A 57,185-nucleotide genomic window follows, 5' to 3' on the forward strand; every position below is an offset into this window, starting at 1 on the left:
CGGATGATCGAGATCCGCAAGCAGAACCCGGCCTTCGGCCTGGGCACCTACACCGAACTGCCCTCCTCCAACCCCGCGGTGCTGGCGTTCCTGCGCGAGTACGAGGACGACCTGGTGCTCTGCGTGAACAACTTCTCACGCTTCGCACAGCCCACCGAGCTGGACCTCAGCTCCTTCGGGGGGCGCCATCCGGTCGAGCTGTTCGGCGGGGTGCGGTTCCCGGCCATCGGCGAACTGCCGTACCTGCTGACCCTGGGCGGTCACGGCTTCTACTGGTTCCGGCTGCGCCGGGACGCCGTCTAGGCCGGCTCGCGGTCCACACCCGGGCGGGGCCGGTTTCCCCCGCCCCGCCCGGGGCACGCATCAGTAACACCCCGACGACTCAGGGGAAGGGCGCGACGCCATGTCGGAAGCCGTCACACGTACCGTCACGACACCGCCCGGACTCCTCGCCTCCCTGGAGCCCCTGCTGCGCGAGTGGCTGCCGCGGCAGCGCTGGTTCGCGGGCAAGGGACGCCCGGTCACCGGGTTCTCGCAGGTCGCCGCCACCGAGCTGCTGCCGCACGACGCGCGGCTGGGCCTCTACCACGTCCTGGTCCGCGCCCATCAGCCGCTGGTCCCGGCCGCGGGCTCCGCCGAGCAGCCCGGCGACTGCTACCAGCTCCTGATAGGCGTGCGCGAGGCGCTGCCGCCCCGGCTGGCGCCCGCGCTCATCGGACACGTGGCACAGGGCCCGCTGGCCGGGCGCACGGTCTACGACGCCCTGTACGACACCCGGCCCGCCGAGCTGCTCCTGGAGGCCCTGCGCACCCAGGCGCGGATCGGCGGGCTGCGTTTCGAACGGGACCAGGACCAGGAGATCCGCACCGGGCTGGTGCCGCGCCTGGTGACCGCCGAGCAGTCGAACTCGTCGGTCGTCTACGGCGATACGTTCATTCTCAAGCTCCTGCGCCGCATCGTGCCCGGCGTCAACCCCGACCTGGAGCTGCCGCTGGCGCTGGCCCGCGCCGGCTGCCCGCGGGTACCGGCCCCGGCGGCGTGGATGACGGCCGACCTGGGCGGCGAGCCCTGGGTGCTGGGCGTGCTCCAGCCGTACGTCCAGGGCGCGGCCGACGGCTGGGAGCTGGCCCTGCGGGAGCTGGCCAAGGGCGAGGACTTCACCGCCGAGGCGCGGGCGCTGGGGCGGGCCACCGCCGAGGTGCACACCGCGCTGGCCCGCGTCCTGCCGACCGTCACCCTGGGCCACAGCCGGCTGGAGCACATGGTCGCCGGCATGTCCGCGCGCCTGGAGGAGGCCGTGCACGACGTGCCCGCGCTGCGGCCGTACGCGCCGGGGCTGCGGTCGGCGTTCACGGCGCTGCGCGACCTGGCCGCCGAGGGCCGTACCTGGACCGCCCAGCGGGTCCACGGGGACCTCCACCTCGGGCAGTGCCTGCGCTCCCCGTCGGGCGAGTGGTCGCTGATCGACTTCGAGGGCGAGCCGGCCAGACCGCTGGCCGAACGGCGGCTGCCGCAGCCGCCGGTCCGCGACATCGCGGGCATGCTCCGCTCCTTCGACTACGCGGCGCACTCGGCCGACTCCCCGGTGCCCGGCTGGGCCGAGCACTGCCGGGCCGCGTACTGCTCCGGCTACGCGCAGGTGGCCGGCGCCGACCCGCGCACCGACCCCGTGCTGCTGCGCGCCTACGAGACCGACAAGGCGGTGTACGAGGTCGTGTACGAGGCCCGGCACCGCCCCGACTGGCTGCCGGTGCCGCTGGCGGCGGTGCGCCGCCTGGCCGAATCCGGCGCCGCCTGACGCACCCGACCTCCCACCACCTCACCCTCGCCGAGGAGGCGCCCCTCGTGACCCCCCGCCCCCCGTCCAGCGGCCCGGACCCGGAGAACCCGGCCGGGGAACAGAGCGCCGCGAAGAAGACGACCAGGAAGGCGGCTGCCGAGAAGACGGCCGCGAAGAAGACGGCCGAGAAGAAGACCGCCGCGAAGAAGACGGCCGCCCGGAAGGCGACGGCCTCGAAGACGACGGCCTCCAAGAAGACGGCCTCGAAGGCGACGGCCTCGAAGACGGCGGCGGTCAGGAAGACCGCGGCGAAGAGCGCCGCCGCCGAGAAGACCACGGTGAGGAAGAGCCGTGCGACGCCGCCCGCGCCGGTGGAGGTGGCCGTCTCGCCCGCCCTCGACGCCGGCGACCGCGAGCGGCTGCTCGCCGGCACCCATCACGACCCGCACTCCGTGCTCGGCGCCCACCCGGCGCCCGGCGGCGTCGCCTTCCGGGCGTTCCGGCCGTACGCCCTCGGGGCGACCGTGGTCTCCGGGGACCTGCGGGCCGAGCTGCACGACGACGGGGACGGCTTCTTCTCGGGGCTGCTGCCGCTGGACCGGGTCCCGGCCTACCGGCTCCTCGTGGCGTACGAGGGGAGCGTGCTGGAGACGGAGGACGCCTACCGCTTCCTGCCCACGCTGGGCGATCTCGACCTGCACCTGATCGGCGAGGGCCGGCACGAGGAGCTGTGGCGGGCGCTGGGCGCCGAGCCGATGACCCATCAGGGCGTGAGCGGCACCCGCTTCACGGTGTGGGCGCCCGACGCGCGCGGCGTGCGGGTGGCCGGCGGCTTCAACTTCTGGGACGGCACGGGCCACCCGATGCGCTCCCTCGGCGCCACGGGCGTCTGGGAGCTGTTCGTGCCCGGCGTCGGCGAGGGCGAGCTGTACAAGTTCGAGATCACCCGGCCCGACGGCTCGCGCACGCTGCGCGCCGACCCGCTGGCCCGCCGTACCGAGGAGCCGCCGGCCACCTCGTCCATCGTGTACGCCTCGCGCTACGAGTGGGGCGACGCGGACTGGCTCGCCCGCCGGGCCGGCGCCCCCGCGCACGAGGCGCCGATGTCCGTCTACGAGGTGCACCTGCCGTCCTGGCGCCCCGGCCTCACGTACCGGCAACTGGCCGAGCAGCTGCCCGCGTACGTCAAGGACCTGGGCTTCACGCACGTCGAGCTGATGCCGGTCGCCGAGCACCCCTTCGGCGGCTCCTGGGGCTACCAGGTCACCGGTTTCTACGCGCCCACGGCCCGCCTGGGCACCCCCGACGACTTCAGGTTCCTGGTGGACCGGCTGCACCAGGCCGGGATCGGCGTGCTGATGGACTGGGTGCCGGCCCACTTCCCGCGCGACGACTGGGCGCTGGCCGAGTTCGACGGGCGGCCCCTGTACGAGCACGAGGACCCGCTGCGCTCCGCCCACCCCGACTGGGGGACGCTGGAGTTCGACTTCGGCCGCCGGGAGGTGCGCAACTTCCTGGTCGCCAACGCCGTGTACTGGTGCGAGGAGTTCCACATCGACGGCCTGCGGGTCGACGCGGTCGCCTCGATGCTGTACCTGGACTACTCCCGCGAGCCGGGGCAGTGGACGCCGAACGAGCACGGCGGGCGCGAGAACCTGGACGCGGTCGCCTTCCTCCAGGAGATGAACGCCACCGTCTACCGCAGGGTGCCGGGCGTCGTCACGATCGCGGAGGAGTCGACGGCCTGGGACGGTGTCACCCGGGCCACGCACCACAAGGGCCCGAGCGGCTTCGGCGGGCTCGGGTTCGGGCTGAAGTGGAACATGGGCTGGATGCACGACTCGCTCCAGTACATGAGCCACGACCCGGTGCACCGCAAGTACCACCACGGCGAGATGACGTTCTCGATGGTGTACGCCTACAGCGAGAACTACGTGCTGCCGATATCCCACGACGAGGTGGTGCACGGCAAGCGGTCGCTGGTGTCGAAGATGCCCGGCGACTGGTGGCAGCAGCGCGCCGACCACCGCGCCTACCTGGGCTTCATGTGGGCCCACCCCGGCAAGCAGCTCCTCTTCATGGGGCAGGAGTTCGCCCAGGGCGCCGAGTGGTCCGAGGCCCGCGGTCCCGACTGGTGGCTGCTGGACCCGGAGTACGGGGCGGCGGCGGACCACCGGGGCGTGCGGGATCTGGTGCGCGACCTGAACCGGGTCTACCGGGAGACGCCCGCCCTGTGGCAGCTCGACACCCGTCCCGACGGCTTCGAGTGGGTGGTCGGGGACGCCGCCGAGGACAACGTCTTCGCGTTCCTGCGCCGGGACGCCGACGGCGCCCCGCTGCTGGCGGTGTCGAACTTCGCCCCGGTCGTCCGCCCCGACTACCGGCTCGGCGTCCCCGACGACGTGCCCGCCTGGCACGAGGTGCTGAACACGGACGCCGCGCGCTACGGCGGCAGCGGCGTCGGCGGCCCGGGCCCGGTCAAGCCCGAGCCCCGGGGATGGCACGGCCGTCCGGCGAGCATCCGGCTGACCCTGCCGCCCCTGGCGACGGTGTGGCTGCGCCCGGCCTAGGCACCGGCCCGCGGGGCGGGGCCCTGGTCAGGCCAGGTCCACCAGGCCCTTCGGCAGCGGCTCGGTGTGCAGGACGCCGAGCCGCTGGGTCGCCCGGGTCAGGGCGACGTACAGGTCGCTGGTGCCGTAGCGGCCGGGCTCGACGACCAGGACGGAGTCGAACTCCAGGCCCTTGGACTGGCGCGGGTCGAGCAGGACGACCCGCTGCGTCAGGTCGGGCTCGGCGCCCGCGGTGACGCCGTCCAGCCGGGCGGCCAGCGCGCGGTGCAGCTCGCGCGGGGCGATGACGGCGAGGCGGCCCTCGTCGGGGACGAGTTCGCCGGCCGCCCCGGCCACCGCGGCCGGGAGGTCGTCGACGGCGCGGACCCACGGCCGTACGCCCGTGGACCGCACGGAGCTGGGCGGGTCGAAGTCCGGGTGCTCGGCGCGGACCACCGCTGCGGCGACGTCCATGATCTCGGCGGGGGTGCGGTAGTTGACGCCGAGCCGGGTGTGCTCCCAGCGGTCCTCGACGTACGGCGCGAGGATCTTCGACCAGGAGCCGACGCCGGCCGCCTCCGCGGTCTGCGCCGGGTCGCCGACCAGGGTCATCGAGCGGGTCGGGCAGCGGCGCATCAGCAGCCGCCAGGCCATCGGGGACAGCTCCTGCGCCTCGTCCACGATGATGTGCCCGAACGCCCAGGTGCGGTCGGCCGCGGCGCGTTCGGCCGCGCTGCGGTGGTCCTGCTCCTCCTGCCGTTCGGCGAACCGCTCGGCGTCGATGATGTCGTGGGCCAGCAGGACCTCGGCGTCCTCCTCGTCCTTGTCCTCGAACTCGTAGGTCCGCGAGGCGTACGACACGTCCAGCACGCCCTGCGCGTAGGCGACCTGCTCCCGCCGTTCGCGTTCGGCGCGGGAGCGGGCGATCCGGTCGTCCGTGCCGAGCAGTTCGGCGGCCTCGTCCAGCAGGGGCACGTCGGCGACGGTCCAGTGCCGGGTCACCGGGCGGCGTACGGCGTCGGCGTCCGGACCGGGGAGGAACTCCTCCGGTGCGGCCAGGAAGTCGGCGACCAGGCGCTGCGGGGTCAGGCGCGGCCACAGCCGGTCGACGGCGGACCAGACCTCGGGGTTCTCGGCGAGTTCGTCGCGGATCTGGGTGATGTCGGCGGCGTCCAGCAGGCTGGAGCCGTCGAAGGGGTCGGTGCCGATGCGCTCGGCGTACAGCTCGGTGAGCGTGTTGAGGATGTGGCCCTCGAAGTGCTCGCGGGCGGCGTTGTGCGGCAGCCTGGCGGCGCGGGTGCGCTCGCGGGCGACCCTGACCAGGCCGTCGTCGAGCATCAGCACCTCGCGGTCGTGCTCGATGGTGATGACCGGGTCGGGCAGCGCCTGCCGGCTGCGGACGACGTCGGCGAGCACGTCGGCCATCCCGGCGCGGCCCTTGACCGCCGCCGCCTCGGGCGTGTCCGCGGCGGTCGCCTTCACCCCGGGGAACAGCTCGCCCACGGTGGCCAGCAGCACGCCGGTCTCGCCGAGGGAGGGCAGCACCTCGCCGATGTAGCCGAGGAAGGCCGGGTTGGGGCCGACGATGAGGACGGCGCGCTTGGCGAGCAGTTCGCGGTGCTCGTAGAGGAGGTAGGCGGCGCGGTGCAGGGCGACGGCGGTCTTGCCGGTGCCGGGGCCGCCCTCGACGACCAGGACGCCGCGGTGCGGGGCGCGGATGATGCGGTCCTGGTCGGCCTGGATGGTCCGCACGATGTCGCCCATGCGGCCGGTGCGCGCGGAGTTCAGCGCGGCGAGCAGCACGGCGTCGCCGGACGGGTCCTCGTGTCCGGTGCGGGTCTCGTCGCCGAGGTCGAGGATCTCGTCGTGCAGGGCGGTCACGGTGCGGCCCTCGGTGCCGATGTGCCGGCGGCGGCGCAGGCCCATCGGGGTGTGGCCGGTGGCCAGGTAGAAGGGGCGGGCGACGTCGGCGCGCCAGTCGATGAGGACCGGGGTGCGTTCGGCGTCGTCGGCGCGCAGGCCGATGCGGCCGATGTGGTGGGCGTCGCCCGAGGTGAGGTCGATGCGGCCGAAGCAGAGGGAGCCGTCCACCGCGTTCAGCGCGGCGAGCAGCCCGGAGCGCTCGGCGACGAGGATGTCCCGCTCCAGACGGGCCTGCATGGGGGTGTCGCCCTGCGCGAGCGCGTCGGTGACGCCGCCCTCGGTGTCCCCGCGCAGCGCGTCCACCCGCGCGTACAGCCCGTCGATGAATTCCTGCTCGTGCCGCAATTCATCGTCCGGATATCCGGTGTTTGACAATTCCGCTCCAGCCCCGATATACTGTGCTCACTGAACTTCTTTTGCGCTCCGCTTTTCGGAAGTCGCGAATCACCGAATATACGCAAGGAAATCCCCCGAGCGCAATTGCGCGGGGGATTTTTCGTGTGTGCGGACGAGCCGGCGGCGGGGCCCCGCGGCCGGCGCGGGACCCGCCGCCGGGGAGCTATGACAGGCGGCCGGCGAGCCGGGGCGACGCCGCCTCCGTGCGGCCGGTCAGCAACAGCAGCAGGGCCGCGACCGGCCCGCGGATCTCCTCGCCCGCCCCGCGCGTCCAGTCGATGTCGGTGGCGACGAGCCGGGCGCGCGGCAGCGGCCAGGGCCGCGGCGGGAAGCGCATGGTCCACACCCGCTCGGCGGCGTCACGGGCGGCCTCCGCGGGCATCTCCCGCTCCCGGCCGACGGCCAGGGCGATGTCCTGGCCGTGCACCAGGGTGTCCATGAGCGATTCCCGGTGGGTGGTGAACGGCGCGACCCGGCGGGAGCCGACGGCCGAGCGGAGGTTGGCGACGATCTCCGCGACCGGCAGCCGGGCCTCGCGGACGGCCGTGTCGTGGATCATCCGGTCCAGACTGCCGCGGGCGCGGACCAGCTCGCGCACCGCGAGGCCGTACGTGGCGCGCGGCCCGAGGGTCAGATGGGCGGCCACGTCCCGCACCCGCCAGTCCCCGCACTGCGTGGGCGCCTCCCACTCCTGGGGGGTCAGCCCTTCCAGCAGGTCCGCGAGGCTCGCCCGCTCCCGGTCGACGACCTGCCAGGAGTCGTCCACGTCGAGTACCACGCCCATGGGATCACCCACCTTCAGTGGTAAGCTTCACTGACCAAATTAGTCAGAGAGGCTGACCAGTGTCAAGCGAACTCACCACGGGCGTGCTGCTGTTCATCCCGTACCGGGCGCTGGAGAACCGGGTCTTCACGGCGCTCGCGGACGCCGGCTTCGACGACTTCACGCCGGCCCAGGCCCGGGTCCTCCAGCGGATCGGGCCCTACGGCACCCGGCTGACCGAGCTGGCCGAGCAGGCGCAGATCACCAAGCAGACCGCGGGCTTCCTGGTCGACCAGCTCCAGAAGGCCGGGTACGTCACGCGGGCGCCGGACCCCGCGGACCGGCGGGCCCGGCTGGTGTGCCTGTCGGCTCGGGCGCTGGCCGCCAAGGAGGTCGCCGACGCGGTGGTCGCCGAGGTCGAGCGGGAGTGGACGGCCCACCTCGGGCAGCGCCGGATGGCACAGCTGCGCGAGGCCCTGACCCGGCTGCGCGAGATCACCGACCCGTGGGCCGAGACGTCCTGACGCCGGCGCCGGCGGGCGGGCAGGCCTGATGCCCGGGTCCCCGGTGGGGTGGGACCCGGGCATCAGGGGGTGGGGCCGCCGGGCGGCTGGGCGACGGGGGAGCATCCCGGCCGCCCGGCGTCCTGGCCGGCCCGGTGTTCAGGCCCGGGCCAGCTCCTTCTCGCCGCCCTGCTCCGGCGCGTCGGCGTCCGCACTCGCGTCCGCACCGGCGTCCGCACCGGCGGACGATGCGCCGCCGTGGCCGTCGTCCAGCAGCGTCTTCTCGTCGAACGGTGCCCGGCCGGCGAGCACCTCGTTCACCCGGGCCTTGTCGATCTCCTTGGTCCAGGTGCCGATCAGCACGGTGGCCACGGCGTTGCCGGCGAAGTTCGTCAGCGCGCGGGCCTCGCTCATGAAGCGGTCGATGCCGACGATGAGGCCGATGCCGTCCACCAGGGCGGGCTTGTGGGACTGAAGACCGCCCGCGAGCGTGGCCAGGCCCGCGCCGGTGACACCGGCGGCGCCCTTGGAGGCGATCAGCAGGAACAGCAGCAGCGGGATCTGCTCGCCGATCGACATCGGCGTGCCCATGGCGTCGGCGATGAACAGCGAGGCCATGGTCATGTAGATCATGGTGCCGTCGAGGTTGAAGGAGTAGCCGGTCGGGACGGTGATGCCGACCACCGGCTTGCTGACGCCCAGGTGCTCCATCTTGGCGATGAGCCGCGGCAGCGCCGACTCCGAGGAGGAGGTCGACAGGATCAGCAGGAACTCGCGCCCCAGGTACTTGAAGAGCGAGAAGGCGTTGACGCCGGAGACGACCCGCAGCAGCGCGCCGAGCACCACGAAGACGAACAGGACGCAGGTGACGTAGAAGCCGAGCATCAGCACGGCCAGGCTCTTGAGGGCGTCGAGGCCGGCCGAGCCGGTGACGGCGGCGATGGCTCCGAAGGCGCCGACCGGGGCGGCCCACATGATCATGGCGAGGACGCGGAAGACCAGCCGCTGGATGTGCTCGATGCCGCGCAGGATCGGCTGCCCGGCCGGGCCCATGGCCTGGAGCGCGAAACCGCACAGCAGGGCGATGAGCAGGGCCTGGAGCACCTCGCCCTCGGTGAAGGCGGACACGATGGTCGTGGGGATGATGCCGAGCAGGAACTCGGTGGTGCCCTGGGCCTCCGCGTCGACCTGCGCGTGGCCGGTCTCCCGTACCGCGTCGGTGACCGCGAGGCTGGTGCCCGGGTCGAGGATGTTGCCGACGACCAGGCCGATACCGAGCGCCACCAGCGACATGATCAGGAAGTAGACCAGGGCGATGCCGCCGACGGCACCGACCTTGGCGGCCTTGCGCACCGAACCGATGCCCAGCACGATCGTGCAGAAGATGATCGGCGAGATCATCATCTTGATCAGGTTCACGAAGCCGGTGCCGATCGGCTTCAGCTCCTGGGCGAAGCCGGGCGCGGCGAGACCCACGACGATACCGAGGGCGACCGCGATGATCACCGCTATGTAGAGGTAGTGCGTGCGGTCCCGCTTGGCTTTCGGTGCGGCGGGTGACGTAGCTGCGCTGCTGGTCACGGCGGCCTCCTTGACGACGTCGTCGGTTGTCACCGGCGTGCGGCTCACGTCCGGGAGTGGGGGATGCCGTGACTATCTCCTGCGCTGTGAGTGCGGTCACCCTTCCGTTCATTTAGTTCGCGATCGGCCGCGAGGGAGACTGTCGGCATGCACCTTCCGGTACCGCGCCCCCGCAGTCTGGCCGGTCAGCTCTTCGCGATGCAGGCCGTGCTGATCGCCGTGGTCGTGGCCGGATACGCACTGTTCACCTACGTCAGCGACCAGCAGCAGGCGGAGCAGGCGGCCGGCCGGCAGGCCAGGGCGGTGGCCCTGTCGATAGCCGACTCGCCGTCCGTGCGGGAGGCGATCCGCACCCCCGACCCCTCGGCACTGCTCCAGCCGTACGCCCTGACGATCACCCGGGACACCGGGGTCGACTTCGTGACGATCATGGATCCGCAGGGCATCCGCTGGACCCACCCCAACCCCGAGCAGATCGGCCGGCCCTTCCGCGGCCACATCGAGCAGGCCCAGCGGGGCCATACCTTCACCGAGACCTACACCGGCACCCTCGGCCCGTCGGTCCGGGCGGTGGCCCCCGTCGAGGACGGCAGCCGCATCGTCGGCCTGGTCAGCGCCGGCATCAAGGTGGAGGAGATCAGCAAGCGGGCGCAGGACCAGCTGACCGCCCTGCTCGGCGTCGCGGCCGGGGCCCTGGCGATCGGCGCGGTCGGCACCTACGTCGTCAACGCCCGGCTGCGCCGGCACACGCACGGCATGAACGCGACCGAGCTGAGCCGGATGCACGACTACCATCAGGCGGCGCTCCACGCGGTGCGCGAGGGCCTGCTGATGCTCGACGGGCAGTACCGCATCGCGCTGATCAACGACGGAGGACGGGAGCTGCTGGGCGTGTCCGCCGACGACGACGTGATCGGCCGGTCGGTCGCCGGCCTGGGACTGCCGGGCCCGCTCACGGGTGCGCTGCTGGCCTCCGAGCCACGCGTGGACGAGGTGCACGTCACCCAGGAGCGGGTGCTGGTGGTGAACACCTCGCCGGTGTCCGGCGGCGAGCGCCGCGGCACCGTCGTCACCCTGCGCGACGTGACCGAGCTCCAGTCGCTGACGGGCGAGCTTAACTCCGAGCGCGGCTTCAGCCAGGCGCTGCGCTCGCAGGCCCACGAGGCCGCCAACCGGCTGCACACGGTCGTCTCGCTGATCGAGCTGGGCCGCGCGGAGGAGGCCGTGGAGTTCGCGACGGCCGAACTCGAACTGGCGCAGGCGCTGACCGACCAGGTGGTGGCGGCGGTGACCGAGCCGGTGCTGGCCGCGCTGCTGCTGGGCAAGACGGCGCAGGCCAACGAACGCGGCGTGGAGCTGGTGGTGTCCCCCGACAGCCGCCTGGACGACGGGCTGCTGCCGCCGTCGCTGCCCGCCCGGGACCTGGTGACCATCCTGGGCAACCTGATCGACAACGCGGTCGACGCGGCGCAGGGCAGCACCCGGGCGCGGGCGACCGTCACGGCGTACACGGCGGGTACGGAGCTGGTGCTGCGGGTGACCGACACGGGCGCGGGCGTCGATCCCGCCCACGCCGACCTGGTCTTCCAGCGGGGGTTCACGACCAAGCCGGCCGGCCCCGACGGGCGGGGCCTGGGCCTGGCGCTGGTGCGGCAGGCGGTGCACCGGCACGCGGGGTCCCTGACGGTGAGCGAGGCCGAGGAGGGCGGGGCGCGGTTCGAGGTGCGGCTGCCGCTGACCGGGGGCCGGGAGCCGTCGGTGGCCCGGGGCGGCGCAGCCGGATCGGTGTCCGGAGGCGACGCGTGACCGCCGGGCAGCCCATTCGCGTCCTGGTCGTCGAGGACGACCCGGTCGCCGCCGACGCGCACGTGCTGTACGTCGGCCGGGTGCCGGGCTTCACCGCCGTCGGCACGGCCCACTCCGGCGCGGAGGCGCGGCGCGTGCTCGACCGTACGCCGGTGGACCTGCTCCTGCTCGACCTGCACCTGCCGGACGTGCACGGACTGCAACTGGCCCGCACCCTGCGGGCGGCCGGGCACCACGCCGACGTGATAGCGGTGACGTCGGCGCGCGATCTGGCGGTCGTGCGCGAGGGCGTGTCGCTGGGCGTCGTGCAGTACGTGCTGAAGCCGTTCACGTTCGCCACCCTGCGGGACCGCCTGGTGCGCTACGCCGAGTTCCGCGGCGCGGCCGGCGAGGCCAGCGGTCAGGACGAGGTCGACCGCGCGCTGGCCGCGCTGCGCGCCCCCGGCCCGGCGGCGCTGCCGAAGGGGCTGAGCGCGCCCACGCTGGAGCGGGTGACCGTCGCGCTGCGGGACGCGGAGGAGGGCCTCACGGCGGCGGGCGTGGCCGAGACCGTGGGCATCTCCCGCATCACGGCCCGCCGTTACCTGGAACACCTGGTCGACGCGGGCCGCGCCCGGCGCACCCCGCAGTACGGCCAGGTGGGCCGGCCCGAGCTGGTCTACCGCTGGGTCCGGCAGCGCCCCTAGGGGCGCGGGGCTGCATTCACTGTGCGGCTCCGCCGCGTGAGCGCGACCAGCCACGACGAACCCGCCAAGAGCGCACGGACCCCGACTCGGCGGGTCCCGCCGAAGCGCCCCGCACGGGCATTGACCTGACTAGACCACTGCTCTTACGTTCACCTGCAACCGACGGCCACAACGACGTGCGCCCGCAGGAGGTCGTGCCCGTGCGCCCCACCGTCCGGATCACCGTCCTGGTCACTCTCACCGCCCTCGCCTCCACCGCGCTCGCCGCCTGCTCGGGCGGCTCCGGCAGCGATCCGGACACGGTGAAGGTCTCCTTCAAGCAGTCCACGGACAACTCCGTCAAGGTGATGGACACCTATCTCGCGGACATGAAGAAGCAGTTCGAGAAGGCCCATCCCGGCAAGAAGGTCGAGCTGCTGCCCATCAAGGCCCCGGACTCGGAGTACTACACCAAGCTCCAGCAGATGCTGCGCTCCCCCAAGACCGCGCCGGACCTGGTCTACGAGGACACCTTCCTCATCAACTCGGACATCACCAGCGGCTATCTGAAGCCCCTCGACCCCTACCTCGACGCCTGGCCGGAGTGGGACCGGTTCGTCGACACGGCGAAGGCGGCGGCCCGCGGCGAGGACGGCAGGACGTACGGCGTCCCGGACGGCACCGACACCCGCGGCCTGTGGTTCAGCAAGGACGTCTTCGCCAGGGCCGGGCTCCCGGCCGACTGGCAGCCCGAGAACTGGGAGGACGTCCTCGACGCCGCGCGCACCATCAAGCGGAAGGTCCCCGGCGTCGTCCCCCTCAACGTCTACACCGGCAAGCCCGCGGGCGAGGCCGCGACCATGCAGGGCTTCCAGATGCTGCTGTACGGCACGGGCGACGGCACCTCGGACCCGCTGTACGACAAGGACGCCAAGAAGTGGATCGCCGGCAGCAAGGCGTTCCGGGACTCCCTCGCCTTCGTGGAGACGGTCTACGAGGAGAAGCTCGGCCCGGAGGTCTCCGACGCGCTCGACCCGAACTTCAGCACGCGCGTGCGCGGCGAACTGCTGCCGCAGGGCAAGCTCGGCATCGCGCTGGACGGTTCCTGGCTGCCGCAGGACTGGCTGGAGGGCAGCGGACACGAGTGGCCCGAGTGGCCCGAGGAACTGGGCCTGGCCCACATGCCCACCCAGCACGGCCAGGCACCGGGCAGGGTGAGCATGTCGGGCGGCTGGACGTGGGCGATCCCGGCCGAGGCGGACAACCCCGACCTGGCCTTCGAGTTCATCAAGACGATGCAGACCAAGGCGAACGCCCGGAAGTGGTACGTCGCCAACTCGGGCATCGCGGTCCGCGAGGACGTCGCCGACGACCCCGCCTACGTGGAGGCGCAGCCGAGCATCCGGTTCTTCACCGGCCTGGTCGAGTACACCCACTACCGGCCGGCCTACCCCGCGTACCCGAAGGTGTCCGTGGCCATCCAGGAGGCGATGGAGGGCGTGACGACGGGCGAGATGTCGGTCGAGGAGGCGGCGCGCGGCTACGACGAGGCGCTGCGGGAGGCCACCGACGACCAGGTGGTCGAGAAGTGACGGACACGGAGGCGGGCGGGGGACGCCGATGACGGCGGCCGCCCCGTCCCACGCCGGCGGCCCGGGGACCCGCAAGGTTCCCCCGGGCCCGCGCGCCGGCTCCCCCGCCCGGGCGCGGCGGGATGCCCGGCGCCGCGGCCTGGCCCGGGCGCTGCCGCTCTCCCCGGCCGTGGTCCTGCTCCTGCTGTTCCTGGCCGGCCCGATCGGCTACTGCGTCGTCATCGCCTTCACCGACCTCCAGCTCACCGGGCAGGCCGAGGAGTCCTTCGTCGGGCTGGAGAACTTCCGGCGGGCCTTCCAGGACGAGGCGTTCCTCAACGCCGTATGGCTGACCCTGGTGTTCACGGTGCTGTCGTCGCTGATCGGGCAGAACACTCTCGGTCTGGCGCTGGCGGCGCTGATGCAGCGCGCCTCCAAGCCGGTGCGCACGCTGACCGGCGGGATCGTGGTCACGGCGTGGGTGCTGCCGGAGGTCGTCGCCGGGTTCCTGCTGTACGCGTTCTTCCGCCGCGAGGGCACCCTCAACGCCATCCTGGACTGGCTGCATCTGCCGTCCCAGAACTGGCTGTTCACGCTGCCGATCCTGGCGGTGTCGTTCGCCAACGTCTGGCGGGGCACGGCCTTCTCGATGCTGGTGTACTCCGCGGCGCTGAACGAGATCCCCAAGGAGATCACCGAGGCCGCGCAGGTCGACGGCGCCGGGGGCTGGCGCCGCATGTGGCACGTGACGCTGCCGATGATCCGCCGCTCCATCGGCACCACCCTCATGCTCAACACCCTCCAGACGCTGTCGGTGTTCGGTCTGATCTGGGTGATGACGCGCGGCGGCCCCAGCGGAAAGAGCCAGACCCTGCCGCTGTTCATGTACGAACAGGCCTTCCAGAACAGCCTGATCGGCTACGGCACCGCGGTGGCCCTGCTGCTGTTGCTGATCGGCTCGCTGTTCTCGATCGTGTATCTGCGCCTGCTGCGGACGGAGGTCTGAACCCGCATGCCCCGCACCCTCGCCTCCCGCCGCACCCGGCACCGCCTGGCCGCCGACGCGGGGCTGTCCCTGGCGGCCTTGGCCTTCGTCCTGCCACTGGCCTGGGTGGTGCTCTCCGCCCTGGACCCGCGCGCTGACCTCAGGGTCAAGGCGCCCGACGGCCTGACGCTGGAGCACTTCGACGCGATCCTCACCCCGGAGATCACCTTCACCCCGCTGCTGAACAGCCTCGTGCTGTGCGGCGGCGCGACGGCGCTGACCGTGGTGTGCGCGGCGCTCGCGGCCTATCCGCTGTCCCGGTTCCGGTCCCGGCTGAACCGGCCGTTCCTGCTGACGGTCCTCTTCGCGACCAGCCTGCCGATCACGGCGATCATGGTGCCGGTCTACGCCCTGTTCGTCCGGGTCGATCTGATCGACACCATGCAGGGGACGGTCTTCTTCTTCGCCGCCTCCCAGCTGCCGTTCGCGATCTGGCTGATGAAGAACTTCATGGACGGCGTGCCCAAGGAGCTGGAGGAGGCCGCGTGGACGGACGGGGCGTCCTCGCTTCAGTCCCTGGTGCGCGTCGTGCTGCCGCTGATGGGGCCCGGGGTCGCGGTGGTGACGGTGTTCTCGTTCGTGATGATGTGGGGCAACTTCTTCGTCCCGTTCATGCTGCTGCTCACCCCGGACCAGATGCCGGCGTCGGTGAGCATCAACGAGTTCTTCGGCAACCGGGGCATGGTGGCGTACGGTCAGCTGGCGGCGTTCTCGATCGTCTACTCCACGCCGGTGATCCTGCTGTACGTGCTGATCGCCCGGCGGCTGGGCGGCGGGTTCGCGCTGGGCGGCGCGGTCAAGGGATGAGCCGGTGACCGTCCGTTTCGGTCACGCGTGACCGAAACCGTAGGTTCCTACAATCCGTGATCCTGTCCGAACCGACCGTAGTCACCGGCCGCGCCGGCCCCTACGTTGTCGCCCGTGCGCCGACCCTCAGCTCCACCGAACCGACCCGGTCCCCCGTTCAACGCCCTCGCGGCCCGCCGGCTGCGGGCCGCCCTCGGCATGGGACCCGAACACGTCGCCCACGGCATGCGTGTCTCGTACGGACTGCCCTACGTCACCCCGGACCTCGTCATCGCCTGGGAACGGGGCATCGCCTCCCCCGGCAGCCAGGAACTGACCGCCCTCGCGGGTGTGCTGTGGTGCTCGCCCGGGGAACTCCTCGGCCGCCCGCGCACCCTGCGCGAGCACCGCATCGCCCGCGGCCTCGCCCCGGAGGACCTCGCCCGCGCGGTCGGGCTGGAACTCCAGGCGTATCTGCGGATGGAGGAGACGGGGGACTGGCGCGGCACCGAACGCCAGTCGGTCGCGCTCGCCGACGCGCTCGGTCTCGGCCTGCCCGACTTCGTGACCGTCACCGGCCGCGACGAGAAACTCGCCGAGCTGCTGCGGAGCGCGGTGAGCACCCGCTGGCAGGGCTACGTCCGCCCGGTCGGCAAGGTGGTGCCCCTGGAGCGGGCGGTCCTGGAGGGCGTCCTCCAGGAACTGCACACCGACTACCAGGGCCACATGGCCGCCACGCTCAGCTGGGGCGGCGGCAGCCGGGACTCCGCCGACTCGGGCGACGCGTTCCTGGAACGGATCGTGGAGCACTTCTGGGCGGCGGTCGAGCAGCACCCGTAGCCGGGTTGGCCACGCGGTCGAGCAGCACCCCTGGCCGGGCTCCGCAGGCCGTCGATCAGCACCCGTGGCCCGGGCTCCTAGAAGACCGACTCGGCCTCGTCCATGCGGTCCTTGGGCACCGTCTTCAGCTCGGTGACCGCCTCCGCCAGCGGCACCATCACGATGTCCGTGCCGCGCAGCGCGGTCATCCGGCCGAACTCGCCCCGGTGCGCGGCCTCCACCGCGTGCCAGCCGAAGCGGGTGGCGAGCACCCGGTCGTACGCGGTCGGGGTGCCGCCGCGCTGGACGTGGCCGAGGATGACCGGCTTGGCCTCCTTGCCCAGGCGCCGCTCCAGCTCGTAGGCGAGCGCCGTGCCGATGCCCTGGAAGCGCTCGTGGCCGTACTTGTCGATCGCGCCCTTGCCGTAGTCCATGGTGCCGTCGGCGGGGTGCGCGCCTTCGGCGACGCAGACCACGGCGAACTTCTTGCCGCGGGCGAAGCGGGCCTCGACCATCTTGACCAGGTCGGCGGGGTCGAAGGGGCGCTCGGGCAGGCAGATGCCGTGTGCACCGGCGGCCATGCCGGACTCCAGGGCGATCCAGCCCGCGTGCCGGCCCATGACCTCGACGACCATCACGCGCTGGTGGGACTCGGCGGTGGTCTTCAGGCGGTCCATCGCCTCCGTGGCGACGCCGACGGCGGTGTCGAAGCCGAAGGTGCGGTCGGTGGAGGAGATGTCGTTGTCGATGGTCTTCGGCACGCCGACCACCGGCAGACCGGCGTCGCTGAGCATCCGGGCCGCCGTCAGCGTGCCCTCGCCGCCGATCGGGATGAGCGCGTCGATGCCGAAGCTCTGGATCATGTCACCGGCGTTCTCGCAGGCCTCGCGGAGCCGGTCGCGCTCCAGCCGGGAGGAGCCGAGGATGGTGCCGCCGCGGGCGAGGATGCCGCTGACCGCGTTCAGGTCGAGGGTGCGGTAGCGGCCGTCGAGCAGTCCCGCGTAGCCGTCCTCGAAGCCGATGACCTCGTCTCCGTAGTTGTCGACCGCGCGGTGCACGACCGACCGGATCACGGCGTTCAGGCCGGGGCAGTCGCCGCCTGCGGTGAGAACTCCGATGCGCATCGTGCTGTGTCTCCTGCTCGATGTTGATGCCGGTGGGCCACTGCCGATTCTTCCATGCCCCACCGGGCGGTGCCGACAGGGCACTGACGGGCGCCTTATCCATCGCCGGAGGTATTGTCAAGAGGGTTCTGCTCACCTCGGTGGGCGATTTTTGTGACAGCGCCCCGATGGAAACGGAGACCACGCGTGACGCGCAGCGTGTACGTGACCGGTATCGACCGCGGCGACGGCCGCCAGGTCGTCGAGCTGGGGGTCATGGAACTCCTGACCCGGCAGGTCGACCGGGTCGGCGTCTTCCGTCCCCTCGTCCACGACGGCCCCGACCGCCTGTTCGAGCTGCTGCGGGCCCGCTACCGGCTCGCCCAGGACCCGGCCACGGTGTACGGCATGGACTACCAGGAGGCGTCCGCGCTCCAGGCCGAGCAGGGCACGGACGAGCTGGTGTCCGCGCTGGTCGACCGCTTCCACCTGGTCGCCCGCGACTACGACGTGGTCCTGGTGCTCGGCACCGACTACGCCGCCACCCAGCTGCCGGACGAGCTGTCGCTCAACGCCCGGCTCGCCAACGAGTTCGGGGCGTCCGTGCTCCCGGTCGTCGGCGGCCGCAAGCAGCCCGCCGAGGCGGTCCTCGCCGAGACCGTCAACGCCTTCCGCGCCTACGACGGGCTGGGCTGCGACGTGCTCGCCATGGTCGCCAACCGGGTGGCCCGCCAGGACCGCGACGAGATCGCCGAGCGGCTCAGGGGCCGGCTGCCGGTGCCGTGCTGGGTGCTGCCCGACGAGCCCGCGCTGTCCGCGCCGACCGTCTCGCAGATCGCGCACACCCTCGGCGCCGACGTGGTCCTCGGCGACGACTCGGGGCTCGCGCGGGACGCGCTGGACTTCGTCTTCGGCGGCGCCATGCTGCCGAACTTCCTGGCTGCGCTGACCCCCGGCTGCCTGGTCGTCACCCCGGGCGACCGCGCCGACCTGGTCGTCGGCTCGCTGGCCGCGCACAGCGCCGGCACCCCGCCGATAGCCGGTGTGCTGCTCACCCTCGACGAGGTCCCCGGCGACCACATCCTCACCCTCGCCGCCCGCCTCGCCCCCGGCACCCCGGTGCTGTCGGTGTCGGGCAACAGCTTCCCCACCGCCGAGCAGCTGTTCTCCCTGGAGGGCAAGCTCAACGCGGCCACCCCGCGCAAGGCGGAGACCGCGCTCGGCGTGTTCGAGCGGTACGTCGACACCGGCGACCTCAGCCGTCGCGTCTCCGCCCCCTCCGGCGACCGCGTCACCCCGATGATGTTCGAGCACTCGCTGCTGGAACAGGCCCGCGCCGACAAGCGCCGCGTGGTGCTGCCGGAGGGCACCGAGGAGCGGGTGCTGCACGCCGCCGAGGTGCTGCTGCGCCGGGACGTGTGCGACCTGACCCTGCTCGGCCCGGTCGACGCCGTCCGCAAGAAGGCCGCCGACCTCGGCATCGACCTCGGCGACTCCCAGCTGATCGACCCGGCCACCAGCGACCTGCGCGACGCCTTCGCCGAGAAGTACGCCGCCCTGCGCGCCCACAAGGGCGTCAGCGTGGAGCTGGCCTACGACGTGGTGTCCGACGTGAACTACTTCGGCACGCTGATGGTCCAGGAGGGCCTGGCCGACGGCATGGTGTCGGGGTCGGTGCACTCCACGGCGGCGACGATCCGCCCCGCCTTCGAGATCATCAAGACCAGGCCGGAGGCGTCCATCGTCTCCTCCGTGTTCTTCATGTGCCTGGCCGACAAGGTGCTCGTCTACGGCGACTGCGCGGTCAACCCGGACCCGGACGCCGAGCAGCTGGCCGACATCGCCGTCCAGTCGGCGGCAACGGCGGCCCGGTTCGGGGTCGATCCGCGGATCGCCATGCTGTCGTACTCCACCGGTACGTCCGGGTCGGGCGCCGACGTCGACAAGGTGCGCCGGGCGACGGAGCTGGTCCGCTCGCGCCGGCCGGACCTGCGCGTCGAGGGCCCGATCCAGTACGACGCCGCGGTCGAGCCGTCGGTGGCCGCGACCAAGCTGCCCGGCTCCGAGGTCGCCGGGCAGGCCACCGTGCTGATCTTCCCCGACCTCAACACCGGCAACAACACCTACAAGGCCGTGCAGCGCTCGGCCGGCGCGATCGCCGTCGGCCCGGTCCTCCAGGGCCTGCGCAAGCCGGTCAACGACCTGTCCCGGGGCGCGCTCGTCCAGGACATCGTCAACACCGTCGCCATCACGGCGATCCAGGCCCAGCATCCGAGCGAGAAGGCGTCCGAACAGTGACCTCCCCCACCCGTGTCCTCGTCCTCAACTCCGGCTCCTCGTCGGTGAAGTACCAGCTGCTGGACATGCGGGACCGCAGCCGGCTGGCGGTGGGACTGGTCGAGCGCATCGGCGAGCAGACCTCCCGGCTGAAGCACACCTGCGTGGCCGGCGCCGACACCCGTGAGCAGAGCGGGCCGATCGCCGACCACGAGGCCGCCCTCAAGGCGGTCGCCGAGGAGCTGGCCCGCGACGGTCTGGGCCTGGACTCCCCGGAGCTGGCGGCGATCGGGCACCGGGTGGTGCACGGCGGCATGTTCTTCACCGAGCCCACCCTCGTCGACGACGGCGTGCTCACCGAGATCGAGCGGCTGATCCCCGTCGCCCCGCTGCACAACCCGGCCAACCTCACCGGTCTGCGCACCGCCCGGGCGCTCCGCCCCGACCTGCCCCAGGTGGCCGTCTTCGACACGGCGTTCCACACGACGATGCCGGAGTCGGCGGCGCGCTACGCGATCGACCCGAAGATCGCCGACCGGCACCGCATCCGCCGCTACGGCTTCCACGGCACCTCGCACGCCTACGTCTCCCGGGAGACCGCGCGGCTGCTGGGCAAGGACCCGTCCGAGGTCAACGTGATCGTGCTGCACCTCGGCAACGGTGCCTCGGCGTCGGCGGTCGAGGCGGGCCGGTGCGTGGACACCTCCATGGGACTGACGCCTTTGGAGGGGCTGGTGATGGGTACGCGGTCCGGAGACCTTGACCCGGCGGTCATCTTCCATTTGGAGCGGGTCGGCGGAATGTCCACGGACGAGATCGACACTCTGCTCAACAAGAGGAGCGGCCTGTTCGGTCTGTGCGGTGACAACGACATGCGGGAGATCCGGCGCCGCGTCGAGGAGGGGGACAAAGACGCGCAGCTGGCCTTCGACATCTACATTCACCGTCTGAAGAAGTACATCGGCGCCTATTACGCGGTCCTCGGACGGGTGGACGCGGTCGCCTTCACGGCCGGGGTCGGTGAGAATGCGGCACCGGTGCGGGAGGCTGCCGTGGCGGGCCTGGAAGGGCTGGGCCTGGCGGTCGACCCCGGCCTGAACACCGCGCGCGGCGACGGTCCCCGGCTGATCTCGCCCGGGGACGCCCGGGTGAAGGTCGCCGTGGTGCCGACCGACGAGGAATTGGAGATCGCCACACAAACGTACGCACTGGTCGAAAAGAACAGCCGATGAATTCACGGGTGAGCAGACCCGCGCCCATTTGTATCTTCCGCTAGGCGGAATATTCCGGAGCGAAACAAACCGATAGGATCGCCCCATGCGCCGTTCGAAAATCGTCTGTACTCTCGGCCCCGCGGTCGACTCCCACGAGCAGCTCGTCGCCCTGATCGAAGCCGGCATGAACGTGGCCCGCTTCAACTTCAGCCACGGCACCCACGACGAGCACCAGGGCCGCTACGACCGGCTCCGCGCCGCCGCGAAGGAGACCGGCAGGGCCATCGGCGTCCTGGCCGACCTCCAGGGCCCGAAGATCCGGCTGGAGACCTTCGCCGAGGGCCCCGTCGAGCTGGTGCGGGGGGACGAGTTCACCATCACCACCGAGGACGTGCCCGGCGACAAGACGATCTGCGGCACGACGTACAAGGGCCTGCCCGGCGACGTGGCCAAGGGCGACCAGGTGCTCATCAACGACGGCAACGTCGAGCTGAAGGTCACCGAGGTCGACGGCCCCCGGGTGAAGACGATCGTCATCGAGGGCGGCGTCATCTCCGACCACAAGGGCATCAACCTGCCGGGCGCGGCCGTCAACGTGCCCGCGCTGAGCGACAAGGACGTCGAGGACCTCCGCTTCGCCCTCCGCATGGGCTGCGACCTCGTCGCCCTGTCCTTCGTCCGGGACGCCAAGGACGTCGCCGACGTCCACCGCGTGATGGACGAGGAGGGCCGCCGGGTCCCGGTCGTCGCCAAGGTGGAGAAGCCGCAGGCGGTGCAGAACATGGAGGACGTCGTGATGGCGTTCGACGGTGTGATGGTCGCCCGTGGCGACCTCGCCGTCGAGTACCCGCTCGAGAAGGTCCCCATGGTGCAGAAGCGCCTGATCGAGCTGTGCCGGCGCAACGCCAAGCCGGTGATCGTGGCGACCCAGATGATGGAGTCGATGATCACCAACTCCCGCCCGACCCGCGCCGAGGCCTCCGACGTGGCCAACGCGATCCTGGACGGCGCCGACGCGGTCATGCTGTCCGCCGAGTCGAGCGTGGGCGCCTACCCGATCGAGACCGTCAAGACGATGTCGAAGATCGTCCAGGCGGCCGAGCAGGAGCTGCTCTCCAAGGGCCTCCAGCCGCTGGTGCCGGGCAAGAAGCCGCGCACGCAGGGCGGTTCGGTGGCCCGCGCCGCCGCCGAGATCGCCGACTTCCTCGGCGGCAAGGGCCTGGTGGCCTTCACCCAGTCCGGCGACACCGCCCGCCGGCTCTCCCGCTACCGCGCCACGCAGCCGATCCTGGCCTTCACCACCGACGAGTCCACCCGCAACCAACTGGCGCTCAGCTGGGGCGTGGAGCCGCACGTGGTGCCGTTCGTCAACTCGACCGACGAGATGGTCGACCTGGTGGACCAGGAGATGATCAAGCTCAACCGCTTCAACGACGGCGACATCGTGGTCATCACCGCCGGCTCGCCCCCCGGTGTGCCGGGCACCACCAACATGGTCCGGGTGCACCACCTGGGCGGCCGCAACTGAGGCCCGCGGGGCCCTCGTCACGGCTTCACGGGCCGCGCGGGCCCGGCGCCCCGCAGGCCTTCCACGGCGCCGAGGGCGCCCCCTGGCGACAGGGGCGCCCTCGGCGCGTGTGCGGCTCCCGAACGGGTCCGTGCGGTGTGCGGCTCAGTCGGTGATGTACTGCTGGAGCCCGGGGACGTGCAGGTTGCCGCCGAACTGGCCGGCCTGCACGACCTTCACCTTCGTGAAGTAGATCAGCGGGATGTCGAGCGGCGGCGGGTGCTCCGGGTCGAACGTGATCGGTATCAGCCCGAGCAGGTTGCCGGAGATGCTCTCGGTGTACATCACCGTGTCGCCGCCGCGGATCGTGGACGTCGAGCCCTTGGCCGCCTGCACGTGGTAGGTCTTGCCGGACTGGTCGTCCTTCACCGTCTGGTGCAGGTCGCCTATGTCGGTGCCGTCGGAGATGACGTACTTCAGCACCTTCTTGGTCGTGCCGTTGGCGGTCCGCACCTCGACGACGCCCTTGTAGGAGGCGCCCTTCAGCAGCAGCGAGCTGGCGTCCAGGTACCAGGGGTCGTCCGGCAGCGGAACGGTGTTGTCGACCCCGCCCTCGGCGTCGGTGGCGACCGGGCAGTCCTCCAGGTCGGTCCCGGCGCTCTCGGACGGGCTCGGGGTGGCACTCGGCGAGGCGGTGGCACCGGCGGCCTCCTCGGCCGCCCCCTCCGCCGCGTCCGCGGTGTCCTCGACGGCGTCCCCCGCGTCCTCGACGGCCTTCCCGGCGGTGTCACCTGTGGTGTCACCGGCCTGGCCGGCCGCCTCGGAGGCGGTGCCCGCCGGGTCCTCCACGGCGTCCGCCGCCTTGTCGCCCGCGCTCTCGGAGGTGCTCTGCGAGGCGGACGGGGTCGGCGTGGGACTCGGGCTCCCGGCGTCCTTCCGGCCGCCGGTGAAGACGCCCTCGATGGCGTCGCCGATCTCCTCCAGCACGTTGCCGCGGCTCTCGGACGGCGAGGGCGCCGGGGACGCGGCGCCCCCGGCGGACGCCGAGGGGGACGGGGCGGGCTCGTCCTTGTCGTCGGAACCTGAATCCGACGAAGAGGACGACGAGGACGCACCCGCGTCCGTGCCCGGGTCCTGTTCCGCTCCCGGTCCCGTGCCCGGATCCCCGGCGGACGGCTCCGCGGACGGCTGCTCTCCCTCCGTGTCCTGGGCGCCGTCACCGCTCCGGCTCGCCGAGGGGGTGGGGGTGGGGGACGCGGACCCGTCGCCCTCGTCCTTCTCCTTGCCCTCCTCCTCCAGAGCCGCCACGCAGTCCTTGTACTCGTCGGCCGTGAGACTGTTCGTCGTCGGCTTGGCCGAGTCGTTGCCGTCGGCGACGGCGAGCGTCGGCGTGAATCCCATCCCCATGAGAACCGCCGTCGGCATCGCCGCCAGGGCTATCGCCTTCCCGGCCGGCATCTGGAGCCTGGTGAACAACGGCTTCTTGGGTGCCGCGTGGCGCGGCCCGGTTCTCACACGGGACGACTCCACGTCAGCCCCGTGAGTCACCTCGTCAGCCGGCACTGTGCCTCCCGTTCGCCCCGTTGGCCGGGCTCGTTCCTGACAGATCGTTGGGCTCGCCCGCCCCGTCCTGCGGCTCGGGGGCCGTGGTGTCGGGGGCCGCGCCCTGCGGGGCACCGCCCGTCCCCGTGGTGCCGTCGACCGCCGGCTGGGCGCCCGGCGCCTCGCCCGGCGCCCAGGACACGGCCATCGCGCCGCCGATGAGCGCGAGGAGGAAGCCGATGAGGAAGCCGCCGAGGTTGGACACGGGGATGGACACCAGCGCCAGCAGGATCGCGGCGACGCCCGCGAACACCCGGACGTGCTTCTGGAACCAGAGGCTGACGCCCAGGACGACCAGCAGTACGCCGATGATCAGGGACCCGGCGCCCGCGGTGGTCGCCATCGCCAGCGTCAGGTGGCCGAGTCGCAGGTTCGCGTACGGGAAGTAGGCGATGGGGAGTCCGCCGAGCATGACGAACAGGCCGGCCCAGAACGGCCGGTTGCCCCGCCAGGCGCGGAACTGCTGCCTCCGGAGGGTGAACTGGCCGTTGGCGGCAGGAGTCTCGGCGCTCATGGAAAACAGCTCCCTGGTACGGCGTTGCTGTGGTGGTGATGTGGCCCGCGTGTGAAGACGGGGCCGGAGTAGTGGACGGGCGGGGGCGCCACCGGCTCCCCCGCCCGTCAGCGAGTGCTCAGTAGCACTCGTTGACGCCCTTGTGCAGCGACATCTTCAGACCGCTCAGCTTGAAGGTTCCGGCGGTGGTCGCCCACGCCGTCTGCTTCACGTCGGTCAGGACGACCGAGTCGGCCTGCTGCGCGAAACCGAAGGGGTTCGCCGTGTCGCCCTTCTGGATGCCCGGACCCTTGGCGGCGTCCTTCGCGGCAACACCGATGTCGATGTTGTTGAACGTGGCATCGGCCTCGAGCTTGGCGACGTCGATGTACAGGTTCTTGGCCTCGACCGGGGTCGAGCCCCCGCCCGCGTTCAGCTTCAGGCTGACCGTGCCGATCACCGGGATGTCCGGGGTGACCACGGACTGGCACAGGTTCTTGATCGTCGCGGACTTGAACGCCGAGACGGCGACGGGGTGAGCCGTCTTCTTGCCGTCCATGGTGTAGCCCTCGTCGACCGCACCGTACTGGACGAAGCCCTGGCCATTGAGCTGCGAGGTCGTGACCTTGAACGACTGTCCCGACACACTGAACGACGCGGCGAGCGCACCCTGGGCCAGGGCCACGCCTATCGCCGCCGTGGCGGCCACGCTGGGCACCATGACCACGGCGAACCGCTTCCATCTGGTCCCGCCACGCACCTGGGACTCCATATTTCCTCCTTCTCGGACGTACATCTCCTGGCGCCGGCTCTGCCTCGAAGTCGACGGCTCGGCCGGGCAGGGATGGGAGAAGTGCTACGTCCTCGGGAAGGAGAGCGCCCGCACTCGGCGGCGCGCACAACGCGCCCGAATCACCGGCGATCACCCCCGAGCGACAACCACTGGTCGCGCCTGACACGCATCACGCACAACCTTGCTGGACAGGCTTCGCCGGTCGGGCGAAGACCCCCCTGCCCAAGAGCCGGCGCCACTGCCGCCGACCCTGCTCGGTGGGGACCCAGGAACTCCCGCGACCCGATTGGCTGTCGGGGTACGGGAACGGACCGAGCGTCGCCGATCGTGGTGCATTCTCGCCGCCCGCACAAGGGGGTTCGTTACTCACTAGTAACGGCCGGATAACCACGGCACGACCGAGAGGTCCCGCCCGGGCACGCTCGGTGTCTCATGAGTGCGGGACAAAACTATTGATCGCTGGACAGAAACCGACACATCACCGGCGTCGACTTACTGGCAGTAACAGCGGCCGCGATTGCCAAGATTTGGCAAAGCGCGGCCGCATACGTCACTCAGGCCCCGTCAGAACAGGGCGCGCGCCAGGGCCCGGCGCGCCGCGACCACCCGCGGGTCCTCGGCGCCGACGACCTCGAACAGCTCCAGCAGCCGCACCCGCGCGGCCTCCCGGTCGTCGCCCGCCGTGCGCCCGACGGCGTCGATGAGCCGCCCGAAGGCGTCCTCGACGTGGCCGCCCACCAGCTCCAGGTCGGCGGCGGCGATCTGGGCCTGCACGTCGGCCGGCTTGTCGGCAGCGTCCCTGCGTACCCGCTGGGGGTCCATTCCCTGCACCCGCTGGAGCAACTCGGCCTGGGCCAGGCCGAGTTTGGCCTCGGTGTTGGCCGGGTCGTCGTTCAGCACGTTCTTGTACGCCTGCACGGCGCCGGCCAGGTCGCCCGCGTCCAGGGCCTGCACCGCGGCCTCCAGCGCCGCGTCGTGCGGTCCGGCCGGACGGGCGGGGGCCTGCTCGGCGGCGCCCGGCTCGGCCTCGGGGTCGACGGTCAGGCCGGTCAGACCGAAGCGCTGCTCGGCGACCTGGACGAGCTGGTCCAGGGTCCCCCGGATCTGCTCCTCGCCGGCGGCGCCCTGGAAGAGCGGCAGGGCCTGGCCGGCCACCACCGCGAAGACGGCCGGGATGCCCTGGATGCCGAACTGCTGCATCAGCATCTGATTGGCGTCGACGTCGATCTTGGCGAGCACGAAACGCCCGTTGTACTCGACGGCGAGCCGCTCCAGGACCGGGCTCAACTGCTTGCAGGGCTGGCACCACTCGGCCCAGAAGTCGATGACGACCGGGACCTCGGTGGAGCGCTGGAGGACATCGCGTTCGAAGCCGGCCTCATCGACGTCGATCACGAGGTCGGCCGGGGAGACGGCGCCCGTCCCGCCCTGCCGGGCCGCTTCGGCGCGCGCCTGCTCCGCCTTCGCCTTGGCCTCCTGGGCCGCCTTCACCGCGGCGAGGTCGACGACTCCGCTCATGGACATGTTCCGTGGCTGCATGCGTCTATCCTCCCCCGTCAGGCGCGCGTCTGTGAAAAGCGGGGCGAAAGGCCGCCCTGATGTGTGGCGTTCGGCGCCGGGTCCCCACCCCACGCCCTGTGGTCGTCGCCCGGGTGCGCCCGCACCCGTGCTTTCGCTACGAGTCGTAGCGTAATGGCACGGGGTGCCGGCGGTACACCGCCTCCGCGTGATCTCCCTCACGGCCGCGCGGGACCGGTCGGCCGCCGAACCCCCGGTTATGGTCGGGGAATGCAGAGCCGCTCCCCCGCCAGCCGCGCAGGTCACGCCGGTCGCGCGGGCCGCACCGGGCGCCCGCGCAGTGCCGCGGCCGACGCCGCGATCCTGGCCGCGACCCGGGCGGCACTGGTCGAGCTGGGCTGGTCCAAGCTCACCCTGTCCGACGTCGCGACGCGGGCGGGGGTTGCCAAGACGACGCTCTACCGGCGCTGGACGGGCAAGAACGAGCTGGTGGTCGACGCGGTGGCGGAGCTCTTCGACGAACTGGAACTTCCCGACCGCGGCTCCCTCGCCGCCGACATCGAGGGTGTGGTCCTTCAGTTCGCGGCGATCCTCGCCCGTCCGGAGGCGAGGAGCGGTCTGATGGCGGTGGTGGCGGAGTCCACCCGGGACGACGCGCTGCGCGAGCGCATCCGCGCGTCGATCGTGGAACGCCAGAAGCGGCTGGTCGTCCAGGGCCGGGCCCGCGCGCAGGCACGCGGGGAGCTGCCGCCCGAGACCGACGCCGCGGAGGCCGCCCGTACGGCGGACCTCATCTTCGACCTGGTGGCGGGCGCGGTGGTGCACCGCACGCTGGTGAGCGCGGAGCCGGCGGACGAGGACTGGGTGCGCGGCCTGACACGAGTACTCCTGCACGGCCTTACGGGGGCGGAGGGGTAGTCGCGGGGCGGGGGGTGCGGGGCGGGAGCGGGGGTGCGGGGCGGAAGCGGGGGTGCGGGGCGGAAGCGGGGGTGCGGGGCGGATGCGGGGGTGGGGGCGCGGATGCGTTGCCGGGTGCGGGGCGGCTTCGGCTGGGCGCGCGGTTCCCCGCGCCCCTGAGGGCACGCAGTCCGCTGCGTGCCCTCAGCCGCGGGCAGTCGTGCCTCCCCCAGTGCCTGAACGGCCTGGGAGGTACCCCCAGGGCGGCACGGGTGGGCGCGGCGGCACCCCGCTCGCGCGGGTGAGCCACACCCACCCGGCGCCGGCCTCCGGCACCGCCCCCGACGAACCGTCGTCAGAAGCCGGCCGGCTCCGTGTACACCCCCCACTCGTCCCGCAGCACCCCGCAGATCTCCCCCAGCGTCGCCTCGGCCCGCACGGCGTCCAGCATCGGCTCGATCATGTTGCCGCCGGAGCGGGCCGCGGCGAGCATGCCGTCCAGCGCCGACCGCACCGCCGCGTCGTCGCGGGCCGCCTTGCGCTCGCCCAGCACCCGCACCTGCTCGCGCTCCACCTCGTGGCTGACCCGCAGGATCTCCAGGTCACCGGTGACCGATCCGGTGTGGGCGTTGACGCCGACGACCTTCTTGTCGCCCTTCTCCAGCGCCTGCTGGTAGCGGAACGCCGACTCGGCGATCTCGCCGGTGAACCAGCCGTCCTCGATGCCGCGCAGGATGCCCGAGGTCATCGGCCCGATGGGGTGCTGCCCGTCGGGGTGGGCGCGCAGACCCCGTTCCTTGATCTGCTCGAAGATCTTCTCCGCGTCGGCCTCGATCCGGTCCGTGAGCTGCTCGACGAACCAGGAGCCGCCCAGCGGGTCGGCGACGTTGGCGACGCCGGTCTCCTCCATCAGCACCTGCTGGGTGCGCAGGGCGATCTCGGCCGCCTGCTCGCTCGGCAGCGCGAGGGTCTCGTCCAGGGCGTTGGTGTGCAGGGAGTTGGTCCCGCCGAGGACGGCGGCGAGCGCCTCCACCGCGGTGCGTACCACGTTGTTGTACGGCTGCTGGGCGGTCAGCGAGACGCCCGCGGTCTGCGTGTGGAAGCGCAGCCACTGCGCCTTCTCGCTCTTCGCCCCGTACACGTCCCGCATCCAGCGGGCCCAGATGCGGCGCGCCGCGCGGAACTTGGCGATCTCCTCGAAGAAGTCGACGTGCGCGTCGAAGAAGAAGGACAGGCCCGGGGCGAAGACGTCCACGTCCAGCCCGCGCGAGAGCCCCAGCTCCACGTACCCGAAGCCGTCCGCCAGGGTGTACGCCAGCTCCTGCGCGGCCGTCGCGCCCGCCTCGCGGATGTGGTAGCCGGAGACCGACAGGGGCTTGTACGCCGGGATGCCCGCCGCGCAGTACTCCATCAGGTCGCCGATCAGGCGCAGGTGCGGCTCGGGCTGGAAGAGCCACTCCTTCTGCGCGATGTACTCCTTGAAGATGTCGGTCTGGAGCGTGCCGTTGAGCACGGACGCGTCCACGCCCTGGCGTTCGGCGGCGACCAGGTACATGCAGAACACGGGCACGGCGGGCCCGCTGATCGTCATGGAGGTCGTCACGTCGCCGAGCGGGATGTCCTTGAACAGCACCTCCATGTCGGCGGCCGAGTCGATGGCCACACCGCAGTGCCCGACCTCGCCGAGCGAGCGCGGGTCGTCGGAGTCGCGGCCCATCAGGGTCGGCATGTCGAAGGCGACCGAGAGCCCGCCCCCGCCGTTGCGGAGGATCATCTTGTAGCGCTCGTTGGTCTGCTCGGCGTTGCCGAACCCGGCGAACTGCCGGATGGTCCACGTCCGCCCTCGGTAGCCGGTCGGATACAGCCCGCGGGTGAAGGGGTACTCGCCCGGCCAGCCGATCCGCTCGAATCCGTCGTACCTGTCCCCGGGCCGGGGCCCGTACACCGGCTCCACGGGATCGCCCGAAAGCGTGGTGAAGTCGGCGTCCCGCGTGCGCGCGGCGTCGTACCGGGCCTGCCAGCGGCGGCGGCCCTCCTCTATGGCGTCAGCGTCCATGCCTCCAAATTTACTAGGACGTCCAAGTAAATGTCGATGGCAGACCGCCGTACGGGTGTCCGCACGACGGTGACGGACGGGCGTCAGGCCTTGGCGACCGCCGGCTCGGGGCTTTCGATCCTGCCCTCCAGCTCACGGCTGATCCGGCGCTCCACGAAGAACGCGGCGGTCGGCACGGTGCCGGCCAGCAGGACCCAGAGCTGCTTCTTGACCGGCCACTTCGCCTTGGAGCCGAGATCGAAGGCGAAGATCAGGTACACCACGTACAGCCAGCCGTGCGCGATGCTGACCACCTGGGTGAAGTCGGCCGCGCCGCCCATCTTCAGGGCGTACTTGCCGATCATGCCGAAGGTCAGCGCGACGAGCAGCACACCGGTGACGTAGGCCAGGACCCGGTAGCGGGTCAGCACGCTCTTCTTCATGCCGTCGAGCCTAACCGGCCCTTCCCGGAGATCTTGGGCCGGGTCGGGTGCCGGGCGTCACTCCTCCTCGAAGTCCCCCGCCGCGATGCGCAGGGGGCGGAGCATCGCGAAGATCTCGCCGCACTCCTCGGCGTCGTAGACCCCGAGGCCGAAGTCCATCGCCATCAGGTCGCGGGTGGCCGCCTCGACCACCTCGCGGCCCTTGTCGGTGATGCTGGCGAGTGTGCCGCGCCCGTCGTTGGGGTTGGGGCGCTTGTCCACCAGGCCCGAGCGCACCAGCCGGTCGACGGTGTTCGTCACCGAGGTCGGATGCACCATGAGCCGCTCGCCGATCTTGGACATCGGCAGCTCGCCCGACTTGGAGAAGTTGAGCAGCACCAGCGCCTCGTACCGCGCGAACGTCAGCCCGTACGGCTTGACCACCGCGTCGACCTCGGCCAGCAGGATCTGGTGCGCCCGCATGATCGAGGTGATCGCGGCCATGGAGGGCACGCTGCCCCAGCGCTGCTTCCACAGTTCGTCGGCTCGGGCGATGGGATCGAAGGTGAGACTGAGGGGCTTCGGCACGTCACCAGACCTTACCGGCCGGTCATATGCCGGTCAGCCCTGTCTCGCCTTTCGGGCCACCGGGCTGATCGGGGCAGGGCAATGCCGAGTGTCGGCCGACCGATATGTCACGATCTGATACGGATCATCACTGACCGTCGTCTCCGCCCCAGGGAGCAGCATGTCCCGGCCGGTCCACACCCTCGCGGCCCTCACCGCCCTCGGCCTCACCCTCGGCTGCTCGTCCACGCCGGGCGTCGACGAGGCCTCCGTCGCCGGCCGTGCCTCGAAGCAGGCGGGCTCCGCGGCCTCCTCACCCTTCTGGGTCGACCCCGAGTCCCCCGCCGCCCGGCAGATCGAACAGTGGCGCCGCGAGGGCCGCGACCAGGACGCCGAGCTGCTGAAGCGGATCGCCGACCGGCCCGCCGCGCTCTGGCCGGCCGGCGAGGTCGACCCGGCCGCGCCGGTGCGCAGGGCGGTCCGCGGCGCCACCGCCGAGGGGAAGACGGCGTTGCTCGCGGCCTACAACATCCCGCACCGGGACTGCGGCCAGCACTCGGCCGGCGGGGCGGCGGGAGGCGACGCCTACCGGCAGTGGATCGACCGGTTCGCCGGCGCGATCGGCGACGCCAGGGCCCTGGTCGTCCTGGAGCCGGACGCCGTCGCCCACATCGTGGACGGCTGTACCCCCGGCGAGCTGCACGCCGAACGCGAGCGGCTGCTCGGCGAGGCGATCGCACGGCTGAAGCGGCAGCCGAACACCAAGGTCTACCTGGACGCGGGCAACCCGAGCTGGATCAAGGAGCCGGAGAAACTGGTCGAGCCGCTGCGGCGGGCCGGGGTGGCCAGCGCCGACGGGTTCGCGCTCAACGTCTCCAACTTCCAGACCGACGAGGAGACCACCGCGTACGGCAGGCGGCTGTCGCGGCACCTGGGCGGCAAGCACTTCGTGATCGACACCAGCCGCAACGGCAACGGCCCGCTGCCCGGCGTCTGGTGCAACCCGCCCGGCCGGGCCCTGGGCACCCCGCCGACCACCGACACCGGCGAGGAGCTCGTCGACGCCTACGTCTGGGTCAAGCGGCCCGGAGAGTCGGACGGCACCTGCGAGGGCGGCCCCGCAGCCGGGCGGTGGTGGCCGGAGTACGCCCTGGAGCTGGCGCGCAACTCCAGGGCGTAGACCGGGCTCCGTCGCCGCTCAGGTGACGTGGATCCACTTCGCCTTCGACGGGGTGCCACCGGCGTCCGTGACGAAGAGCATGTACCAGCCCGGCGGCACCAGGGTGGGGTCGTCCGGCACCTCGAAGGTGACCTGGCCGCCCTTCTTGGTGACGCCCAGCTCGATGGAGCGCTGCTCCACGTCCGTGGTGTGGGTGACCGCGCTGGGCCGCATCAGCCGGGCCGCGACGACGCGCTCGGGGTGGTCGGTGCGGAACGTCACCCGGTGGTCGGCGCCCAGCCGCTGCTTGCCGCCCTCCAGGACGGGCCGGTTCGCCGCGCCCCGGTGCAGGGACGGCGGGGTGAAGACCTCCATGCGCTGCTCGAAGTGGCCGAGCTTGGTGTTCTGCTGGTCGTCGAAAAGCGGGTCGGAGCCGAAGGTGGCGACCCGGCCGTCGGGCAGCAGCAGCGCCTCGGAGTGGTAGTTGCGGCCCACCGTGGGGGCGGCGGCCTCCCGGAAGGCGTTGGTCCGCGGGTCGTAGAACTGCGCCTTGAGGATGTTGCTGGCGCTGCGGCCCCGGTAGTCCTCGGAGCCGTTGGAGGTGAAGACCGTGTCGTCCGGCATGATCACGCTGTTCAGGTAGCGCGTGCCCTGCGGCAGGTCGGGGCCGTCCCGGAAGACCGGGCTGTCCTCCTTCAGGTCGACGACGGCCGTGCGCTCGGTCGACTTGCGCGACTCCCCGACGCCCCCGCCGCCGAGGACCATCACCCTCTGGTCCTGCGCGGGCGGCAGCAGAAGCGACGCGGAGGTCTCCAGCTGGTCCAGGTCCTTCAGGCCGGGCACCTCCTGGAAGGTGTTGGTCCTCAGGTCCCACAGCCCGGGGACGCGTCCCTTCTCCGCCGGACCGTAGCCGGCGTTGGCACCGGAGTAGAACAGCTTGCCGCCCTTGGTCAGGAACAGGGCGGGGTACGTCGGGAAGTACCGCTTGGGGCCCGGTGACCACTTCTTCGTCTTCGGGTCGTAGATCTCGTTGTCGCCGGGGTCGATGACGCCGACGTCGTCCAGTCCGGAGGCGGCGAGGATGCGGCCGTCCTCCAGGCCGACGAGGGTCGGGTACCAGCGGGCCTTGTCCATCGGCTCGACGGGGACGTACTTCTCGGCGACCGGGTCGAACTCGTAGGCGGCGCGGATGCCCTGGAAGTCCTGCTTCTCCAGGGTGATCTTCTCGGACAGGCCGTAGGTGTTGTCCGCGTCCTCGCCCGTGAGGCCGACGATCTCGTACTGGGCCTGGGTGTCGGTGACCGACAGCGGGCCCTCCTCGGCCGCCTCCACGAACACCCGGACCTCGCTGGCGGTGACCTTGGTCTTCCAGGGCTGCACGACACCGCGGGCGTCGCGGGTGACCTCGAAGGTGCGCTCGGCCTTCGGGAGGGTGACGTCGAACCTGGAGACGTACTCCACGCCGGCGGGCGAGCGGAAGCGGGTGCCCTTGGGGAGGAAGACCTCCTTGTCGGGGCTCTCGTTCTTCACCCGCATGCCGCCGCCGGCCCGTTCGACCTCCCCGTCGAGGAGTTCGTAGCGGGCGGTGCCGCCGGCCACCAGCAGACGGCCGTCGGGGAGCTGGGCGTGGCCGGAGCAGAAGAAGTCCTCCGGGGTCGGGACCTTCTTGAAGGTGTTCTTCTCCGGGTCCCACAGGACGGTGTCGAACTCCCCCGCGTCGAACTTCTTCTGCTCGTTCCCGGAGCCCGCCACGATCAGCACCTTGCCGGTGTGCAGGAGGGCGGCGTGGATGGCGTTGGTGCGGTACTCCTCCGGGATGTCGACCTGGCTCCAGGAGCCGTACTCCGCCTTGTACGCCGGCCGGGAGATCTTGTAGGCGTGGTACTTCTCGCCGGCGAAGTCGAGCGCGGCGGGGGCGTTGAGGCCGGCCAGGATCGCGATGCCGCCGATGCCCAGGACGGTCTTCCTCGTCTTGTTCGACGGCCTGGCGAACTTCGCCTTCCCGGGTTGCTGTGAGGGCTGGTCTGCCATGACCTAGTTGCCTCCTGTCGTGGGGCCGGAGACGGACGACGTGGCGCCGGTGGTCGCGAAGGCCGGCTCGGGCGCGGGCGCCGACGCGGTGTCCCGGGCGGAACGCGGTGCCGGGGCCTGGTCCGGTGCGTGGGCCGGGCGCTGCGCGCGGCGCTCCTGCCAGCGGGTGACGGCCCAGACGCCGACCGGGGCGAGGGAGATGGCCGTGGCGAGGAACGCCCAGGTGCGCATCGCGACGTGGGTGTGGTCGAGGAGGGCGGAGGCGGTCAGGGAGGTGATGAGCAGGGCCGCCCAGGACAGGTGGATGCGGAAGGTGAGCAGCCGGTCGGGGCTGGCGCCGTCGCCCTTGGGGGTCACGACGAAGCGGCTGGGGCGGCGCAGGAGCGCCTCGGTGAAGGACTTGAGGTAGATCGGGGCGGACAGGGCCGACATCGCCATGCCGGCCAGGCCGCCGGAGCCCTCGGGTTCGTGCGGGGAGACGTTGTGCCGGCGGTTCCAGAGGTAGAGGCCGATCTGGCAGGCGGCGGCGTCGCTGTAGAGCATCAGCCAGACGGAGGCGGCGACCTCGGTGCCGGAGGCGCCGAACCAGAGGAAGAGGAAGCAGCTGAGGATGCCGAGGAACCAGTTGACGGCCGTCATCGGGTAGTACACGAGCATGAGCGTGTACGACATCAGGCGGCCCGGGGGCATGCGCCAAGGGGCCTTCCAGTACTGCTTGATGAGGGTCTCGTAGGTGCCGCGGGACCAGCGCAGCTGCTGGGTGAAGAAGTCGGTCCAGGAGGCGGGGCCCTCGCCGACGGCGAGGACGTCCGGGGTGTAGACGGACTGCCAGTGGCGGCCGGTCGCCGGGTTGCGGTGGCGGTGGATCTCGAAGCCGGTGGCCATGTCCTCGGTGATGGAGTCGTACAGGCCGCCGACCTGGAGGACGGCGTCGATGCGGACGACGTTGTTGGTGCCGACGAACATGGGGGCGCGGTAGCGGTTGCCGGCCCGCTGGATGAGGGCGTGGAAGAGGAACTGCTGCGACTCGGCGGCCTTGGTGACGGGGTTGTGGTAGTTGCCGTACACCTGGGGGCCGACGACGAACGCGACGTCCGGGTCGCGGAAGTAACCGAGCATCCGCTCCAGGAAGTTGGGCAGCGGGACGTGGTCGGTGTCGACGGAGGCGAAGAAGTCGTAGTCGCCGCCGTGCATGGCGATCCAGGCGTTGTAGTTGCCGTGCTTGGTGCGGGCCTTGTGGACGCCGGTCTTCTGGTTCCACTCCGGTACGCCGTGGCGGGTGAAGTGGCGGACGCCGAGTTCGGCGCAGAGGGCCTTGGCCCCGGCGTCGTCGCCCTCGTCGAGGAGCCAGACGTCGAGGGTGCCGTCGTGGGTGATGCGGGTGGCGCCCTCGAGGGTGGCGCGGACCATCTCGAGGGGTTCCTTGCCCGGGACGTACGTCGTGAGGAAGGCGACGCGGGTGCCGGGTTCGGGGACGACGGGGACGGGGTCGCGGGCGACCATCGTGGCGTGGGCGACGGAGGCGACGTTGACGACCATGAACAGTTCGATCAGGCCGATCGATATCAGCATGGCGGTGTCGAGGGCGGTCAGCCAGCGGTCGGCGCCCTCGCGTTCGACCCAGTGGCCGGGCCAGACGAGGTAGGCCAGGAGAGCGCCGGTGAGCAGCGGCGCGAGGGTCATCAGGAGGACGGCTTTTATTCGGTTCGGCTGGCGGGAGAGCAGCGAGGTGTACTGCACCCGGTAGGCGTCGCCGTCCGGCTCCGTGAGCGGCCCGGCGAGTCGGCTGTGGGTGTCGTAGTCATAACCCTCCGGCTGCCGCACAGCGTCCTCCAGTGAGTGGGGGTGATCTGGAGTGATCTACATCTACCCACACACAAAAGGACATGTGAGGGCGTGTCGAGCGGGGAGGGTCCAGGCGGCTGACGGCCGCCGTCGGACCCGCCCCGCCCCGCCCGCTAGGCGGACAGGTGGCGCTCCACCGTCTCCACCTTCGACGTCAGCCCGTCCGTCACGCCGGGACGGATGTCCGCCTTGAGGACCACGGAGACCCGCGGCGCCCTCGCCTCGACCGCCGCCACCGCACGCTTCACCACGTCCATGACCTCGTCCCACTCCCCCTCCACGGACGTGAACATCGCGTCCGTACGGTTCGGCAGGCCCGACTCGCGGACCACCCGCACGGCGTCGGCGACGTACTCCCCCACGTCCTCGCCGACGCCCAGCGGTGTCACGGAGAACGCGACGATCATGCGTTGACGATCCCTTCGTTGCGGGCGCGGGAGGCGATCACCGCGTCCTCGGCCTCACGGCGCAGCATGCGGTCCGCGAAGAAGCCGCCGGCGGGCAGGACCGAGAGGACGAAGTAGAGGGCCGCCGTCTTCAGGGGCCACTTGGCCCGGTTCCACGCGTCCGCCCAGAAGATCACGTACACGACGAAGAGGAAGCCGTGGATCGCCCCCATCACCGGTACGGCGTTGAATTCCGTGGTCCGCTTCAGTACCGAGCAGACGAGCAGGAGCAGGAACGAGACCGCCTCGGGCGTCGAGACCAGACGGAGGCGGCGGAGGGAGCTGGCGGTCTTGAGGTCCACGGGTCACCTTCGGGTGGGAGAGACGTCGACGATCTTCTTGTGAACGTATGCACAAGGTGCCCGGCCATTGTGGCAAACGCCCCGGCACGCCCGACGCCGGGGGTCGACGGCACTGTCCGCCCGTCCGTGCGCCGGTTACCGTCTCAGCGTGGCGATGTTCCGACTTCAGAGCAGCAAAGTGCTCGCCGTCGAGATGACCGGGGACGCCGTGAAGGCGAAGAACGGCTCGATGGTCGCGTACGACGGCGAGATGGCCTTCAAGAAGCTGAGCGGCGGCGGTGACGGCCTGCGGGGCATGGTCACCCGGCGGCTCACCGGCGAGCAGATGACGGTCATGGAGGTGAAGGGGCGCGGGACCTGCTGGTTCGCGGACCGGGCGTCCGAGATCAACCTCGTGACCCTGAGGGGGGAGAAGTTGTACGTCGAGTCCAGCAATCTGCTGGCCGCCGACGGCGGGCTGCGCACGGGGACCGAGTTCACGGGGCTGCGCGGCGCCTCGCAGGGCAACGGGCTGTTCACGACGACCGTCGAGGGGCACGGACAGGTGGCGATCATGTCGGACGGGCCGGCGGTCGTGCTGCGCGTCGGCGCGCAGTACCCGCTGACCGTCGACCCGGGGGCGTACGTCGCGCACCAGGGGAACCTGCGGCAGTCCTTCCAGTCGGGTGTGACGTTCCGCACGCTGCTCGGGGAGGGCGGCGGGGAGGCCTTCCAGATCCGGTTCGAGGGCGACGGACTGGTCTACGTGCAGCCGAGCGAGCGGAACACCCTCGCGGGGGATGTGTGACATGGGGTTCCGTCAGATCAACTCGAAGATGGTCGAGGCGACCGTGGCGCCGGGACAGCGGCTGTTCAGCCAGCGCGGCGCGATGCTCGCGTACAAGGGCGAGGTGACCTTCACACCGAACATGGCCGGCGGCCAGGGCGGGATCATGTCGATGATCGGGCGGCGGGTCGCCGACGAGGACACGCCGCTGATGACGGTCGAGGGCGACGGCACGGTGCTGTTCGGGCACGGCGGTCACCACGTCCAGGTGATCGGCCTGTCCGGCGACACCCTGTACGTGGAGGCCGACCGGCTGCTGGCCTTCGAGGGGACCCTGGAGCAGGGGACGGTGTTCCTCGGCGCGCAGGGCGGGGTCATGGGCATGGTGCGGGGGCAGGTCAGCGGTCAGGGGCTGTTCACCACGAGTCTGAAGGGGCACGGGTCCGTGGCCGTGATGGCCCACGGAGGCATCTTCGAGGTCCCGATCACCCCGCAGCGTCCGGTGCACGTCGACCCGCAGGCGTACGTCGCCCACCACGGCGACGTACGGAACCGGCTGTCCACGGCGCTGGGGTGGCGGGACATGGTGGGACGCGGGTCGGGTGAGGCGTTCCAGCTGGAGCTGAGCGGCAGCGGTGCGGTCTACGTCCAGGCCTCGGAGGAGAAGCTGTGAGCACGATCTGGGACCCGTCGACGCTGCCCTCGGACGACAACGTCGACGACTACACCTTCTGCGTGGAACTCAAGGGGAGCCAGTGGTTCCTCCAGAAGGGGAAGATGATCGCCTACTACGGCTCGATCGAGTTCAACGGCATCGGGCACGGCCGGCTGGACCGTCTGGTGCGCACGTCGTTCCATTCGCCTCTGCACGCGAGCGACTGGGTCGTGGCCGAGGGCTCGGGGAAGATGCTCCTGGCCGACCGGGCCTTCGATGTGAACTCGTACGACCTGGAAGACGGCAACCTGACCATTCGCTCCGGCAATCTGCTCGCTTTTCAGCCAAGTCTGAACCTGAAGCAATCGATCGTGCCGGGTTTTCTGACCCTGATCGGAACCGGAAGGTTCGTGGCCGCGTCAAACGGTCCGGTGGTGTTCATGGAACCCCCGATCCGGGTCGACCCGCAGGCCCTGGTCGGGTGGGCGGACTGCCCCTCGCCGTGCCATCACTACGACCATGGGTACATGGCCGGCGTACTGGGCGGTCTACGTGCGATGACGGGCCTCGGCGGGGCCTCCGGGGAGGAGCACCAGTTCCAGTTCGTGGGCGCCGGGACGGTGCTCCTGCAGTCCAGCGAGACGCTGATGCCCGAGCAGGCCACGGGCGTCACCCCGCAGCAGCCGGGCGTGCCCGGCGGCGGGGCCCCCGGCCCGCACGGGGCCCCGGGCGGCGGACCGCGTCTTCCCGGACAGCTGGGAGACCTCCAGCGCCGCTTCGGGCTGTGAGCGGTAATCTGCGGAGTGTGACGTCGAACGCGTGCGCACCGCCACAGGACCACTCTCACTAGTTCACCTTTCAACTTCTTAGGTAGACTTCATACATGGAGACCGAGACGGCCACCCGCTGGCTGACCGATACGGAGCAGTGTGCCTGGCGCACCCACCTGGAGGTCAACAAACTGTTGACGTACCAGCTCGAGAAGGACCTGCAGCCGTTCGGCCTGACCATGAACGACTACGAGATCCTGGTGAACCTCTCCGAGTCCGAGGACGTCAGGATGCGGATGAGCGACCTCGCATCCGCCACCCTCCAGTCCAAGAGCCGCCTCTCCCACCAGATCACGCGCATGGAGAACGCGAACCTCGTCCGGCGGGAGAACTGCGAGTCCGACCGGCGCGGGCTGTACGCCGTGCTGACCGAGCACGGCATGGAGACCATGCGGAAGGTCGCGCCGCACCATGTGGCGTCCGTCCGGCGGCACTTCATCGACCTGCTCTCCCCCGAGGCCCTGCGCGACCTCGACAAGGCGCTCAAGCCCATCGCCGAGCACCTGCGGGGCCAGCGCGGGCGCCTGTGACCGCCGGCCTCACCCCTCCGGCAGGCGGAGCTCGAACAGGGCACCGCCTGCCGGCGCGTCCCGCACCGTGAGGCTCCCGCCGTGGCGTACGGCGACGTCGCGGGCGATGGCGAGCCCCAGCCCGGCCCCGCCGTCGTCCCGGCTGCGGGCGGCGTCCAGCCGGACGAACCGCTCGAAGATCCGCTCCCGGTCCTCGGCCGGCACCCCGTCCCCGTCGTCGGCGACCCCGACGACGGCCTGCCCGCTCTCCCGCCGCACGGACACCTCCACCGCGGACCGCGCGTGCCGCTGGGCGTTGTCCAGCAGATTGGCCAGCACCCGGCCCAGCTGCCCGCGCGATCCCGCCACCGTCACACCGTCCTCGGCCCGCACGCCCACCCCGGTCCGCCCCTCGGCCTCCTCCCGGGCGAGCGCGCCGAGGTCGACACGCGCGTCCGCCGGCCGCTCCCCCGCGTCCAGCCGGGCGAGCAGCAGCAGGTCGGCGGCGAGCCGCTGGAGCCGTACGGTGTCCTCGACGGCACCGTCCAGGTCCAGCAGTTCCGGGTGTGCGGCGCCCACCTCCAGCTGGGTCCGCAGGCTGGCGATCGGGCTGCGCAGCTCGTGCGAGGCGTCGGCGACGAACCGCCGCTGCCGCTCCACGGAGGACTCCAGCGCGGCCAGTGTCTGATTGGTGGTCAGCGCCAGCCGGGCGATCTCGTCGTAGGTGGCGGGCACGGGGACGCGGCGGGCGAGGTCCTCGGAGGCGGTGATCGCCGCCATCTCCCGGCGGATGCCCTCCACGGGGCGCAGCGCCCGTCCGGTGACCCCCCAGGTCACACCGCCGACGACGCCGAGCAGCAGCGGGAAGCCGATCAGCATGGCGCTCAGCGCGGTGCTGACGGCGCCGTGCTCGGCGGACAGCGGGGCGCCGGCGTACACGGTGAGCGTGCCCCGGTCGTGGGTCTCGACGGGCACGGCGGCGAAGCGGTAGTCCTCCGTGTCGCCGTCGATGGTCGCCGACCCGTCGCTGACCGCCGCCAGCCCCCCGATCTCGCCGGGTTCCAGGCCCTCGCCGGAATCGTCGTCGTCATCGTCGTCCTCGCGGGCCCCCGCCCCGGGCTCCGGCCGCACCGCCGACGTCCCGGTGCCGCTGATCCGCTCCAGATCTTCACTGGCGGCCACCAGAGCGCCGTCCTCGTCGACGACCTGCACCGGCCGGTCGTCGACGTCCAGCGAGAGCCGGTCGTACGGCGTCCCGGCGGCGAGTTCGGCGGCGACCTCCCGCGCGGAGCGCTCGGCGGAGGTGCCGGCCTCGCCGAGCAGGTTCGACCGCAGGGACAGCAGGACGGCGGCGCCCGCGGCGACCAGCGCGACGGCGACCACCAGGGTCGCCGCGAGCGTCGCCCGGGCCCGCACCGAACCGAGGAGGCGTCTCATCGCTGCGCCTCCAGCCGGTACCCGGCGCCGCGCACCGTCCGGATCAGCCCGGGCCGCAGCTTGCGCCGCAGCGCGCTCACGTACACCTCGACGATGTTGGGGTCGCCGTCGTAGGCGAAGTCCCACGCGTGCTCCAGGATCTCCCCTTTGGACACCACCTCGCCGGCCCGCCGCACCAGCTCCTCCAGGACGGCGAACTCCTTGGCGGTGAGCGTCACCTCGTCCTCGCCGAGGAACACCCGGCGGGCGGCGGTGTCGACCTTCAGGTCCCCGAGCACCCGCACCGGGGAGGCGCCCCCGCCCGATCCCCTCCTGCGCAGCAGCGCCTTGACCCGGGCCACCAGGACCACGTACGAGAAGGGCTTGGTCAGGTAGTCGTCGGCGCCGGTGTCCAGGCCCTCCGCCTCGTCGTACTCCCCGTCCTTGGCGGTGAGCATCAGGATCGGCACGTCGTGCCCGGCCGCGCGCAGCGCACCGCACACGCGGTAGCCGTTCATCCCCGGCAGCATGATGTCGAGGATCACCAGGTCGTACGCCCCCTCCCCGGCCCGGTGCAGCCCCTCCCGGCCGTCATGGACGACGTCCACGGCGTATCCCTCGGCGGTCAGTCCCCGGGCCAGGGACAGGGCCAGCCGCTTCTCGTCCTCCACGATCAACAGGCGCATGGGTCAAGGGTGGCAAAGCAAGCCTGAAGACTTCTTCAGGCGGCTTCAGCTCCGCCTCAGCGTCGGTCGGCGACAGTGAACGCGTCGAAACCGAACCGACTCGGGAGGAACCTCCATGAAGCGCAACATCGTCATCGCCGCCGTCACCGCCGCCGCGCTGATCGGGGGTGGCACGGCCACGGCCCTGGCGGTGAGCGGGGACGAGGACGACACGGCCGGCACGTCGGCGGCGGCGCGGGCGTCGGACGACGACACCGGGGGCGACGACGACGGCGACGACGACTCGTCCGACCGCTCCCGTGCGGCCTCCGCCGAGGTGAGCGCGGCCGAGGCCATCGCCGCGGCGCTGCGCCACACGCCGGGGACGGCGGTGTCGGCCGACCTGGAGGACGACGACGATGACCGGCCCGCGTGGGAGGTGGACGTCCTCTCCTCCAACGACACCTGGCGCACCGTCCACATCGACCCGGCCGGCGGCAAGGTGCTGGGCTCGGAGAAGGAGGACGACGACGCGGACGACGCCGCGGAGGCGCGGTCGGCCCTGAAGGACGCGTCGGTCACGGCGGAGGAGGCGGCGAAGGCGGCGGCTGCCAAGGGCACGGTGACGTCGGTGGACCTGGACGACGACGCCCCGGGCTCCTGGGACGTCGAGACCGCCCACTCCGACCAGGACTGGCAGGTCGACCTGAAGACGTCCAAGATCACCCCGGCGGACGACGACGACTGACCTGGGCGGGGTGCCCGGCGATTTCCAGGTGACCGGCGTCGTGCCTGGCGTCGGGGCGTTGCGCAGCCCGGCGAAACGGGGTGCCGCCCGCGCCCGCCCTTCCCCACTCTCGGCTTCGCTCGAGCGGGGGGGACCCCCATCGCCCCAGCGGCACGACTGCCCGCGGATTGCGGGCGCGCGCCCGCGGCTGGGCGGCATGGCTCGCCCGGTGGGCGGGCACCGCCCCGGCGGAGCGACTGCCCGCGGGTTTGCGGCAGCCGCGCGCGGCGCGCAAGCGGCGACCGGCCGGGGCGCTACCCGCAGACGCGTATGGCGCGCAACCAGGCACGGGCATGGGCGCTACCCGCAGACGCGTACGGCGGGGAGGGGTCGTGTCGGGGGGTCTCCGCCCGCAGCGGTTGTCGCGTCAACACGGTCCACCCCCGTAGAAGACCGATTCCGCGACGTTCCGAGGACGGAGACCCCCCGGCGCGGCCCCGTACCACCCACCGGACCCAAGGCGCTACGCGCACCCCCACCCCACCCGCACAGGCGCCGCAGGCATCCACCCACCACCCCGCACCCCACACACCACGCGAACCCGACACACCCCAGGCGCCGCAGGCATCACACGGACCCCCCCCCCGCCCCCGCCCAGGCCGGTTCAGGACTGGGTGAGGCCCGTTACCAGTTCGTCCGCCGCACGGTAGGGGTCCAGTTCGCCGGCCACGATGCGCTCCGCCAGCGCGCCGAGGCGCCGGTCCCCGTGGAGGTCGCCGATCCGCTCCCGCAGCGTCGTCACCGCGATCGTCTCCACCTCGCGCGCAGCCCGCGCCAGCCGCCGCTCCGCCAGAACCCCCCGCTCCTCCATCCAGGCCCGGTGCTTCTCCAGCGCCTCGACGACCTCGTCGACGCCCTCGCCCCGCGCCGCCACCGTCTTCACGATCGGCGGCCGCCAGTCCCCCGGCCGCCGCGCCTCCCCCAGCCCCAGCATGTGGTTCAGCTCGCGCGCCGTCGCATCGGCCCCGTCCCGGTCGGCCTTGTTCACGACGTACACGTCACCGATCTCCAGGATCCCGGCCTTCGCCGCCTGGATCCCGTCCCCCATGCCGGGCGCCAGCAGCACCACCGACGTGTCGGCCTGCGAGGCGATCTCCACCTCCGACTGCCCGACGCCGACCGTCTCGACCAGGATCACGTCGCAGCCGGCCGCGTCCAGCACCCGGATCGCCTGGGGGGCAGCCCACGCCAGCCCGCCCAGGTGACCGCGCGTGGCCATCGAGCGGATGTACACGCCGGGGTCGGAGGCGTGCTCCGACATCCGCACCCGGTCGCCCAGCAGCGCACCGCCCGAGAACGGCGACGACGGGTCCACGGCCAGCACCCCGACCCGCCGCCCCTGCCGGCGGTACGCCGTGACCAGCGCCGACGTGGACGTCGACTTGCCGACACCCGGCGACCCGGTCAGCCCCACGACGTACGCCCCGCCGGTCAGCGGCGCCAGCGCCGCCATGACCTCCCGCAGCTGCGAGGACGCCCCCTCCACCAGCGAGATCAGCCGGGCCACGGCCCGCGGCCGGCCTTCCCTGGCCTGGGCCACCAGCGTGGAGACGTCCTGCATCACAGCTCCGTTCAGCTCACCCGGCCCCCGCGAGGACCGGCAAGGACCAGTAAGAACTCGTTACCCGCCGTCAGGCCTTCGGCACGCGCACGATCAGCGCGTCACCCTGCCCGCCGCCGCCGCACAGCGCCGCCGCGCCGACCCCGCCGCCGCGCCGCTTCAGCTCCAGCGCCAGGTGCAGCACCAGCCGCGCGCCGGACATGCCGATCGGGTGCCCCAGGGCGATGGCGCCGCCGTTCACGTTCACCTTTTCGGTGGACACGCCGAGGTCCTTCATGGACTGCACGGCGACGGCGGCGAACGCCTCGTTGATCTCGATCAGGTCGAGATCGGAGACCTCCAGGCCCTCCTTCTTCAGCGCGTGCCGGATGGCGTTCGACGGCTGCGACTGCAAAGAGTTGTCCGGCCCGGCCACGTTCCCGTGGGCGCCGATCTCGGCGATCCACTCCAGCCCCAGCTCCTGCGCCTTGGCCTTGCTCATGACCACGACGGCCGCCGCACCGTCGGAGATCTGCGAGGACGACCCGGCGGTGATGGTGCCGTCCTTGGAGAAGGCCGGACGCAGCTTGCCGAGCGACTCCGCGGTCGTGTCCGCGCGGATGCCCTCGTCCTTGGCGAACAGCACCGGGTCGCCCTTGCGCTGGGGAATCTCCACCGGCGTGATCTCGGCCTCGAAGATCCCGTTCTTCTGCGCGGCGGCGGCCCGCTGGTGGGAGAGCGCGGCCACCTCGTCCTGCTCGGCCCGGCCCAGCCCGAGCCGGACGTTGTGCTTCTCGGTGGACTCGCCCATGGCGATGCCCTCGAAGGAGTCGGTCAGCCCGTCGTGCGCCATGGCGTCGAGCATCTGGACCGCGCCGTACTTGAAGCCCTCGCGGGACTTCGGCAGCAGGTGCGGGGCGTTGGTCATGGACTCCTGGCCGCCGGCGACGACCACGTCGAACTCACCCGCGCGGATCAGCTGGTCGGCCAGCGCGATGGCGTCGAGCCCGGACAGGCACACCTTGTTGATCGTCAGCGCCGGCACGTTCATCGGGATGCCGGCCTTGACCGCGGCCTGCCGCGCCGGGATCTGCCCGGCCCCGGCCTGGAGCACCTGCCCCATGATCACGTACTGCACCTGGTCGCCGCCGATCCCCGCACGGTCGAGGGCGGCCTTGATCGCGAAGCCACCGAGGTCGGCCCCGGAGAAGGACTTCAGCGACCCGAGCAGCCGCCCCATCGGGGTGCGGGCACCCGCGACGATGACGGAGGTCGTGCCGTTCGTCCCAGAAGTTCCAGAAGACATGAGCTGCGATCCCCTTACCGGCCTGCACAGCCGAGGAGTGAACGAGGGTTTACTTCGAATGTACTGAGCGGTCGGCCACCACGTCACCGGGCCGTCGGTGTGATCGCGCGCACGTTGCGTAACCACCTCGGTAGCGCTGCACTGAAAACATGCTGACGCGAATCGACCACATCGGAATCGCCTGTCATGACCTCGACGCAACCGTCGAGTTCTACCGGGCCACCTACGGCTTCGAGGTCTTCCACACCGAGGTCAACGAGGAGCAGGGCGTCCGCGAGGCCATGCTCAAGATCAACGACACCTCGGACGGCAGCTCCTCCTACCTCCAGCTCCTGGAACCGACCCGCCAGGACTCCACGGTCGCGAAGTGGCTCGCCAAGAACGGCGAGGGCGTCCACCACATCGCCTTCGGTACGGCGGACGTGGACGGCGACGCCGCCGCGATCAAGGGCAAGGGCGTACGCGTGCTGTACGACGAGCCCCGGCGCGGTTCGATGGGGTCGCGGATCACCTTCCTGCACCCCAAGGACTGCCATGGCGTCCTGACAGAACTCGTCACTTCGGCGCCCGTTGAGTCACCTGAGCACTGACCCTCGTACATAAGGGCCGGTAGGGTTGGGTGCGGTCGCCGCTCAGTCCAGGGTGACCGGGTCCTGTCGTCCGGCCTGCGCCGTCCACGCGCCGTCCGGCGGACAGGACCACCGGGGTCCGGGTTTCGGGGGACGAGCGCCGGGGCAGCAGCCCATGCTCCGTCGTTGATCTGACACCATTCCCCGGGGGCCCCGTTCGGCGGACGGACGGAGCTCGTTCGGGCAGAGTTGCGACCAGGGGACGGATGGGACCGCGCAGTGCGGGGCTACGAGAGCCAGGAGCGAGAGCCGGCGGCTGACGTCGACCACCTCTCTCGGTTCGAAGCCGAGATGAAGCGGCTGAAGACCGAGCGGGAAAAGGCGATCCAGCACGCCGAGGACCTCGGCTACCAGGTCGAGGTGCTGCGGGCCAAGCTGCACGAGGCACGGCGCACCATCATGTCCCGGCCCGCCTACGACGGCGGCGACATCGGCTACCAGGCCGAACAGCTGCTGCGCAACGCGCAGATGCAGGCCGACCAGCTGCGCGCGGACGCCGAACGGGAGCTGAGCCAGGCCCGCGCGCAGACCCAGCGCATCCTCCAGGAGCACGCCGAGCAGGCGGCCCGCCTCCAGGCGGAGCTGCACCAGGAGGCGGTGACCCGGCGCCAGCAGCTCGACCAGGAGCTGGCCGAGCGCCGGCAGACCGTCGAGTCGCACGTCAACGAGAACGTGGCCTGGGCGGAGCAGCTGCGCGCCCGCACCGAGCAGCAGGCCCGCCGGCTGCTGGAGGAGTCCCGCGCCGAGGCCGAGCAGGCCATGGCCGCGGCCCGCGCGGAGGCCGAGCGGCTGACCACCGAGGCCCGCCAGCGGCTGCAGAGCGAGGCCGAGAGCGCCCGCGCCGAGGCCGAGCAGCTCCTGCGCCGCGCCCGCGCCGACGCCGAGCGTCTGCTGAACGCCGCCTCCAGCCAGGCCCAGGAGGCCACCGACCACGCCGAGCAGCTGCGCACCTCCACCGCCACCGAGTCGGAGGAGGCCCGCCGCCGCGCCCAGGAGCTGAGCCGCGCCGCCGAGCAGCGCATGGCCGAGGCCGAGGAGGCGCTGCGCAAGGCGCAGTCGGAGGCCGAGAAGCTGGTCGCCGAGGCCAAGGAGAGCGCCGCCAAAACCCTCGCCGGCGCCGAGTCCGCCAACGAGCTGCGCACGCGGACGGCGAAGGAGCAGGTCGCCCGGCTGGTCGGTGAGGCCACCAAGGAGGCCGAGGCGACCAAGGCCGAGGCCGAGCAGCTGGTCGCCGACGCCCGCGCCGAGGCCGAGAAGATCGTCGCCGAGGCGGCCGAGAAGGCGCGCGCGGTCACCGCCGAGGAGTCGGCCACCCAGCTGTCGAAGGCGGCGAAGACCGCCGAGGACGTGCTGAACAAGGCGTCCGAGGAGGCCAAGAGGACCACCAAGGCCGCCGCCGAGGAGGCCGAGCGGATCCGCCGCGAGGCCGAGGCCGAGGCCGACCGGCTGCGCGGCGAGGCGCACGACATCGCCGAGCAGCTCAAGGGCGCGGCGAAGGACGACACCAAGGAGTACCGCGCCAAGACGGTCGAGCTCCAGGAGGAGGCCCGCCGGCTGCGCGGCGAGGCCGAGCAGCTGCGCGCGGACGCGGTCGAGGAGGGCGAGAAGATCCGCGCCGAGGCCCGCAAGGAGGCCGTGGCGCAGATCGAGGAGGCGGCGAAGTCCGCCGAGGAGCTGCTGGCCAAGGCCAAGGCGGACGCCGACGAGCTGCGGCAGACCGCGACGGCGGACAGCGAGAAGGTCCGCACCGAGGCCATCGAGCGGGCGACGACGCTGCGCCGGCAGGCCGAGGAGACCCTGGAGCGCACCCGCGCGGAGGCCGAGCGGCACCGCGCGGAGATCGTCGAGCAGGCCGAGGCGCTCCAGGCGGACGCCGAGCGCGCCGCCCGTGAGCTGCGCGAGGAGACCGAGCGCGCGGTCGCGGCCCGCAAGGCGGAGGCCGCCGAGGAGCTGGCCCGGCTCCAGACGGAGGCGGAGGAGCGCCGCAGCGCCGCCGAGCAGGCGCTGGAGGAGGCCCGCGAGGAGGCCGGGCGGATCCGCCGCGAGGCCTCCGAGGAGGCGGAGCGGCTGCGCACCGAGGCCGCCGAGCGGATCCGGACACTCCGGCAGCAGGCCGAGGAGGAGGCCGAGCGGCTGCGCACCGAGGCCGCCTCGGACGCCTCCGCCTCCCGCGCGGAGGGCGAGGCCGTCGCCGTACGCCTGCGGTCGGAGGCGGCGAGCGAGGCGGAGCGGCTGAAGTCGGAGGCGCAGGAGAGCGCCGACCGGGTGCGGGCGGAGGCCCAGGCCGCCGCCGAGCGGATCGCCGCCGAGGCGTCGGAGACGCTGGCCGCCGCACAGGAGGAGGCCGCCCGCCGCCGCCGCGAGGCCGAGGAACTCCTCGGCGCCGCCCGGCAGGAGGCCGACCAGGAGCGCGAGCGGGCCCGCGAGCAGAGCGAGGAGCTGCTCGCCTCGGCGCGCACCCGGGTGGAGGAGGCGCAGGCCGAGGCCACCCGGCTGGTGGAGGAGGCCGACCGGCGGGCCACCGAGATGGTGTCGGCCGCCGAGCAGCACGCGACGCAGGTGCGGGAGTCGGTCGCCGGACTGCACGAGCAGGCGCAGGAGGAGATCGCCGGGCTGCGCAGCGCCGCCGAGCACGCGGCGGAGCGCACCCGGCGCGAGGCCGAGGAGGAGGCCGACCGGGTCCGCGCCGACGCCTATGCGGAGCGGGAGCGGGCGAGCGAGGACGCCACCCGGCTGCGGCGCGAGGCGCAGGAGGAGACCGAGGCCGCCAAGACGCTCGCCGAGCGGACGGTGTCCGAGGCGATCACGGAGGCGGAGCGCATCCGCTCCGAGGTGGCCGAGCACGCCCAGCGGGTGCGCACCGAGGCGTCGGACACCATCGCCGAGGCCGAGCAGAACGCCTCGCGCACCCGGGCGGACGCCCGCGAGGACGCCAACCGGATCCGCTCCGACGCGGCGACGCAGGCGGACACGCTCATCACCGAGGCGCGTGCCGAGGCGGAGCGGCTGACGACTCGGACGGCGGCCGAGACGGAGCGGCTGCGCACCGAGACGGCGGAGGAGGCCGAGCGGGTCCGCACGGAGGCGGCCACGGAGGCCGAGCGGACGCGGGCGGAGGCCACCGCCCGCGCGGAGCGGCTGGTCGCGGACGCCACCGAGGAGGCGGAGCGGCTGCGCGCCGAGGCCGCCGAGACGGTCGGCTCGGCGCAGCAGCACGCCGAGCGGGTCCGCGCCGAGGCCGAGCGGGTCAAGGCCGAGGCCGCGGCGGAGGCCGAGCGGCTGTCGACGGCGGCCCGCGAGGAGGCCGAGCGCACCCTCGACGAGGCCCGCAAGGACGCCAACAAGCGGCGTTCGGAGGCGGCCGAGCAGGTCGACAAGCTCATCACGGAGACCACGGCCGAGGCCGACAAGCTGCTCACGGAGGCGCAGCAGCAGGCGCAGAAGGCCACCGCGGACGCGGAGGCGCAGGCCGACACGATGGTCGGCGCGGCCCGCAAGGAGGCCGAGCGGATCGTCTCCGAGGCGACCGTCGAGGGCAACTCCCGGGTGGAGAAGGCCCGTACGGACGCGGACGAGCTGCTGGTCGGCGCGCGCCGGGACGCGACCGCCATAAGGGAGCGTGCGGAGGAGCTGCGCGACCGCCTCACCAGCGAGATCGAGGAGCTGCACGAGCGGGCCCGCAGGGAGGCCGCGGAGACCATGAAGTCGGCCGGCGACCGGTGCGACGCGTTGGTCAAGGCGGCAGAGGAGCAGCTGGCCAAGGCGGAGGCGAAGGCCAAGGAGATCGTGTCCGAGGCCAACTCCGAGGCGGGCAAGGTGCGCATCGCCGCCGTGAAGAAGGCCGAGGGGCTGCTGAAGGAGGCCGAGCAGAAGAAGGCCGCGCTGGTCAAGGAGGCCGAGGAGCTGAAGGCCGAGGCGGTCCGCGAGGCGCGGCGCACGGTCGAGGAGGGCAAGCGCGAGCTGGAGGTCCTGGTGCGGCGCCGCGAGGACATCAACGCCGAGATCTCCCGGGTCCAGGACGTGCTGGAGGCGCTGGAGTCGTTCGAGGCGCCGGCCGCCGGCAAGGACAGCGGGGTCAAGGCCGGCGCGACGGTGGGAGCCCCTCGTTCGGGTGGCAAGTCGTCAGAGGGGTAGCGCCCGGGGCCGATTGCGTGTCTCCTTGAGGCCTTTGACCAAGTCTTTGGCAAGCCGTCCGCCGGTTAGCCACTCAAAAGGGGTGTCATTCTCCAGATCAAACACGCATCCGCTCGATGACACGCCGTCTTGGCCCCTAGGATTCCACTATCACCTCACCGGTCTCATTCGACAGGAACCCCATGAGCGACACTTCCCCCTACGGCTTCGAGCTTGTGCGGCGTGGGTACGACCGCGCTCAGGTGGACGAACGTATCTCCAAGCTCGTCTCCGACCGTGACAGCGCTCTCGCCCGCATCACCGCTCTGGAGAAGCGCATCGAGGAGCTCCACCTCGAGACCCAGAACGCCCAGGCCCAGATCAACGACGCCGAGCCGTCGTACGCGGGTCTCGGCGCCCGGGTCGAGAAGATCCTGCGCCTCGCCGAGGAAGAGGCGAAGGACCTGCGCGAGGAGGCCCGTCGCGCGGCCGAGCAGCACCGCGAGCTCGCCGAGTCGGCGGCCCAGCAGGTGCGCAACGACGCCGAGTCCTACGCCGCCGAGCGCAAGGCCAAGGCCGAGGACGAGGGCGTCCGGATCGTCGAGAAGGCCAAGAGTGACGCCTCCGCGCTGCGGGCCGAGGCGCAGAAGGACGCGCAGTCCAAGCGGGAGGAGGCGGACGCCCTCTTCGAGGAGACCCGCGCCAAGGCCGCGCAGGCCGCCGCCGACTTCGAGACGAACCTCGCCAAGCGCCGCGAGCAGTCCGAGCGCGACCTGGCCTCCCGTCAGGCCAAGGCCGAGAAGCGGCTCGCGGAGATCGAGCACCGCGCGGAGCAGCTGCGCCTGGAGGCGGAGAAGCTGCGCACGGACGCCGAGCGCCGCGCCCGGCAGACGGTGGAGACGGCCCAGCGCCAGGCCGAGGACATCGTGGCCGACGCCAACGCCAAGGCGGACCGCATCCGTTCGGAGTCCGAGCGCGAGCTGGCGGCGCTGACCAACCGCCGCGACTCCATCAACGCGCAGCTGACCAACGTCCGCGAGATGCTGGCGACCCTCACGGGCGCCGCGGTGGCCGCCGCCGGCACGCCGGCCGACGACGAGCCGGTCTCCCGCGGGGTTCCGGCCCAGCAGAGCCGGTAACGCCCGGAGGTACGTCCGCGGAAATTTCGGCGGGGCCCTCTGTCACTGGGGTGGCAGAGGGCCTCGTCACGTTCTAGCGTGGGCGGCATGATCGAGCTGGAGGGGCTGACCAAGCGGTACGGCGAGAAGGTGGCGGTCAACAACCTCACCTTCACCGTGAGACCGGGCATCATCACCGGCTTCCTCGGGCCCAACGGCGCGGGCAAGTCGACCACCATGCGGATGGTGCTGGGCCTGGACCGGCCGACCGCCGGGGACGTCCGCATCGACGGCAAGCACTACGACCAGCTCAAGGACCCGCTCACGTACATCGGCGCCCTGCTGGAGGCCAAGGCCTGGCACGGCGGGCGCAGCGCCTACAACCACCTGCTGTGTCTCGCGCAGAGCAACGGCATCCCGACGACCCGGGTGCGCGAGGTGCTGGACACGGTCGGGCTGACGGCGGTGGCGAAGAAGAAGACCAAGGGCTTCTCGATGGGCATGGGCCAGCGGCTCGGCATCGCCGCCGCGTTGCTCGGCGACCCGCGGATCCTGATGTTCGACGAGCCGGTCAACGGGCTCGACCCCGAGGGCATCCACTGGATCCGGAACCTGATGAAGTCCCTGGCCGCGCAGGGCCGTACGGTCTTCGTCTCGTCGCACCTGATGAGCGAGATGGCGCTGACCGCGGACCACCTGGTGGTCATCGGGCAGGGCCGGCTGCTGGCCGACACCTCGATGGCCGACTTCATCGCCGAGAACTCGCGCTCCTACGTCCGGATCCGCACCCCGCAGCGCGAGCGGCTGCTCGACGTGCTGCACGAGGCGGGGATCCCGGTCGCGGAGCCCGGCGCGGAGGTGCTGGAGGTGGACGGCGACACGTCCGAGGCGGTCGGCGAGCTGGCCGCGCGGCACCAGATCGTGCTGCACGAGCTGAGTCCCCAGCGCGCCTCGCTGGAGGAGGCCTTCATGCAGCTGACCGCCGAGTCGGTGGAGTACCACGCGCACGACGGACAGCCGGCGCCGCAGCAGCCGGTGGCACCGCAGCAGGCGTGGGGCAGCGACTGGAAGAGGGGTTGAGCATGGCGACGGCACAGATCGTCCGGTCCGAATGGACCAAGATCCGGTCGGTTGCGTCCACGGTGTGGACGCTGTCGCTGGCCGTGGTCGTCACGATCGCGCTAGGCATGCTGATCTCGGCGCTGTCGAAGAGCGAGTTCGACAACATGAGCCAGGAGCAGCAGTTCACCTTCGACCCGACGTTCATCAGCTTCGCCGGGATGAGCCTCGGCCAGCTCGCGATGATCGTGTTCGGTGTGCTGGTGGTGGCGAACGAGTACAGCACCGGCATGATCCGCACCTCGCTGGCCGCGGTGCCGCAGCGCGGCATGTTCCTGTTCGGCAAGATCGCGGTGGCGACCGCGCTCGCGTTCGTCGTCGGGATGGCCACCAGCTTCGCCGCGTTCTTCCTGGGACAGGCGATGCTCGGCGACCTGCGGGCGTCCATCGGGGACGACGGCGTGCTGCGGGCCGTCATCGGCGGCGGCCTGTACATGACGCTCATCGCGATGTTCTCCATGGGCATCGCCGCGATGCTGCGCTCGCCGATGCTGTCGCTGGGCATCCTGATGCCGTTCTTCTTCCTGGTCTCCAACATCCTGGGGGCGGTGGACGCGACGAAGAAGGTCGGCCAGTTCCTGCCCGACCAGGCCGGCAGCAAGATCATGCAGGTGGTCCCGCCGCTGGACGACGACACCCCGTACGGTCCGTGGGGCGGCCTCGGCATCATGGTGCTCTGGGTGGTCGCGGCGCTGGTCGGCGGGTATCTGGTGCTGAAGCGACGGGACGCGTGACCGGCCGGTCCGGTGACCCGCCGGATTTTGCCCGCGCTTGAACGGAACCGTCAGCGCCTCGATATCCTCCTAACCCTTACGGGGGCGTGTGCCCCGCTGACCTGAACCTTTCGATGGGTGCGGAGCATGATCGAGGCAGTCGGCCTGACCAAGCGCTACGGCGACAAGACCGCTGTGCACAACCTTTCCTTCCAGGTGCGGCCCGGCGCCGTCACCGGCTTCCTGGGACCGAACGGCTCGGGCAAGTCCACGACGATGCGGATGATCCTGGGCCTGGACAACCCCACCGACGGCCATGTCACCATCGGCGGCTACCCGTACCGCAGGCTGCCCAACGCGCCCCGCCAGGTCGGCGCCCTGCTGGACGCCAAGGCGGTGCACGGCGGCCGGTCGGCCCGCAACCACCTGCTGAGCCTCGCCCAGCTCTCCGGCATCCCGGCCCGGCGGGTGGACGAGGTGCTCGGCGTGGTGGGCCTGCACGACGTGGCGAAGCGGCGCTCCAAGGGCTTCTCCCTCGGCATGGGCCAGCGCCTGGGCATCGCCGCCGCGCTGCTCGGCGACCCGCAGGTGCTGCTGTTCGACGAGCCGGTCAACGGGCTCGACCCCGAGGGCATCCTCTGGGTGCGCAACCTGATGAAGGCGCTGGCCGCGGAGGGCCGGACCGTCTTCGTCTCCAGCCATCTGATGAGCGAGATGGCGCTCACCGCCGACCACCTCATCGTCATCGGGCGCGGGCAGCTGCTCGCCGACATGAGCGTGCAGGAGTTCATCGCGGCGAACTCCGCCGGCTTCGCCCGGGTCCGCACCCCCGACACCGAGCCGGAGCTGCGCGAGAAGCTCACCTCCGCCCTCACCGAGGCGGGCGGTCACGTGCTGCCGGAGCAGGACGGCGCGCTGCGGGTGACGGGGCTGCCGCTGCCGAGGATCAGCGACCTCGCGCACGACAGCGGCGTCCGCCTGTGGGAGCTGTCACCGCACCAGGCCTCCCTGGAGGAGGCGTACATGCGGATGACGCAGGGCGCCGTCGACTACCGCTCCACCACCGACCAGAAGTCCGGCCTCCAGCAGCCGCTGCCGCCCGGCGCCCAGCCGCCGATGCCGGTCCCCGGGCAGGGCCAGCCGGGCTGGTACGCCCCGCCGCCGCCCCAGCAGCCCGGCCAGGCGCCTCAGCCGGGCGCCCCCGCGGCCCCGCACGGCGCCCCCGGCCAGACGCCGCCCGCCGGCCCCTACGGCGGTCCCGGGGCCCCCGGCGCCCAGCCGGGCGCGGCGGCCGGCAACCCGTACGCGCAGCCGTCCGCCGCGCCGCAGCAGGCTCCCGCGCAGCCGCCCGCCCCGCAGGCGGACGCCGGCCGGCCCTCCGCGCCGAGCGCCCCGTCCGCTCCCGCGCCCGTCCCCGCCACCGACCCGACCAAGCCCGAGGACGCCCGATGAGCACGCCCCAGCCCCCCATGCCGCAGGCCTCGCCCGCACCCGACTGGCAGGCTGCGCCCGGTTCGTCGTACCCCGCCTACACCTCCCCGATCCCGGTCGTGCGCACCAACCTCATGCACGCCGTCGCCTCGGAGTGGACGAAGATCAGGTCGGTCCGCTCCACGATGTGGACGCTGGGCGTCTTCGTGCTGCTGGTGGTCGGCATCGGGCTGCTGACCGGCGCGCTGGTCGCGAGCTCCGACGCGAACCTGGGCAACGAGACCGCGCTGAGCATGGGCTTCTTCGGGCTGCTGCTCGGCAGCATGTGCGTCATCACCCTGGGCGTGCTGACCACGGCCTCCGAGTACGGCACCGGGATGATCCGCACCACGATGGTGGCGTGCCCGTCCCGGGGCCGGGTGCTGGCGGCGAAGGGCGTCGTCTTCTTCCTCGTCGCCTTCGTGGTCACGCTGGTGTCCGCCTCGCTGATGGCCGTCCTCCACGTGGCCATGCTGGAGGACAACGGCGCCCGGGAGCCGTCCGGCGGGGAATGGCTGAAGGCCACGGTCGGCATCTCGCTCTACGTCGCCCTGCTCGGCCTGCTCTCGCTCGCCGTCGGCTCGATCATCCGGCACTCGGCGGGCGCCATCACCATCATGATCGGCGCCGTGCTGGCCCCGCTGGTGATCGCGCTGTTCATGTTCTCGGAGTCGCTTCAGGACGTGCAGCAGGCGCTGTTCGAGTACTCCATCCCGAACCAGCTCAGCATCTTCTACGCCAACTCGCTGTCCGATTCCGGCCCGTCCGGCTGGGACCCGCTGTGGATCATGATCGTGGTGACGGGCGCCGCGCTCGTCGGTGCCTTCGCCCTGCTGGAGAAGCGGGACGTGTGACCGGGCTCTAGAACCTCGGCGCGTTACGGGACCGCTGCACCCGCGTGGTGCGGCGGTCCCGCGCGTTCCAGCAGGACTTGTGCCAGTGCCGGCGGTCGTCGACGCCGACGTGGTCGGGCCAGGCCACCACGTGCGGGACGCCGTCGGGGATCATCTGGTCGCAGCCGGGGCAGCGGTAGGACTTGCCCTGCGCGCTCGCGCCGGCCACGTGCCGCACGTTCCAGTCCTCGCCCTGCCAGTCGGCGGTCGACTGCCAGCCGCCGTAGCGGCCGGGGCGGTCGTCCTCGGCGCTCCGGCCGGACGAGCCGGCGCCCTTGGGTCGGTTGCGACGCGGGGACACAGCACACCTCACGGCTACACGGGAAGAACGGGCCGCCTCCAGCCTACGCGGCGCGGCACCGGGTACCCGTGCACCGCCCGTGGACGCGGAGAGCGCGATTGAGCAGACAATCCGCAAAATCCTCCGCATGGCCGTGTCCTCCGCATGTGTCACACGGTTATGCCCGGTGGGGGAGCTCCGTGTCGGAGCCGAGGAAGCAGGAAGAGCAATGCGCGTTGGAACTTTCGTGCTGGCAGCCCAGTTCCCGGGTCAGGGCCAGGGTGAGGCGCTGCACCGCGCGGTGCGCTCCGCCGAGGTCGCCGAGGAGGCGGGGCTGGACTCGGCATGGCTGGCCGAGCACCACTTCGTGCCGTACGGCACCTGCCCGTCCGCCGTCACCCTCGCCGCCCTGCTGCTGGGCCGCACCCGCCGGCTCCGGGTCGGCACGGCCGTCAGCGTACTGCCCACCGCCCATCCCGTGGCACTGGGCGAGCAGGCGGCGCTGCTGCACCTGACGAGCGGCGGGCGGTTCTCGCTGGGCGTCGGCCGCGGCGGCCCCTGGGTCGACCTGGAGGTCTTCGGCTCGGGCCTGGAGGCGTACGAGTCGGGGTTCCCCGAATCCCTCGACCTGCTGCTGCGCTGGCTGCGCGAACCGGCGGTGGGAGCCTCGGGGGAGCGTTTCCGGTTCCGTGAGGTCCCGGTCGTCCCGCGTCCCGCGGAGGCGCTGACGGAGACCGAGGGCCCGGAGGTCGTCGTCGCCTGCACCTCCCCGGCGAGCGTGCGGATGGCCGCCGAGCGCGGGCTGCCGATGCTGCTCGGCATGCACGTCGGGGACGAGGAGAAGGCCGAGATGGTCGCCCTGTGGCGGCGGCACGCGCGCACCGCCGGGCACTGCCCCGAGCGGGTCCGGAGCGCGGGCCATGTCTCGGCCGGCGTCTGCCAGATCGCCGACCGGCGCACGGACGCGGCGGAGACGCTGCTGAAGGCGATGCCGGGCTGGCTGCGGCAGGGGCTCGCCGCCCATGTCACGGTGGACGGCCGCACCCGGCAGATGCGCGACCCCCTGGCGTACACCGAACTGCTCTGCGGGCTGCACCCGGTGGGCACGCCCCGGCTGTGCGCCGACCGGCTGGCGGCGACCAGCGAGCGGACCGGCGTCACGCGGTTCGCGCTGCTCGTCGAGGGCTCCGGCGATCTGGCGGCGACCGAGGAGAACGTACGGCGGCTCGGCGCGGAGGTCCTTCCCCAACTGCGCTGACCCGCCGAGAGCTTGCCGCCCCGGTACGAACTGCACCTCCCGGGTACGGAGCGGCAAGCGGGCGACCGTCCGCGTCAGCAGTCGCGCAGCTCCGGCGACTGGTTCAGCAACTGGTTGCGTACCGAGGTGAAACGGGCCAGCGTCTCGTCCACCGAGGGGTCGAGCGGGAACACCGCCACCCGGTGGCAGTTCTGGAAGGCCAGCCGCACTCCGAAGTGCCGTTGCAGCGCGCCGCGTATCGCGTCACTCGCGAGCGCACGCAGCAGCTGACCGCGTGCCTGCTCGTCCGGCGGGGGCGTCTGGTTGTCGGCGAACGGTCCACCGTCGACCTTCAGCTGTGCCACCAGGGAGCTGATCATCTCCCACGCATAGGGCAGGGAGGTCCGGACGCAGTCGACGAATTCTGCTTCGTCGACCTCGCCTCGCTCGGCCTGTTCGAGTAGGGCCGGTGAGACGTCGAGCGACATGGGTTCTCCTCTCGCACCCCCGACCAGCAGGGGTTGCCGGACAGTAAGGGGAGTTCGCGATTCCGGACACGCTGTGTACACACTTCGCGACCTCCCGTTCAATACCGTAAGCAACCGAACGTGACGGCACCAGGAGAATGCCCAGATGGGCAATATCCGTTAGGCACACAATCGGCCAGTGCTCAACTAGGGGCCAAAGGGAGAAGTGGGACGCCCCACAGGGTGCTCGGGGACGGTGCGAATCGCGTCCGGG

49 protein-coding genes are annotated in these 57,185 nt (G+C 71.9%); 28 read left to right on the plus strand and 21 right to left on the minus strand.

The genetic code is table 11. The features are described 5' to 3' along the window. The 3 genes from ACZ45Q_RS00005 to glgB all read left to right on the plus strand — a co-directional run. Positions 1-303: alpha-glucosidase C-terminal domain-containing protein (locus ACZ45Q_RS00005; RefSeq protein WP_468253490.1), on the plus strand; the 303-nt coding region annotated here is incomplete at its 5' end. A 100-nt stretch (positions 304-403) separates the two neighbouring features. Beyond that, positions 404-1,798 carry a maltokinase N-terminal cap-like domain-containing protein gene (locus tag ACZ45Q_RS00010; RefSeq protein ID WP_468253491.1) on the plus strand — a complete coding sequence of 465 codons (1,395 nt, stop codon included), beginning with the start codon at positions 404-406 and terminating at the stop codon, positions 1,796-1,798. A 47-nt stretch (positions 1,799-1,845) separates the two neighbouring features. Further along, a complete protein-coding gene (gene glgB, locus ACZ45Q_RS00015) occupies positions 1,846-4,350 on the plus strand; it encodes a 1,4-alpha-glucan branching enzyme (protein WP_468253492.1) in 2,505 nt (834 codons plus the stop codon). 27 nt (positions 4,351-4,377) lie between these two features. On the opposite strand, the gene ACZ45Q_RS00020 is transcribed toward glgB, so the two are convergent. Further along, complete coding sequence (locus ACZ45Q_RS00020; RefSeq protein WP_468254250.1) at positions 4,378-6,645, minus strand: HelD family protein; 2,268 nt, start codon at positions 6,643-6,645, stop codon at positions 4,378-4,380. Positions 6,646-6,811: 166 nt separating this feature from the next. Continuing rightward, entirely contained in the window at positions 6,812-7,432 is a 621-nt protein-coding gene (locus ACZ45Q_RS00025) for a maleylpyruvate isomerase family mycothiol-dependent enzyme (protein ID WP_468253493.1), read from the minus strand. 59 nt (positions 7,433-7,491) lie between these two features. On the opposite strand from ACZ45Q_RS00025, the gene ACZ45Q_RS00030 reads away from it, so the two are divergent. Next, the gene (locus tag ACZ45Q_RS00030; RefSeq protein ID WP_468253494.1) at positions 7,492-7,935 is read left to right on the plus strand and encodes a MarR family winged helix-turn-helix transcriptional regulator; all 444 of its coding nucleotides are present in this window, start codon (positions 7,492-7,494) and stop codon (positions 7,933-7,935) included. Positions 7,936-8,073: 138 nt separating this feature from the next. Here ACZ45Q_RS00030 and ACZ45Q_RS00035 read toward each other — a convergent pair whose 3' ends face one another. Continuing rightward, on the minus strand, positions 8,074-9,495 hold the full coding sequence (locus ACZ45Q_RS00035; RefSeq protein ID WP_468254252.1) for a cation:dicarboxylate symporter family transporter: 1,422 nt from the start codon (positions 9,493-9,495) through the stop codon (positions 8,074-8,076). Positions 9,496-9,642: 147 nt separating this feature from the next. Here ACZ45Q_RS00035 and ACZ45Q_RS00040 point away from each other — a divergent pair, with 147 nt between their 5' ends. The 6 genes from ACZ45Q_RS00040 to ACZ45Q_RS00065 all read left to right on the plus strand — a co-directional run bounded on the left by ACZ45Q_RS00040 (position 9,643) and on the right by ACZ45Q_RS00065 (position 16,208). Continuing rightward, positions 9,643-11,301 carry a sensor histidine kinase gene (locus tag ACZ45Q_RS00040; protein ID WP_468253495.1) on the plus strand — a complete coding sequence of 553 codons (1,659 nt, stop codon included), beginning with the start codon at positions 9,643-9,645 and terminating at the stop codon, positions 11,299-11,301. Further along, positions 11,298-11,987: a response regulator gene (locus ACZ45Q_RS00045; RefSeq protein ID WP_468253496.1), complete on the plus strand. Its 690-nt coding sequence runs from the start codon at positions 11,298-11,300 to the stop codon at positions 11,985-11,987. The genes ACZ45Q_RS00040 and ACZ45Q_RS00045 overlap by 4 nt, the downstream gene beginning before the upstream one ends. A 200-nt stretch (positions 11,988-12,187) precedes the next feature. Continuing rightward, on the plus strand, positions 12,188-13,558 hold the full coding sequence (locus ACZ45Q_RS00050; protein ID WP_468253497.1) for an extracellular solute-binding protein: 1,371 nt from the start codon (positions 12,188-12,190) through the stop codon (positions 13,556-13,558). Positions 13,559-13,586: 28 nt separating this feature from the next. Then, positions 13,587-14,543, plus strand: coding sequence for a carbohydrate ABC transporter permease (locus tag ACZ45Q_RS00055; protein WP_468253498.1), 957 nt, complete (start codon positions 13,587-13,589; stop codon positions 14,541-14,543). 6 nt (positions 14,544-14,549) lie between these two features. Beyond that, a complete protein-coding gene (locus tag ACZ45Q_RS00060; protein ID WP_468253499.1) occupies positions 14,550-15,389 on the plus strand; it encodes a carbohydrate ABC transporter permease in 840 nt (279 codons plus the stop codon). A gap of 114 nt (positions 15,390-15,503) precedes the next feature. Further along, positions 15,504-16,208: a helix-turn-helix domain-containing protein gene (locus ACZ45Q_RS00065; protein WP_468253500.1), complete on the plus strand. Its 705-nt coding sequence runs from the start codon at positions 15,504-15,506 to the stop codon at positions 16,206-16,208. A 77-nt stretch (positions 16,209-16,285) separates the two neighbouring features. Here ACZ45Q_RS00065 and ACZ45Q_RS00070 read toward each other — a convergent pair whose 3' ends face one another. Further along, the gene (locus ACZ45Q_RS00070; protein WP_468253501.1) at positions 16,286-17,311 is read right to left on the minus strand and encodes an ATP-dependent 6-phosphofructokinase; all 1,026 of its coding nucleotides are present in this window, start codon (positions 17,309-17,311) and stop codon (positions 16,286-16,288) included. Between the two features lie 186 nt (positions 17,312-17,497). Between ACZ45Q_RS00070 and pta the strand changes: the two genes are divergently transcribed. From pta to pyk, 3 genes are all read left to right on the plus strand, one after another. Beyond that, positions 17,498-19,588: a phosphate acetyltransferase gene (pta, locus tag ACZ45Q_RS00075; protein WP_468253502.1), complete on the plus strand. Its 2,091-nt coding sequence runs from the start codon at positions 17,498-17,500 to the stop codon at positions 19,586-19,588. Continuing rightward, complete coding sequence (locus ACZ45Q_RS00080; RefSeq protein ID WP_468253503.1) at positions 19,585-20,799, plus strand: acetate kinase; 1,215 nt, start codon at positions 19,585-19,587, stop codon at positions 20,797-20,799. The genes pta and ACZ45Q_RS00080 overlap by 4 nt, the downstream gene beginning before the upstream one ends. Before the next feature lie 85 nt (positions 20,800-20,884). Continuing rightward, positions 20,885-22,309: a pyruvate kinase gene (pyk, locus tag ACZ45Q_RS00085; RefSeq protein WP_468253504.1), complete on the plus strand. Its 1,425-nt coding sequence runs from the start codon at positions 20,885-20,887 to the stop codon at positions 22,307-22,309. 144 nt (positions 22,310-22,453) lie between these two features. Here the strand turns inward: pyk and ACZ45Q_RS00090 are convergent, their stop codons facing one another. The 4 genes from ACZ45Q_RS00090 to ACZ45Q_RS00105 form a co-directional block, all read right to left on the minus strand. Next, the gene (locus ACZ45Q_RS00090) at positions 22,454-23,851 is read right to left on the minus strand and encodes a hypothetical protein (RefSeq protein ID WP_468253505.1); all 1,398 of its coding nucleotides are present in this window, start codon (positions 23,849-23,851) and stop codon (positions 22,454-22,456) included. Beyond that, entirely contained in the window at positions 23,841-24,404 is a 564-nt protein-coding gene (locus ACZ45Q_RS00095; protein ID WP_468253506.1) for a DUF6114 domain-containing protein, read from the minus strand. The genes ACZ45Q_RS00090 and ACZ45Q_RS00095 overlap by 11 nt, the downstream gene beginning before the upstream one ends. 118 nt (positions 24,405-24,522) lie before the next feature. Continuing rightward, positions 24,523-25,155 (minus strand): DUF6230 family protein, encoded by a 633-nt coding sequence (locus ACZ45Q_RS00100; protein ID WP_468253507.1) that lies wholly within the window; start codon positions 25,153-25,155, stop codon positions 24,523-24,525. 585 nt (positions 25,156-25,740) lie between these two features. Further along, entirely contained in the window at positions 25,741-26,715 is a 975-nt protein-coding gene (locus ACZ45Q_RS00105; protein ID WP_468253508.1) for a tetratricopeptide repeat protein, read from the minus strand. Between the two features lie 249 nt (positions 26,716-26,964). On the opposite strand from ACZ45Q_RS00105, the gene ACZ45Q_RS00110 reads away from it, so the two are divergent. After that, positions 26,965-27,612: a TetR/AcrR family transcriptional regulator gene (locus tag ACZ45Q_RS00110; protein WP_468253509.1), complete on the plus strand. Its 648-nt coding sequence runs from the start codon at positions 26,965-26,967 to the stop codon at positions 27,610-27,612. A 334-nt stretch (positions 27,613-27,946) separates the two neighbouring features. On the opposite strand, the gene ACZ45Q_RS00115 is transcribed toward ACZ45Q_RS00110, so the two are convergent. From ACZ45Q_RS00115 to ACZ45Q_RS00125, 3 genes are all read right to left on the minus strand, one after another. Continuing rightward, a complete protein-coding gene (locus ACZ45Q_RS00115; RefSeq protein ID WP_468253510.1) occupies positions 27,947-29,647 on the minus strand; it encodes an acyl-CoA mutase large subunit family protein in 1,701 nt (566 codons plus the stop codon). 83 nt (positions 29,648-29,730) lie between these two features. Next, the gene (locus ACZ45Q_RS00120; protein WP_468253511.1) at positions 29,731-30,069 is read right to left on the minus strand and encodes a DUF3817 domain-containing protein; all 339 of its coding nucleotides are present in this window, start codon (positions 30,067-30,069) and stop codon (positions 29,731-29,733) included. Positions 30,070-30,126: 57 nt separating this feature from the next. Then, positions 30,127-30,636, minus strand: coding sequence for a MarR family winged helix-turn-helix transcriptional regulator (locus ACZ45Q_RS00125; protein WP_468253512.1), 510 nt, complete (start codon positions 30,634-30,636; stop codon positions 30,127-30,129). A 160-nt stretch (positions 30,637-30,796) separates the two neighbouring features. Between ACZ45Q_RS00125 and ACZ45Q_RS00130 the strand changes: the two genes are divergently transcribed. Beyond that, positions 30,797-31,795: a glycoside hydrolase family 6 protein gene (locus ACZ45Q_RS00130; protein WP_468253513.1), complete on the plus strand. Its 999-nt coding sequence runs from the start codon at positions 30,797-30,799 to the stop codon at positions 31,793-31,795. Between the two features lie 18 nt (positions 31,796-31,813). Here ACZ45Q_RS00130 and glxA read toward each other — a convergent pair whose 3' ends face one another. From glxA to ACZ45Q_RS00150, 4 genes are all read right to left on the minus strand, one after another. After that, complete coding sequence (gene glxA, locus ACZ45Q_RS00135; protein ID WP_468253514.1) at positions 31,814-33,805, minus strand: radical copper oxidase GlxA; 1,992 nt, start codon at positions 33,803-33,805, stop codon at positions 31,814-31,816. A gap of 3 nt (positions 33,806-33,808) precedes the next feature. After that, entirely contained in the window at positions 33,809-35,629 is a 1,821-nt protein-coding gene (locus ACZ45Q_RS00140; protein ID WP_468253515.1) for a glycosyltransferase family 2 protein, read from the minus strand. 134 nt (positions 35,630-35,763) lie between these two features. Beyond that, positions 35,764-36,057: an MTH1187 family thiamine-binding protein gene (locus ACZ45Q_RS00145; RefSeq protein WP_054233191.1), complete on the minus strand. Its 294-nt coding sequence runs from the start codon at positions 36,055-36,057 to the stop codon at positions 35,764-35,766. Beyond that, entirely contained in the window at positions 36,054-36,398 is a 345-nt protein-coding gene (locus ACZ45Q_RS00150) for a DUF3817 domain-containing protein (RefSeq protein ID WP_468253516.1), read from the minus strand. Before ACZ45Q_RS00150 ends, ACZ45Q_RS00145 begins: the two co-directional genes overlap by 4 nt. A 154-nt stretch (positions 36,399-36,552) precedes the next feature. Here ACZ45Q_RS00150 and ACZ45Q_RS00155 point away from each other — a divergent pair, with 154 nt between their 5' ends. The 4 genes from ACZ45Q_RS00155 (at position 36,553) to ACZ45Q_RS00170 (ending at position 39,179) form a co-directional block, all read left to right on the plus strand. Further along, entirely contained in the window at positions 36,553-37,185 is a 633-nt protein-coding gene (locus tag ACZ45Q_RS00155) for an AIM24 family protein (protein WP_468254254.1), read from the plus strand. A 1-nt stretch (position 37,186) separates the two neighbouring features. After that, positions 37,187-37,837, plus strand: a complete 651-nt coding sequence (locus tag ACZ45Q_RS00160; protein ID WP_468253517.1) for an AIM24 family protein — start codon at positions 37,187-37,189, stop codon at positions 37,835-37,837. Further along, positions 37,834-38,607, plus strand: coding sequence for an AIM24 family protein (locus ACZ45Q_RS00165; RefSeq protein ID WP_468253518.1), 774 nt, complete (start codon positions 37,834-37,836; stop codon positions 38,605-38,607). The genes ACZ45Q_RS00160 and ACZ45Q_RS00165 overlap by 4 nt, the downstream gene beginning before the upstream one ends. A gap of 95 nt (positions 38,608-38,702) precedes the next feature. Further along, the gene (locus ACZ45Q_RS00170; protein WP_468253519.1) at positions 38,703-39,179 is read left to right on the plus strand and encodes a MarR family winged helix-turn-helix transcriptional regulator; all 477 of its coding nucleotides are present in this window, start codon (positions 38,703-38,705) and stop codon (positions 39,177-39,179) included. A 9-nt stretch (positions 39,180-39,188) separates the two neighbouring features. Here the strand turns inward: ACZ45Q_RS00170 and ACZ45Q_RS00175 are convergent, their stop codons facing one another. Together ACZ45Q_RS00175 and ACZ45Q_RS00180 are read right to left on the minus strand one after the other, a co-directional pair. Then, positions 39,189-40,595, minus strand: coding sequence for a sensor histidine kinase (locus ACZ45Q_RS00175; protein ID WP_468253520.1), 1,407 nt, complete (start codon positions 40,593-40,595; stop codon positions 39,189-39,191). Then, entirely contained in the window at positions 40,592-41,260 is a 669-nt protein-coding gene (locus ACZ45Q_RS00180; protein ID WP_468253521.1) for a response regulator transcription factor, read from the minus strand. The genes ACZ45Q_RS00175 and ACZ45Q_RS00180 overlap by 4 nt, the downstream gene beginning before the upstream one ends. A gap of 115 nt (positions 41,261-41,375) precedes the next feature. On the opposite strand from ACZ45Q_RS00180, the gene ACZ45Q_RS00185 reads away from it, so the two are divergent. Continuing rightward, complete coding sequence (locus tag ACZ45Q_RS00185) at positions 41,376-41,987, plus strand: PepSY domain-containing protein (RefSeq protein WP_468253522.1); 612 nt, start codon at positions 41,376-41,378, stop codon at positions 41,985-41,987. A 643-nt stretch (positions 41,988-42,630) separates the two neighbouring features. Here the strand turns inward: ACZ45Q_RS00185 and meaB are convergent. Both meaB and ACZ45Q_RS00195 read right to left on the minus strand, forming a co-directional pair. After that, positions 42,631-43,587: a methylmalonyl Co-A mutase-associated GTPase MeaB gene (gene meaB / locus ACZ45Q_RS00190; protein WP_468253523.1), complete on the minus strand. Its 957-nt coding sequence runs from the start codon at positions 43,585-43,587 to the stop codon at positions 42,631-42,633. Positions 43,588-43,657: 70 nt separating this feature from the next. After that, positions 43,658-44,872 carry an acetyl-CoA C-acetyltransferase gene (locus ACZ45Q_RS00195; protein ID WP_468253524.1) on the minus strand — a complete coding sequence of 405 codons (1,215 nt, stop codon included), beginning with the start codon at positions 44,870-44,872 and terminating at the stop codon, positions 43,658-43,660. A gap of 149 nt (positions 44,873-45,021) precedes the next feature. On the opposite strand from ACZ45Q_RS00195, the gene mce reads away from it, so the two are divergent. The 7 genes from mce to ACZ45Q_RS00230 all read left to right on the plus strand — a co-directional run bounded on the left by mce (position 45,022) and on the right by ACZ45Q_RS00230 (position 54,888). After that, positions 45,022-45,462, plus strand: coding sequence for a methylmalonyl-CoA epimerase (mce, locus tag ACZ45Q_RS00200; protein WP_468253525.1), 441 nt, complete (start codon positions 45,022-45,024; stop codon positions 45,460-45,462). A 258-nt stretch (positions 45,463-45,720) separates the two neighbouring features. After that, positions 45,721-49,635 carry a polarized growth protein Scy gene (gene scy, locus ACZ45Q_RS00205; RefSeq protein ID WP_468253526.1) on the plus strand — a complete coding sequence of 1,305 codons (3,915 nt, stop codon included), beginning with the start codon at positions 45,721-45,723 and terminating at the stop codon, positions 49,633-49,635. Positions 49,636-49,817: 182 nt separating this feature from the next. After that, on the plus strand, positions 49,818-50,753 hold the full coding sequence (locus ACZ45Q_RS00210; RefSeq protein ID WP_468253527.1) for a cellulose-binding protein: 936 nt from the start codon (positions 49,818-49,820) through the stop codon (positions 50,751-50,753). Between the two features lie 87 nt (positions 50,754-50,840). Beyond that, the gene (locus tag ACZ45Q_RS00215; protein WP_468253528.1) at positions 50,841-51,812 is read left to right on the plus strand and encodes an ABC transporter ATP-binding protein; all 972 of its coding nucleotides are present in this window, start codon (positions 50,841-50,843) and stop codon (positions 51,810-51,812) included. Between the two features lie 2 nt (positions 51,813-51,814). Next, positions 51,815-52,585 carry an ABC transporter permease gene (locus tag ACZ45Q_RS00220; RefSeq protein ID WP_468253529.1) on the plus strand — a complete coding sequence of 257 codons (771 nt, stop codon included), beginning with the start codon at positions 51,815-51,817 and terminating at the stop codon, positions 52,583-52,585. Between the two features lie 126 nt (positions 52,586-52,711). Next, positions 52,712-54,016, plus strand: coding sequence for an ABC transporter ATP-binding protein (locus ACZ45Q_RS00225; protein WP_468253530.1), 1,305 nt, complete (start codon positions 52,712-52,714; stop codon positions 54,014-54,016). Continuing rightward, positions 54,013-54,888 carry an ABC-2 transporter permease gene (locus ACZ45Q_RS00230; RefSeq protein WP_468253531.1) on the plus strand — a complete coding sequence of 292 codons (876 nt, stop codon included), beginning with the start codon at positions 54,013-54,015 and terminating at the stop codon, positions 54,886-54,888. Before ACZ45Q_RS00225 ends, ACZ45Q_RS00230 begins: the two co-directional genes overlap by 4 nt. A gap of 7 nt (positions 54,889-54,895) precedes the next feature. Here the strand turns inward: ACZ45Q_RS00230 and ACZ45Q_RS00235 are convergent, their stop codons facing one another. Continuing rightward, the gene (locus ACZ45Q_RS00235; protein ID WP_468253532.1) at positions 54,896-55,228 is read right to left on the minus strand and encodes an ATP/GTP-binding protein; all 333 of its coding nucleotides are present in this window, start codon (positions 55,226-55,228) and stop codon (positions 54,896-54,898) included. A gap of 208 nt (positions 55,229-55,436) precedes the next feature. Here ACZ45Q_RS00235 and ACZ45Q_RS00240 point away from each other — a divergent pair, with 208 nt between their 5' ends. Beyond that, positions 55,437-56,465: an LLM class flavin-dependent oxidoreductase gene (locus ACZ45Q_RS00240; protein WP_468253533.1), complete on the plus strand. Its 1,029-nt coding sequence runs from the start codon at positions 55,437-55,439 to the stop codon at positions 56,463-56,465. 74 nt (positions 56,466-56,539) lie between these two features. Here ACZ45Q_RS00240 and ACZ45Q_RS00245 read toward each other — a convergent pair whose 3' ends face one another. Continuing rightward, on the minus strand, positions 56,540-56,932 hold the full coding sequence (locus tag ACZ45Q_RS00245) for an SCO5389 family protein (protein WP_468253534.1): 393 nt from the start codon (positions 56,930-56,932) through the stop codon (positions 56,540-56,542). Positions 56,933-57,185 lie beyond the last annotated feature (253 nt).

The organism is Streptomyces sp. NPDC031049 (genome assembly GCF_055571015.1).

Coding starts and splice junctions, on each gene's coding strand:
- ACZ45Q_RS00110 (WP_468253509.1), top strand. CDS start 26,965: ATGCAGAGCCGCTCCCCCGCCAGCCGCGCAGGTCACGCCGGTCGCGCG.
- ACZ45Q_RS00060 (WP_468253499.1), top strand. CDS start 14,550: ATGCCCCGCACCCTCGCCTCCCGCCGCACCCGGCACCGCCTGGCCGCC.
- ACZ45Q_RS00245 (WP_468253534.1), bottom strand. CDS start 56,932: ATGTCGCTCGACGTCTCACCGGCCCTACTCGAACAGGCCGAGCGAGGC.
- ACZ45Q_RS00095 (WP_468253506.1), bottom strand. CDS start 24,404: ATGAGCGCCGAGACTCCTGCCGCCAACGGCCAGTTCACCCTCCGGAGG.
- ACZ45Q_RS00105 (WP_468253508.1), bottom strand. CDS start 26,715: ATGCAGCCACGGAACATGTCCATGAGCGGAGTCGTCGACCTCGCCGCG.
- ACZ45Q_RS00115 (WP_468253510.1), bottom strand. CDS start 29,647: ATGGACGCTGACGCCATAGAGGAGGGCCGCCGCCGCTGGCAGGCCCGG.
- ACZ45Q_RS00180 (WP_468253521.1), bottom strand. CDS start 41,260: ATGCGCCTGTTGATCGTGGAGGACGAGAAGCGGCTGGCCCTGTCCCTG.
- meaB (WP_468253523.1), bottom strand. CDS start 43,587: ATGCAGGACGTCTCCACGCTGGTGGCCCAGGCCAGGGAAGGCCGGCCG.
- ACZ45Q_RS00145 (WP_054233191.1), bottom strand. CDS start 36,057: ATGATCGTCGCGTTCTCCGTGACACCGCTGGGCGTCGGCGAGGACGTG.
- ACZ45Q_RS00215 (WP_468253528.1), top strand. CDS start 50,841: ATGATCGAGCTGGAGGGGCTGACCAAGCGGTACGGCGAGAAGGTGGCG.
- ACZ45Q_RS00010 (WP_468253491.1), top strand. CDS start 404: ATGTCGGAAGCCGTCACACGTACCGTCACGACACCGCCCGGACTCCTC.
- ACZ45Q_RS00220 (WP_468253529.1), top strand. CDS start 51,815: ATGGCGACGGCACAGATCGTCCGGTCCGAATGGACCAAGATCCGGTCG.
- ACZ45Q_RS00100 (WP_468253507.1), bottom strand. CDS start 25,155: ATGGAGTCCCAGGTGCGTGGCGGGACCAGATGGAAGCGGTTCGCCGTG.
- mce (WP_468253525.1), top strand. CDS start 45,022: ATGCTGACGCGAATCGACCACATCGGAATCGCCTGTCATGACCTCGAC.
- ACZ45Q_RS00155 (WP_468254254.1), top strand. CDS start 36,553: ATGTTCCGACTTCAGAGCAGCAAAGTGCTCGCCGTCGAGATGACCGGG.
- ACZ45Q_RS00175 (WP_468253520.1), bottom strand. CDS start 40,595: ATGAGACGCCTCCTCGGTTCGGTGCGGGCCCGGGCGACGCTCGCGGCG.
- ACZ45Q_RS00170 (WP_468253519.1), top strand. CDS start 38,703: ATGGAGACCGAGACGGCCACCCGCTGGCTGACCGATACGGAGCAGTGT.
- ACZ45Q_RS00130 (WP_468253513.1), top strand. CDS start 30,797: ATGTCCCGGCCGGTCCACACCCTCGCGGCCCTCACCGCCCTCGGCCTC.
- ACZ45Q_RS00225 (WP_468253530.1), top strand. CDS start 52,712: ATGATCGAGGCAGTCGGCCTGACCAAGCGCTACGGCGACAAGACCGCT.
- ACZ45Q_RS00025 (WP_468253493.1), bottom strand. CDS start 7,432: ATGGGCGTGGTACTCGACGTGGACGACTCCTGGCAGGTCGTCGACCGG.
- ACZ45Q_RS00070 (WP_468253501.1), bottom strand. CDS start 17,311: ATGCGCATCGGAGTTCTCACCGCAGGCGGCGACTGCCCCGGCCTGAAC.
- ACZ45Q_RS00040 (WP_468253495.1), top strand. CDS start 9,643: ATGCACCTTCCGGTACCGCGCCCCCGCAGTCTGGCCGGTCAGCTCTTC.
- ACZ45Q_RS00185 (WP_468253522.1), top strand. CDS start 41,376: ATGAAGCGCAACATCGTCATCGCCGCCGTCACCGCCGCCGCGCTGATC.
- glxA (WP_468253514.1), bottom strand. CDS start 33,805: ATGGCAGACCAGCCCTCACAGCAACCCGGGAAGGCGAAGTTCGCCAGG.
- ACZ45Q_RS00240 (WP_468253533.1), top strand. CDS start 55,437: ATGCGCGTTGGAACTTTCGTGCTGGCAGCCCAGTTCCCGGGTCAGGGC.
- ACZ45Q_RS00195 (WP_468253524.1), bottom strand. CDS start 44,872: ATGTCTTCTGGAACTTCTGGGACGAACGGCACGACCTCCGTCATCGTC.
- pyk (WP_468253504.1), top strand. CDS start 20,885: ATGCGCCGTTCGAAAATCGTCTGTACTCTCGGCCCCGCGGTCGACTCC.
- ACZ45Q_RS00210 (WP_468253527.1), top strand. CDS start 49,818: ATGAGCGACACTTCCCCCTACGGCTTCGAGCTTGTGCGGCGTGGGTAC.
- ACZ45Q_RS00120 (WP_468253511.1), bottom strand. CDS start 30,069: ATGAAGAAGAGCGTGCTGACCCGCTACCGGGTCCTGGCCTACGTCACC.
- ACZ45Q_RS00055 (WP_468253498.1), top strand. CDS start 13,587: ATGACGGCGGCCGCCCCGTCCCACGCCGGCGGCCCGGGGACCCGCAAG.
- ACZ45Q_RS00160 (WP_468253517.1), top strand. CDS start 37,187: ATGGGGTTCCGTCAGATCAACTCGAAGATGGTCGAGGCGACCGTGGCG.
- ACZ45Q_RS00230 (WP_468253531.1), top strand. CDS start 54,013: ATGAGCACGCCCCAGCCCCCCATGCCGCAGGCCTCGCCCGCACCCGAC.